Genomic DNA, 48083 nt, shown 5'->3' with positions numbered 1-48083 from the left:
CCGCCTCCGCTGTCCTGGAAAGAACCGCAGATCAGCAGGTCGGGTGACCTGCGACGTTAAACGCCAAGCTAAGGTGGTGTTAGCCCATCTGGCTGGCGAGTGCGCATCCCGCAGTCGGCGGTTATCCCGCCGCAGCGCGGCCGTCTCCTCGCGTTCGCCGCTGTGGGAGGTACGTGCCTGAAGTGGCCTAGGGCCCTGTTCCACCGAAGTGAAACAAGGCCCTGACCTGGGAAAACACCCCAGGCACTCTGTCGGGACGACAGGATTTGAACCTGCGACCCCTTGACCCCCAGAAGCTGAGCCCAAGGTCAGGGGGTCCGTACCGTCCAGGGAGGACGGTAAACGTCCAGGTCAGGGGCCTGGGAGCTAGTTTGTCGCAACGTGGTTTGTGAGAAATCTGTGAGACGCCCTCTCCCTATATATGGGGTCTGTCGGGTCACCAGAGCCCGGCAGAGGGGATCTACGAGGGATGGCGACGCGTTGTCAGGCGCGAAGCGCCCGCTTACGAGACGTACAACATCATGGCAGAGTGGTTTGTATGCACGAGGAAAACGGCTCCTCGTTTGAGTCACCAGCCAAGTTCCCGACGCCTGAGCAGGAGCAGGTGTTGGGAGAGGTTGTGTATGACACCTTGGCGGGGCAGATCTCGGAGGATGAGATCAGGGCGCGTATGGCAAGGGCCGGATTCAAGCAGCACCACGCCGATGACGTGATCACGGCCGTAGAGTGGATTGAGGAAGATCCATCTTTGTCATCCATGGATGACGCGATGCACTGGCGGCCGGAGTAAGGCTAGTACGCCTTTGTGCGGTTGAAGTCGCTGATGTTGAGCTTGACGTTCGTGTCTTTGATCACCGTGGGGAACTCACCGGTTGCTGTCTGGCCAGGTTGCACGTTGGTTACCGCTCGGGATCTTGCAGGCACCAGCAGGGAGGGCAGCAACGCCGAGCAATGGAGCATGAGGACGTAAGGGGCTGGCTCATCGGAGAGCGTCATCCCGGATGCTCTTGCCCTGCCCACCGTGGCTTAGTTATTCCCAGTCGCTGTTGAGGGCGCGCTGATGAGGTGTACATCGCGCCCGAGTGGGGACTGCGGTTCTGTGCAAGTCCTAACTGCTGTCAGTGTCGCGGCAGCGTAACTGTCGCGCAGCTTACATTCTTGGGTGTTCTATCCGACTCGCAGGTCAGATCATCGGCTGATACATGGTCTGGTCGAGCACGGATTGTGAGGCGGGAGAGACCATTAGATTTAAAAGAAAATCTGACGCTTTCGTTTACATCTCCCTTCTTATTTGGTTGCAGTACCGCATGATAAAGCAGGTCTCCATTCTTGAAGTCTTGATTTTCCCATCCAACCTCAACGATGATCATTTCGCCTTTACCGACCCCATCAGCATGGACCCTGAAGCTTACTTCTACTGCATTGTTCGGTCTCACCGATACGTCGATTACATTAGGTCGACTACTCCCCGTGGATGTTTCCACAACACCGCCGATCACTAGTGCCAGTGCAATCATGTACAGCAATACTCCGCCTCCCAACAATCCGGCCTGTACTCGATTGCCGATCTCATCACCTTCCGCGAAGAGCGATGAAATTATGAAACCGATAGCCACGACGCCCAAGATAGTCGATACGATGTATCGAATCGGGTGCTCGCTGATGGCCATAAGCAGGGAGCTTTGAGAGATCCCGAATGCCGTACCAATACCTGCTACACCCACAAAGACCGCCAGTAGGATCTTGGCGATGGTAGACAGATTGCGGTCTAGTCGTAGTTGCCTTTCCTGTTCTTCTGTAAGTGGGGCAGGTTGGGGAGGTTGATTCATTAGGATTCCTTTTCAGGGAGAGGAGGATTTATCCCCAGGTGATCCGCTCGGCTCCGTAAGCGACCAGGATCCCTAGCCACAAGAGCACAAGGCTGATGCCAATCGCGATGTACCATCTTTTTGTGAGCTCGGAGCTGAGTGTCGAAGTTTCTCGTACTAGCAGTAGAGAAGCTGCAATGGCCGAGGGTACAAGGACGACAGCGACATCAGTACCTGACATGGTCTTTTGAGAGCCCACATTGAACCAGTGCAGAACAAAGATTGTGAAAGCTAGAACCGCAGTGGAAGTGAGAATGAAAATTACCCATCGACTGATGGTTGCAGGTAGGCTTGTCTTGAGAGGCAAGTCCAGCCAAAGACGGAAGAAACGCCCTCGATCTGCGTCTTGGAAGGCCATAAATTCGGGTGTGGATTCGTAATACCGTGGTACATCGTTTACTACTTCGTGCCGCTCGGTTAGGGCTCGAAGATCGCCGACTAGTTCTACGTTGGTGTCAGTTACATGGATACTCACGTGGTTGGATTGTGCATCGCCCCACACGATGAGCTGGCTTGAGGACTTTGCGGTACGCCAACCCCGTGGCTTGCGATGGCTGCTTGCTACTTCTCTGGGCGGGCCTAGATGTAGACCCCGTTTTTCTGCGGTTTTGATCATAAAAGGCTCATCGAGAGGAACAGTACATCTCGCAACCGCATCCCAGTGGTCACCGTAAGAAGCGTAAAGGATCAGCAGCTTTCTCGCCGCCTTTTCTTTGAGTGTCGTCACTCCGTGGCGATTATAAACATCTACCAAGAAATCTCTGAGTGCATTCACAAGTTGGGTGACATCGTTCTCGTTCGAGATGGTTACATTGAATTGTGATGCTCCGGGTAGGGCGAGAAGAGGATTGAATGTTGGACTGTCGACGCTTGGTTCCATTCTTCCGGCAACCATCCGGCGAACAGGCTCCATCGCATTGTCCCACGACTGAATTAGTGCAGGCCCTAGCGAATTACCGGTCAACCCATTTATTGGATACTGGTTGAAGTACTTCACTAGCAATTTTTGCCGCTCCTTCTGAGACCGTATAGATTTTCCGTACAAGTCTTGCCATGCGGCTGTAGTGAAGCTAAAAATTGCCTTCAAGAAACTCTCGATGTCACTTGATACTGCGATTTCTGCTTGGTCTGCGAGAGCCATGAGGTAGTGGGAGAAGATGCTTGAGTGTTGCTTACTTCGGAGAAGGAGGGCAGGTTTTCCGGCAACCTCCAGATTGAAGTCAAGAAGTGGCCCTCTTGGGAAGTTCCCAACAGGCAACCATAGTGTTGCCTGCGTGTGATGGGGACGGATACCGCCGACTTGTACGTGCTGGCGTAGCGGCCCCACTTGGATAGAACGTCTTCGATCTGCCCAACTCGCGCTCGTCAGATCAATTCTTTCTACCGCGCGTACTCGCCATTGCGTGGTTGTATTTAGTAGCCCTACAGCAACCGAGCGAGCTATCTTTTCATTTGACTCAAGGTCGCAAATCTGACTTAAGTTGGAGGTGTGGTGATCCATTTCTAAGGAAGTCTTTCCGCTTGAAGGTTGCCTCTACACAAGAGTAAAGATCTAATGATTGGCTACTTGCAACATGACTTCTGCCAATTGGGTGAAACGTTGATCCATTAGAGTGATAACACCTTTCTCCTCTTGCGCAAATTGAAATGCGGGAGTAAAATACCACCATATGGAAAGAGGAAGGAGCGATCATCGGATATTCTATCCTCACGAGAAATGCGAACTCCGGCTTACTGTGCCTGAAGGCACAGAGGTGGTGGTGTTTGTGCGTAGGCGCATTTTGAAGAGGGACAAGAACCCGCCAAGCGCCAGCGATGCTGAGGGCGTAGCGCCTGTATCGCATCAGGACGTTGATGAATCGTTCAAAGATCGCGAGGCTCTTGCGCATTCTATAGTCGAAGATGAGTCTGGAGATGATGAGCGATTGGAGAAGGACAAGCTGGCGCGAAGGGAGCGAAAAGTTGGTGTAGGGCTAACCAAGGAAGAGCGTGATATTTTTAGGGCTATGACGGATGCGGGCCATAAAGCGAAGAGCTATTGGTATGATCGAATAGAGCGCCCCCGCATTATGGGCACTAAAGGCATGTTTGGCGGCATGCCTTTTCATCGTTGATTCGTTTTGTAATTTATCTTACATCTTTCCTCGTTCTGCATTCGTATAATCCGTTCTCATATGACAGAACGAGCAAGACCAACATTCGACGGGGAAGCCGTCGCGAAGGCGTTAGGCACCGAGGTATCCCCGGTGACCGATCCCGCCTACGGCGAGGGGAAACACTTCCAAGTCCGCTCCGACAAGGCTTTCCTGAGTCTCGATACCTTCCCCGAGGCGGGCGTCTCCCGTATCACCACCAAGGGCGCGAGGATCGAGCTGTTTGGCAGCTCTCTTCCTACCGTTGAAGACGAGGGCATCGTCTTTCTGCAAAAGGACCAGGATCACGAGCACTCAACCGTTGCTCTCCATCCTGATGGCGCACTGACCCTGGGGTACCAGGTCGACACTGGCCCGGCCTCCGTCCCGGGGCTTCCCGATGACGTTGAGGACACCGCGCAGATCATCACGCGTGAAGAGGCTGTTGAACCACTAGTAGACGAGCGCCTGGATTCACCGGCTCCGGTGGTGGTTACCGCTCCCAAGCCCCCGGAGAAGACCGGCCCTGAGCGGATACCTGGTGCTTTCCCTGACGAGCGCCCGATGATCCAGCGTGTCGGCGACCCCATGACCAACGGCCATGTGCAGCCTGCGCCCAAGGTGCGAGAGGCCACAGCGGCCGCAAGCCCTCAGGACGAGCACCCGCTCGACCGAGCTGCCCGGATCAGACAGCAGGACCAGGCTCAGAAGGACTCCTCGCCGGCCTCGGAGACCAAGGAGGCCGAGGGCCAGCGCGTGAAGCTGGTCGGTCGACTCGGGCGCACCCCAACCTTCCGAACGACCGCAGGCGGCAAGCTCGTTGGGAAGTTCCCTCTCGCCGTCCACCTGGAGAGCGGCGAGACCCAGTGGCACGACATCCTCGCTTATGGCGACCGTGCAGCCAGTCTTCAGAAGAGAGCCGAGGCCGAGGAACTGGTCAAGGGTCGTGAGGTCGAGGTCGTGGGCTACATGCACGAGCGGGAGTACAAGGCACGAAGCGGTGAAACCAAGAAGGCGCGGGAGATCAACTCAGTCGCTGTGAAGCGACGCTGACTTGCAATGGCTCTCAACTCGCGGACCTTCCATGACCGCTCTACGCTGAGACTAGACTTTTTTCCGCTCGGACCCCCCCGTTCGGCCTCTGGGCCTTTTTGTATCGCTTTCAATGGTTCCACGGGAGGGCGTAATGCCTGCGGAGCAATTTCCTTGCGCTTTCGGTTGTGGTCGGACCTTCCGTAGAGGGGAAAGTTGGGTCGAGATTACCCAGCACGGTGCCGTTCCCGAGTGGGGGTTATGGAGCGTCATGGGCCTTGACGACGAGACGGGTGAGCGCGTCGAGTACGCGCGCATCCGCTGTTGGCTGTGTGATGACATCTATTATCCCCCTGACTGGATCGTCAGGCAGATCAAGGCGCGGGGGTCTTCGGATGACTGAGGAGTGGCTGCGGCTCTGGCAGGACGAAATAGACCGTAGCGAGGCCTACGCCCGGGAGCAGGCCAGGCTTGAAGCCTGGCAAAGAGAGTTGGCTGAGGTTACCTCCGCCACGATCGTTCTGGGGCGGGATATGTCAACAGATCAGCCTGTGACTGTCACGGCTGAGGAGCTGTGTTCGGGTACATATCTGCTTGGCACTCAGGGTGCGGGCAAGTCGTCTCTGCTTGAGCAGATCGTGTATCAGCGTATGGAGCAGCATGACAGCGTCATCGTGCTGGACCCACATGGCGAGCTCATCGACAACATCATTGCGCGCATGCCAGAGGCGCGACTCAGCGACACATATCTTCTCGACCTGAGCAACGCCAGGGGCTATCCGTTCCACCTCAATATCTTCCACTGCGCAGATCCATCGGATGAGACCGAACGGGCACGGACACGTGGCCGGGTACTTCGTGTGTTCCGACGTATCTGGCCGGAGATCGAGGCGGGTCAGTACGCTGAGAAGCTCCTTCGCCATGTCACGAACACCCTGATCTACAACCCGGACTGTACGTTGGTCGACGTGCCGGAGTGGTTTCGTAGTTCAGACGCGGTTCGTCCGGCTCTGCGTAATGTTCAGGTGCGGGATACGCGTGCGTTCTGGGAGCACGACCTTTTCTCTCTGTCTCCCCGCGAGCGGTCGATCCAGATGGAGCCGTTTCTTAACCGGCTCAGCCGGCTTCTCTCAGATGATCTCTTGCGTCGTCTGCTGTGTGCTCCTGGTTCTCCTCTGGATGTGGCTCAGCTCGTACAGCAGCGTCGCAGCCTTTTCATTAAATTGCCTGTAGATAGTGATGTCATGGGTGAGGCCGCAGGCCTTGTCGGTGTCGCTCTCTTCTCACTCTTCTACGCCGCCACTTTCGATGAGCGAGATAAGGGCTGGCGCGATAGTTACACGCTGATCGTGGACGAGTTTCACAACTTTGTCACCAGCGAGTTCGTCAAGCTGTTTGTAGGGGGACGCAAGTATGGCGCCAGGCTCGTCCTTGCACACCAGTACATGAACCAGCTCGACCAGCCAGGCCTGGACATGAACAAGCGCGGCGTCCTCACGGCGCGAAACGTCGTCTGTTTCCACACAACGCCGCATGATGCTGTCGAGGTTGCTTCCTTGTTTGCCCAACTTGAGAAGAACTGGAACCGCCCCAATCTGGTGGCTGATGTAGCAAGCGCACTCGATCACCATCCTGTCGAGGCAGTCAAATCGTTTGCTATGAGGCATGTTTACCCGCTCATCCAAGGAAGTCGTATGCGGGCAGGTGATTATTTGGACTTTGGGTGGGGGGAGAGACACTTCACTGCTAATAATGTCCGGCGTACCCTCGCCCTCTTGAATGAGTTCCTCTACACGGCCGAGCGGGATGGCCGTGTGAACAACGAAAAGATGGATGCCTTCATTGAAGCCATGAGCGAGATTGCGTTTCCTTATGGCGACAAGGAAACCGTTGCCGCCAGCCTCCACGCTGACTTGTCGACGGTTTCCGGTGCTCTCATCGGTGAGCCAATACTTGAACGTCCGCCAGTTAGCTCTGCCGGTGAGGTTACAACGGAGCTTCCGTCGCTGCGCTCTCGCACAGCGTTTATCAGGGCAGGAGAGCACGCCTTCCATATGGAGACGTACCCCCTGCCCGACAAGATGGCTGGCCATGCTGCGAAGCAGCGAGAAGCAATACTTTTTGAGCAAACACATCGGGAGTACTGTTCATTGCGGGACGCTGTTGATGAGCGAATCGCTAACAGCCCGTGTGGTCGCCGCCCGTCTCAACTAGAGTCGGCACAACCATCACGGCGTGATGCGCCCAGTGCACGCGGCGGATCGCAGCCTCCAGTACCGTCTCGGCCCCAACAGACGATAGGCCGGAGGTCTCCAAAGAAGCGCGAATAAGCGGCTTCTCTTACGCGAGTCTTACGGCCAGGACCAGGAGTTCTCACGCACGTTTGGCAAAGTGATTCAATGGAGAAACATCCGCAGCTCTACCCCCAACCGAGACCAAGACCCGATCCCGTACGGATCACCGCGGTCGACGACTCGATTCTTCGGGCAGTCAATCAGTTCCACTACATGACGGCATCCCAAGTGAGCCGTCTCCTCTACCCCGAGGCCCGTGACGAGAACCGATATGCACAGCGTCGCCTCCGTCGGCTTGCAGAGGCCGGTTACCTCATGCGCTTGCGCGAGCTTCCAGCTCCCCGGGTGGGCTCAGCCCCGCATGTCTTCACCTTGGCCGACAAGGGCCGCCAGTATCTCTCAGGCCGCGGTGTCGGCCTCTCCAATGCCTACTTCCGCCCCTCCGAGGAGCGCCGGAAGGCACAAGACAACCCCTTCATGGAACACACCCTTGCAGCTGTGGATGTCCTGGTCGCAGCGGAGAGTCTTTGCCGCAAGTTTCGTGTGGCCATGCTCCGCATGCTGGCTGAGCGCCAGCTGAAGCGAACCAACATCCGGGTTACCCCGGCCGGCCAGCCGGACGCTCGTCCAGTGGCAGTCATCCCCGATGCATGGTTTGAGCTTCAAGTGCTCGACGAGCCCCCTGTCGCGATTGCTTTGGAGCTGGACCGCAGTACGGAGCACCAGAAGCACTGGCGCCGCAAGGTTGCTGCTCTAGCGGCATGGGCTGAAGGGCCTTATCGGCAAGCCTTTGGCTCGGACAACCTCACCGTGGCTGTTGTGACACCGAGCACCCAGCGACGTGTCCAGTTGTCCGATTGGACGATCAGAGAGCTGGATGAGATCCATAAAACGAGTCTCTCCCAGATTTTTCTCTTCACCGAGGCCTCACCGGTGACCATCCCCCCTGAGGTCTTCTTCTTCGAGCTGTTGTGGTACACGCCGGAAGAGAGGAAGCCAATGAGTCTCCTCGATATGACTGAAACGCCACTTGAGGACGACAGTGATTTGGTCGTGGCTCTAGTTCAATACAAGATGGGGGGTGAGCGCAGGATCGAATGAAGTTCTTTGCTGCCCAACAGTCACGCATTCCGCTTGGCACTTATTGGAACTGGTTTTTCCCACGGACTTTATACTTACCGATTGAGGCCGCCCGGACTCATATGCATGTCCTGGGCAAGACCGGTTCGGGCAAGAGCTACTTCCTCGCCTCGCTCTTTCTCTCGCTGTACCTCGCCGGACAGCCAGTCACCCTCATCGATCCACACGGCGATCTGGCCCAGCTGATGCTTGCCCATCTCGTCGCCCAGGGCCAGCTTGAAACCCCCGAGCAACGTCAGCGACTCATCTACGTGGACCTTCCGGCAGCAGCAGCCGAAGGCCGGTATCTCCCTTTCAACTTCCTCGCCCAGCCCTACGACGACCATGCCATGGCCGAGCACGTCACCGAGGCCGCCAGGCGGGCCTGGCCGGAGCTGGCTCACGGCGCCCCGACGTTTGAGAACATCCTCAAGCACTCGGTCGTGGCCCTGCGGGAGGCAGAGCTTCCCCTGACGCGTCTCTCGGATCTCCTCACTGACACAGCGTTTCGTAACGAGCTTCTTGCGACTCGTGTCCGCGATCCTCAGGTGATCCGCTTCTTCCGATTACGGATGGATCAGTGGGGCCGGGATGCCCCGGTCATGAAGGAGTCCACGCTCAACAGGGCGGATCTGCTGACCCTCTCGCCCATCCTGCGGTACGCCCTCGGGCATCAGGACAACGTCCTGGACTTCCGAGGCCTCATCGACTCGGGGACATCCCTGATCGTCAATCTGTCGGTGGCCTCGCCAGACACTCGCCGGCTCTTTGGGTGTCTGCTCACCGTGGGCATGGAGACCGCGGCCCTGAGCCGTGCCAACCTCCGAGCCAACGGACGACGGCGCCGGACACCCCATGTTCTGATGATCGACGAGTTCTCCCAGTTCATGGCACAAAGCGAGGAGAGCCTCACTCGCATGCTCTCGGAGACCCGCAAGTACAAGCTGTTCTGCGTCATGGCACACCAGAACTGGAGCCAGGCTTCAGACCGCCTCAAGGGAGCCCTTCAGAATGTCGGCATAGAGGCGATCTTTAAGGCAGGCCGACCGGATGCGGAGTTCTCAGCCAAGCTCTTTGGGACAGTGAACACCGAGGCCGTCAAACACGTCGTCACCGACCAGGCCGCCGAGAAGCGTACGCATCCCACGTACTACCCACTCCCCGAGCAATGGGAGCACACAACCCAGCAGATCCAGCAGCTCGACGTCGGCGAAGCTTTCATCCGCCTCCCAGACGACCGCTTACAGCGCGTCCACACACCGAGGCTTCCAGAGCTCCCAGCAGTCACTCACGGCCTGGACGAGATCGAGCGGTACTACCTCGATCGATACTTCAAGCCAGCCCCTCCCATCGAGGCCGCAGCAGTCCCCACCGTGCAGAACCGTTCCTTGATTGGCCGACGACCCAGGGCCCAGAATCGAAAACAGTCCCCTACCGCCGGAACCGTTTTCTCGAATCCGAGCCGGAAAAGCGGACGTTGACTTTTGAGTGTCCGATTTGTTATAAGAAATCTACTATGAAATACCTTAGCTCAACACCGGACATAATGGGTGGTGACGTTGTAATAAAAGGCACCCGCATCCCAATCGAGACGATTTTGTATCGCATTAAAGATGGGTACTCCTTGGATCGAATCCATGACATGTACGATTGGGTAGATCGAACGACGTTGGAAGGTGCTATTCAAGAGGCCTTGGACGCTGCCATTGGCGCGCTTCCGTCGTTGGTGACGAGACACAGCCATGCCTAGAGCCTTCTACAAACATAAGCTCATCTTTGATGAGCACTTACCAAATCGTCGTGAGTTCCCCCGCGTGAACAGCCACTTCGACGTGAAGCACATTGCTCACGACTTGCGGAAAGCCGGCACGCCTGACGCGCAAGTCTACGAGTTAGCCGTGCAGCTCAATCGAATCGTAGTGACTCAGAACACCAAACATTTTGCTCCACTCGCGAAGGCTAGGGGAGGCCCAGGCGTTATAGGCATCCCTCCTCATTGGCGTGAAGACCAGGTAGATTCCAAACTCGCGGCTTTACTCACGAAACACGGCCCCACATATTTCGAAGGCCAGCTTGTGAATCTTACGGATTAATCCGAGAGGGAGGTGATCAGGAGTTGCATCGCGCACTATAGCAAGGGCTGGCTTCGCTGCGATCTGATCCGATTGACGCCGGACTTCCGCCTGAGGTGCGAGTGCCCCTCACCACTTCTACACTGGCAGGAGACGTGGAGGCGCTGGAGGTAAGGCTTATGACTGGAGAGCCTCTTTCGACGTTCGCGGGTGTTCTGATCGCTGCCCTTGTGCACGAAGTGGCAACACACGGTTTCGAGTTGTTGCGTGAGCGCTTCAACAATCCCGTCTATCACCCGATCGTCGAACCCGTGCAACTACACAGCGGTCGGAATCCAACTACGCGAGCCCAGGTTGACCTATCAGTTCTGCCCGTTGGTTCTCTGCAGAGCCCGTGGCAGCCCACCCCACGGCCCTATTGGATGCTTTTGGGGATCCAGAACCGTGCTGGTAAGCGACATGACGTTCCGGCCCTCTACGGTGAGCCTATCGATCTGATCGTCGATAGCGACGAATACGACTTGGCTGCGCTCTTCTTCAACCAACCGAGAACCTTCAATGAGCTGCCTACCTTGCAAGCGATATCTAGTGATCACGCTCTGCTAATCTCCCGTAGGATTCAGCCGGTGAAGATGATTGCACGGTATCCAAGCGACCAGGAAATAGCCTGGCTTGCCAAACAAGCCCCGCCCTCTGGCCTGCGCTTTAAGCTCCCGCCCATCACTAGCCAGCGTGTCTCCTCGTTGCAGCGTCAACTTCCCGCTCTTACCGGACTTCGTACTTCGCGTCTCGATCAGATCATTCAAGAGCAAGCCCGCAAGAAGAAGCTGCTGTCTGAGCATCTGTTCCAGACGCGTCAGCCAACAAAACCGCTCCCCACGCTCCCTGAGCTGACTCGGCGCACACCGCCTCAGGCTCCCAAGAAACCACCGTCGTCGCCCGTCTATGACACGAGGTGTAAAGCGCATACACGGAGGGGTCAGCGGTGCCAGCTACTGGCGCAAAGCGCCAGAGGCGGAGTGTGTGACATGCATCTTCATATGGTCGCTGAGGGCAAGAGAGTTCTATGGCATGAGAGTGGCAGCTTGATTCAGCTGAAGAAGCGTTGAGGTTGTTGAGGGTTGTTGATATTTTCCCTTCCCTCCCTTAATTGACGGTCTCGTGCGGTCTTCCCTCTCGGGTCAAGGAACGGCCGAGGCCGGCTCGTGAAGTCCTTGACGCGCAGGGAAACCGCGGCATCATCTCGTCAAAAGGAGGGGAAGGCCTGTAGCCGGAGGCCTCACGAGAGCGCTATGTCGCACAATAGAAGTCTGGCGACGGGATTTTGAGGCTGTGGTTCTTGATAACTCGTCATGGGAGTCCTGTAGTAAAGCTAATTGTGGCTATCGTAGTTGATTTTCTCTCATTATTGACCCTGTCGCATCAGAGGCTTTTGGGTGATCTATAGTAGAGGCGCTCTTATTCGCCTCGACACCATGCAATTCCGGCAGCAAGTTCGTAGGCGGTGCTTTCCAGAAGTTCTAGATGATGGTTTGTCAAAGCTTCAGGCGTTGGGCAGTCAACCATGAGGATGCCGTAAAGAGTTTTGCCTGACTTGACTGGATGAATTACGGCCGATCGAAAACCGTAAATTCCTGGCCATTTTAGAGACTTGCTGATGTCGTTCTCTAGGAACCCTTTTCCATTCTTAATCTGGTCGTAGATATGTTTTCCTGGGTTGAGCGTTGATACGAATGGACCCGGTGCGCCACGTGCGCCTGACTTGTTGCCTCGTTCGCATACCAGGCGTCGAACTCGTCCTCCTTCGAGTGCGGGATAATGTTCAAGAAATGCAGCGCGTACTTTTCCTGCGTCTTTAACGCAGTTTTCAGCTGTATGCATCGCCTTTACTTTTAGTGTACTTTCGTGCGAGCTGCGTGTTTCTGGCTCTGCTTCACTGATGACGTGTAGGTACTCTGATAGTTCGAAGGTACTGGATAGATACTTGCGCATGAGGTTGCGAGCCCGCTTTTCAGCGGTTCTATTGAGTGTGTCGATTTCTCTTTTCAGTCTGCTCACCTCTTCGGCTTCATTCTTAGCGCGGCGTGCGGTTAGTCGTGCATTCAGTACAATCGAACCGACTCCAATAGGCAAGGCAATCCAGAGTGCCCACGTAGGCCAGCCCCAGTCTTTGAAGAAGGCGGCTAGTACCGCGATGCTATATCCAATGCCAGCAAGTGAGTAAGTCCACCAGTACTGGGTTTTAGGCCTCCAGGACGTTGGTTTAAGTTTCCAGGATGCTGGTTTCCACCATGCCATAGGAGTGAACATAGGCTGGATGGCGTGCTTGTGCTCAATTAGATACGTCCGTTCGAGTCGGCTCATCACTCAAGTAGGTGATTGACATAGTCACGTCAATTCCCTTATAAGTAACTATGCATGGAAGGCGAGAGGAGGTTAGATCCGGGCTGGCAAGCCCATTTAAGTCCGCAGGATTGGGAGCGGCACCGAGAAATGGTTGAGGATCCGTTTGGTTACGTTGATCGGTTCTTCCGTGACAGGCCAGAGCTGGCTGAGAACGTTCATCCTGATGCTTTTGCAGCCATGGTGGACTTTACCGAGTATGTGTCATCTATAGGGGCCACAGCGAAGCCCCCCTCCCACTCTGCCGCCGAGCAAGCGAAGCAGCCCTCTTTAGCCCGTAGGGCAGCCATCTTCTGCCGCAGGAGACTGGGGCGGTCCTGAGGCTTTACCCACCTACATCGCGCCGGGGCCCTACGCAGGGAGGGCTCGTCGGGCACTTGAGGGCAGGCGGTGTCTGCCCGATTCGCTGGCGAGCGTAAGCCCTCCCTGCTCCCAGCACGATGTAGGCCACCGGCCAAACCCTCAGGACCGATGAGCCTGCCGGATTCGTGGCAGGCCCTCGTCGTTGGTGCGGTTCACGCCTGTACTGATGGCGCACAGCTTGGGGCACAGCCCCATAGGTCGGCCTTAATGGTCTTGCCGTGCTCTTTGTAGGCGACAGTGCCGAGATACCTGTCACGGAAGAGTCGTCTGCCGCACAACGCGCAGTGCTGTTCGCTGAGTTGCAGGACGTTGAGTGTTGTGGGGTCAGGAAGGAGGTGTTGGGGCAGCGTTGGTTTGAGTCGTAGGTCTTTGCGTCGTGGCTTGATGTCCTGGGTCATCACAGCCGCCTTGCCCGGTTGATCTCGGTGACGCGGGCGCGTAGTGCTTCCGTCTCAGTCGCCGGCCTGACCTTGTCGGGTCTTGCATCCCACTCAACTCCCCCGCCGGGCTGGCGAAGTTGAATGTAGGGGCCCTCATGCCCCATCACGTACCCGATCTTGTCGTTTCTGGACGTGTCCACGACGAGCGTGTCAATCGGCAGCTTGGTGCTCATGGCTGTTGGTCTCCTCGCCGCAACGCGTCGGCCAAGCGCATGGCGACGTCCGCACGTACGCGCCCGAGCTCCACCAGGCCGAGGTTTGGCGATGCTTGTTCGACCCACAGCGACGGCAGCACGATGCCTACCTCATGGAGAGCCGCCCTCAGAGACTCCACCGCTGTGAACGGGTCGACGTCCTGTGTCTTCTTCGTGTTCTTCGCGACCATGAACAGGACGGTAGGAACGGGGTGTTACCAGGCGCCACGCAAGTTTCTCGAAGTTTCTTGACGCCTCGTCGAAGTTGCGCGATGTTATCCATGAAGCCCAACTCGACTTGGTACACGGTGCGTTGATCTACGTGATGCTTGATGGATCAGTCCCCGATGAAAGGAACTGGTCATGGCGCGACGACTGCGCTTCAACGGCACTGGTTCAGGCGGCGGTTCTTGCCCTGCTATCCACGAGGACCTGGACTCAGGCGAGGTCATCGTGCATGGGCCGCGGCTCACCGACCCCGAGGCCATCGCTCAACTTCAGCACCTGGATGAGGACGAGATTCCCATCGTGGTACCGCGCAACACGTTGATCGACTTTGGCCCCACGGACCGGGACACGAAGCCGCGCATCCTCGATCCCGATACGTTCGCCAGGCTCTTTGAGAACTTCCAGCACAGCGCCTGGCACCTGGAGATGCGCCGGGGCTACGCCGTCGATGAGGCCACCGGGACCTACGCTCAGTTCGTTCGGGGTGAGACGCCCACATGGGACATGGACTCACCATGGGCTCGTACCATCAGCGCCAAGACCCAAGACGGCGCGTACGTGGGACGCGTCCGGATCGTCGACAACCCGCCGACTAAGGGACAGCGCTACCTGCTCGCCCATGCCGAGCACAACGACGAGCTGGGTGAGGAAGTCCGCAACATGTGGCGTGAGGACGCCAAGCGCGTGAACCTCCCCGATGAGGACTTCTGGATCTTCGACTCCCACATCGTCGCCCTGTGCATCTTCGACGAGGCCGACATCCTCACGGGCGCCGAGCTGATCACAGAGCCAGCCCGTGTCAACCAGTACAACCGGCTGCGCGACGTCGCAATGCACTACGCCACCCCGTACAGGGACTTCGTGGCGCGGATGCCCGCGAAGGAGTAAAGACAGGTGAGTACGTACCGGTGAGCACGGACTATCAGAAGGCACGCGAGGATCTCGGGATCCGGCTCCGGGAGCTTCGACTCACGGCCCCTGGAGGCCGACTCACCGGTACCCAGCTCGCAGAGCGGCTTGGATCAGGCTGGACCAAGGTCAAGATCAGCAAGCTTGAGAACGGGAAGCAGACGGCAACAGCTGAAGACCTGCGCGCGTGGGCCATGGGCACCGGTCAGCCCGAGACATATGAGGAGCTGCTCGCCCGCCTACGGGGATTCGAGTCCCACATCCGCTCATGGCGTCGCCAGCTCGCCGGAGGCCATAGGGCCGTCCAGGACGCCGTCACACCCGAGCACGACCGAGCACGTGTCCTCACCATCTGGGAGAACTGCCTGATTCCCGGCATGGTGCAGATCCCCGAGTACGCACGCCATGTGTTCGTCCGGCATGCCGATCTCATGCGATCCCCCCGGGACACCGAGGATGCTGTACGCGCCCGGATCCAGCGGCAAGAAGGCTTGTACCGGCCAGGCAGGAAGTACCGGATCATGATGTGGGAGGGCGCTCTGCGCTCCCTGGTGTGTCCTCCGTCTGTCCTCGCAGCGCAGCTCCACCACCTGGCCGGCGTTATCGGCCTGGACACCGTCGAGCTTGGCGTCGTTCCCTTCAGCGCCTCGCTGAAGATCTTCCCGGGCAACAGCTTCTGGCTCTACGACGACCGTCTCGTGATCGTTGAGGACTGGCATGCAGAGCTGTGGATCGACGATGCCGACAGCATCGCTACCTACCTCCGCGTATGGAACACGCTGCAAGAGTCTGCGGTGTACGGCACGGATGCACAAAATCTGATCAACGCTGCGCGACGGGCGCTGAGCGGCGGACATTGATGTATTGCCCATCGTGAGGGTGATTTGTTGGGCGATACTTTTTTGCGCTTGCGTGAAACAATTCCTTATTGACAGATGTGTCCATTTTTCGTTATTCTGGATTCATCTTAAAGAAATTCCATCGAAATGAACCTGTCCCTTAGGTTTTCGGTGGGTTTAACTTATCTATGGTTATTGCAGTTGCCTCACAGAAAGGAGGAGTAGGAAAAACATCTTCCACCATTTCGCTTGCCGCCGGCATCGCCCGTAAGGGCAAACGTGTCTTGCTCATCGACATCGATTCTCAGGCCAATAGCAGCAAGGTTCTTCTGTCGAACTATCCGCAGGTTCAGAAACACGAGACTGTTGTTGCGACAATCCTTGAGCGTCGCCCCCTCCCCTGCCAGCCAACAAGCGTTCCGAACCTCGACATAGTCCCCTCTCACATCCTGCTCTCAACGACTGATGTCGAGTTGACTACAGCGATTGACCATCGCGAGGAACGGTTGAAACGTGAGTTGGACATGGTCAAGGCTAACTATGACTATGTCTTCATTGATTGCCCGCCAACCCTCTCATGGTTGACCATTAATGCGTTTACGGCCGCAGACAAGGTCATCGTTGTTGTCGCGCCTGGTTATTTTGAGCTCGACTCGATCGTTCAGATCAGTAAGACCATTACCGAAGTACGTGAGTACTTCAATCCTTTTCTTCAGCTGGCTGGTTTTTTGTTCACTATGGCTGACCCGACGGTCAATACTAAGACGTCGCTTCAACTTCTCCGCCAGACCTATACGAGCTCAGTTCTTACGACTGTCATTCCCCGTAATACAGACCTCCGTGATGCACACTTTCAGAAGCGCGATATCTTTTCTTTTAACCCGAAGTCGACGGCAGCGCTGGCTTACAACAAATTGATTGCCGAACTGTTTCATATATGAAAAAACTGAATACTGACGCCATCGCAAACGAGTTACGAGGGTCTGTTTTCTTTCCAAAGAAGCCGACACACGAGCCCTCGCCGGCTCCTTCTGTCTCTCATCATCCGACCGCCCGACCGGGCGACGAACCGACCGCTCGCACTACCGACCGCCCGACCGGGCGACGTGTGCTTATACGTCGGGGTTTTGAATGGGGGCAGGACCAACTAGACACCTTGAAGAAACTATCCCTTCGCGAACAGATGGATGGTAGTGGTGACGGCAGTATGAGTCGCATAGTTCGCGAAGCCCTTGATGATTACTTCAAGAAACGTGGTCTCTGACAAAGAACCTTTTCTTCTGTATCTACTCACCTACCGACCGGGCGACGAGGCGACCGCTCGACCGGAAGACCGGTCGGCCGGACGGCCGTCCGTACGGGACTATACAAGACTTTCTATATTTGCTTAGCTCATAAATAGCGCAGACAAGGCAGCCGCCGTCTCCCCCATTTTGGGGTTTGCGATTAAAGACGGACTAGCCTGCCGTGATCGAGTGACCGAGTAACCGAAGCAACGGGATCGATCCATAATCTAATGGATCGATCTAGGACGCTGGGTAACACCAGTTGGTCTGAGTTACCTCATCGACGTCTGCTGACGCGTAGGGCTTTTTTGAAAAGCGACGCGTCAGCGTCGATAGGAAGGCGAAGGGAAACGAGGGAGCAAAGAGAGCGGGGAATAGGGAGCCTCCAAGGGGGATCTAAGGGGGTTTCTTTGTCGTGGGATAAACGACGCCCAGGTGCAGCGGTGAGCTTTTGTTCACGGCCGAGTAATTCACTTTGTACCAGCTCATGTGTGTAGGTGAGCACAAAAGTTGATCGCAAATGGTGATCGAGTAGCTTTCGTACCCGTACCGGATGGTGGTCGGGTGTCGTACCGTCTCAGGCCGGTACAGCAACCGGTACGAGTACCGGCTTTGTTCGATGGAGTGGTGTGAACACAAGGAACTGGAAGGAATGGCCCGCTGACCAGCGGGTTTGGGGGTGGCAACGGACGGGGGAGTCAGCCCCGCCACTGGGTACAATTTTTGCTCCCGTGCGGTCGGTGGCGCGGCTGACTCCCCCGTCCTCTCCGCCTGCACACACAGGTTCCCTGTGAGCCCTTCGGGGTGTGCCAGCTCCGAGGCCACCCCCAGAGGGGGCCATAGTGGCGATCACGGCGGCATTCCTTCCAGACCTTCCTTCCGCCGCGCCGCAATAAGCCGCCTACGCGGAAAAGAGGGATCCGTTCCGGATGCAAGAGAATGGGTGGCAAGGCCACAAGGAAGCAGTATCAGGGGACTGGTTGTTCTCGGCGGCTTTCAAGGAACCTGCCGGGTGCCAAATCCCCACCACTCGTAAGCGTCCTCATCGCGCCCTTTTTGTGTGCACGTGATCCACCGCCGCGTCAAGGCTTCCCTTCGGCGGACGATTCCGTCCGGCCTTGACCCGCCGATGGCCACGTGCTGTGGAGGGCGCGCGCGATGAGGACGCTTACGAGGAGGAAGAAACATGCAGTACACGATCATTCGCATATACCAGGTACCAGGAGCAACACAGAGGGAAGCAACCGACCGATTTCTTCAGGCGCGTGAGCTTGGGGTGGAGCGCGACTTTCATGTCCGGGACTATGTGAAGGGTCCTACGGGTGGCACTGAGCGGAGGCCTGAACCTCGCTCATGGTGGGAGCTGGTGAGGCGCCAGCTGTTGGGGTGATGAAGCCTTCCTCTTTGTCCTTTTCTCCATAGCTTTTAGGTGAGTTGGAGGGATAAAATGGGGGGTAACCTCGCCGGTGAGCCTCTTTGTGCAGCCGAGCATCCCTTCAAACCGCTTCGGTCCGCCATTGCAACCCGATGGCGGCCGGTCTTGGAGGATGACCCTCATGAGACCCACCCTTGATGAGATCCGCTCGTGGGCAGCAACCATCGATGTCCATCAGGCAGCCCAGGCGTTGGGGATCTCCCGCTCGCACCTGTACGAGCTGATCAAGAGGAACCAAGCACCCTTTCGGGTCGTTTCCTTCGGCACCCGGTACCGGGTGATCACCGCCTCGCTCATCCGCTATCTGGAAGGGGAGTGAGCAAACCCTCTGTAACAGCCTGTAGAGCCGTTAGAGCCCACGGAAGACTGAAGCTTATTCTTTCCTCTAAAGGCGCGAAGCGCCCGCTTAAGAGAACTACACAGCCCCACAAGGGCCATATCTAATGGGCCTCGCCGGCCTCGGAGAGGGGAGGAGTCGTACAGACAGCAGAGAGTAGGGGGGCAATCGTAAGAAGGAAACGATGCCCGATCCGATCAAGAAACTAGTCCTGCAAGACGGCACGGTGCGGTATCGCTTCGTGACGGATGGACCAAGGAAGGCTAACGGCAAGCGTCGGCAGGTCACCAAGACCTTTGCTACCCGCAAAGAAGCCCGAGACGAGCTGGCGCGCATACGTCACCAATCCAAAACCGGCGAGTACGTCGCGCCGACCAAACTGACCGTGAATGAGCTTCTGGACATCTGGCTTCGGGCTGCGACCCGTGATGTCGAGGAAGCGACTGCCACCAACTACGACAACGCGGTGCGTCCTATCCGCAACCATCTTGGTTACAAGCGCGTGCAGCAGCTGACCGAGGAGGACGTTGAGGAGTTTGTCGATTGGCTGGTCACCAGCGGCCGCAAGCGAGGCGGCAAGCCAGGTACCGGCTTGGGTACCCGCTCGGTGCAACTGACGCTTGGCCGGTTGCGCTCCGCCTTGAATTTGGCCGTGCGCCGAGGTTGGGTGGTGCGTAATGTCGCCGAGCATGTACGGATCTCCCGCGATGCACGTCTCAAGGCACGCGAGAATGCGCCCGAGCGTCGTCCTTGGGACGAGGCCGAGGTGAAGGCCTTCATCGACGCAAGCCGTAATCACCGGCTCTTTGGCGTCATGCTTCTCACCCTTATCGCCGAGCGTCCCGCCGAAGTCTGTGGGGCGAGGTGGCGCGAAGATGTTGACCTCTCAGGGGAGGGGACTATTGCCGTTGGCAATACCCGAACCATCGTCTACGACCGTGCTCGTCCGCGCGGACTCCGAAACAAGGTCGTTGAGAAGCAGCCCAAGACCGCAAACGGCAAGCGAACCTTGCCGCTGCCCAAGCCTGTCCATACGGCGCTTGTCGCCTTCCGTGCCCGTCAAGAGCAGGAGAAGGAGCAAGCAGGCGAGGCCTACGAGGGCTCGGGGTATGTCGTGGTCGATGAGCTGGGGAGACCGTTCAAGACAGACAAGCTTCGACGCGAGGCCCAGAAGCTGATGGAGGAAGCCGGGGTGCGTCGGGTCCGCCTCTACGACGCGCGACACGCCTGTCTGTCCTGGATGGCTAACAACGGGGTTCCCGACACGGTGGTGTCGGCCTGGGCCGGACACAGCGACCTATCCTTCACCAAACGCGTGTACGTGCACCCGGACCCGCAGAGCCTCAAGGCAGGATCGGAGAAGCTGAGTGAGCTCCTCGGCTGAGCGTTGATCATCCGCGTTTGTGAGAAATTGTGAGATGAAGCCTCAGAAACGATCAAGGGCCTTGTCTCACATGATGTGATCCAAGGCCCTGACCTGTGATGACAGTTCCTTCAACTGTCGGGACGACAGGATTTGAACCTGCGACCCCTTGACCCCCAGTCAAGTGCGCTACCAAGCTGCGCCACGTCCCGTTGCGCTGTCCGCGGGTGGACCGCGTGATCGCGCAGACAGAACTTTACCGTACGTCGGGTACTGCCTCGCGGCCGGTGAGGGGCGAGGGACAATCGGGGCATGAGCTCGACATCGGACGACGCGACGGCGCAGGGGCGGGACCGGGACGCGGAAGGGCGGGCGCGGAACGCGCGGCCACGGGACGGGCTGGGGCGGCCGCTGCCGTACGGGGCGCCGGGGGTGGAGCGGCAGCCGGAGGGGGTCGTCCGGAAGCCCGAGGAGACGGTCACCGAGGCGCAGGCACTGCTGGACGCGGGGAAGCCGTTCCATGCGCACGAGGTGTTCGAGGACGCCTGGAAGTCGGGGCCGGACGAAGAGCGCGCGCTGTGGCGTGGGCTCGCCCAGCTCGCGGTGGGGCTGACCCACTCGGCGCGCGGGAACGTCAGGGGTGGCGCCCGCCTGCTGCGGCGCGGGGCCGGGGCCGTCGAGGAGTGGGCGGCCAGGAGCGGGCGCGGACGGCCGTACGGTGTCGATGTGGCGGCGGTGGGGGCCTGGGCCCGGGAGTTGGCCGACGTCGTGGAGCGGGAGGGAGCCGCGGTGGACGCGGGGGTCTGGGCGCCCCGGCTGCGTGGGGGCGCGCCCGGCTGACCGATGGCCTCCCCGGCCCTCACCCCGCAGGCGATGCGGGCATTGTCAGTGGTGTGCGGCAGACTCGGGGCGTGCGAAAGATTCATGTCATCGGTATCGGGGCGGGCGACCCGGAGCAGCTCACCCTGCAGGCGGTCAGGGCGCTGCGGAGCACGGACGTGTTCTTCATCCTGGACAAGGGCGAGGTGAAGTCGGACCTCACGCAGCTGCGCCGGGACATGCTGGACGCGCACATACCGGAGGGGTCGTACCGGCTGGTGGAGGCCCGCGACCCGGAGCGGGACCGCAAGGCGGGCGGGACCGCGTACTCGCCGGCCGTCGGGGACTGGCGCAGTGCGCGCGCGGACATCTATGAGCGGCTGATCTCCGAGGAGTTGGACGAGGAGGAGACCGGGGCGTTCCTGGTGTGGGGTGATCCCGCGTTGTACGACAGCACGATCGGGATTCTGGAGGAGGTCCTGGAGCGGGGCGCGGTGGACTTCGAGTTCGACGTCGTGCCCGGCATCAGCAGTGTCTCGGCGCTGGTCGCCCGGCACCGTACAGGGCTCAACCGGGTCGCCCGGCCGGTGCAGATCACCACGGGGCGGCGGCTCGCCGAGGGCTTCCCCGAGGGGGTCGACGACGTGGTCGTGATGCTCGACGCCCAACAGACCTTCCGGCAGTACGCCGATCAGGACATCGACATCTACTGGGGCGCCTACATAGGCACCCCGGACGAGATCCTCGCCTCCGGCCCGATCGCCGAGGCCGCACCCCGCATCGAGCTACTGCGCTCCGAGGCCCGGGAGCGCAAGGGCTGGATCATGGACACGTACTTGCTCCGCAGACATCCGGAGAGATGAGCCACCCGGCCCCGCCACGCGTCAGCGTGAGTCCAGGCCCAGCCGGGCCAGTACCCCCACCACGTCAGGCACCGCTGGCATGCCCTCGGGCAGCGGTGGACGTCGTACGACGACGACCGGCACCCCGAGTTCCCGGGCGGCGACGAGCTTCGCGGCGGTCGCCTCTCCCCCGCTGTCCTTGGTGACGAGGACGTCGACGCGGTGCTCGCGCAGCACGGCCCGCTCGCCGGCGACCGTGAACGGGCCGCGTGCGAGCAGTACGTGGGTGTGGGGGGGCAGCGGCGGTTCGGGGGCCTCCACCGACCGTACGAGGAAGTGGAGTTCGGCCTGGTGCGCGAAGGCCGGGAGGCCCAGGCGGCCGGTCGTCAGGAAGATTCGACGGCCCAGTGCCGGCAGCAGGGCTGCGGCTTCGGTGAGGGATCCCGCGTCGTGCCAGCGGTCACCGGGGGCGGGCCGCCAGCCCGGTCGGCGCAGGACGACGGCCGGGGTGCCGGTGGCCTTCGCCGCCTCGGCCGCGTTCACGGTGATGGCCGTGGCGAAGGGGTGCGTGGCGTCGACGACCGCGTCGATCTCGTGCTCGCGCAGCCAGCCCGCCAGTCCCTCCGCGCCGCCGAACCCACCGATCCGTACGGCCCCTTCGAGCGCCCCCGGCCGGGAGACCCGCCCGGCGAGGGACGTGGTCACGCGTACGTCGGGCCGGGCGTCGAGGGTCGCGGCGAGTTCGCGGGCCTCGGTGGTGCCGCCGAGGACCAGGATGTGCGGGGTCATGGCGTCGAGCGTACGGGGGCGGGCCGGGCAAGCGGGACGCCGGTACTACGCGTCCGCCATGGCTCCCGGGACGACGCATCTGCCGTGGCTCCCGGTACCGCGTGGACATACGTGGGTATCGTCCGGGTATGGCCTCGAAACGTGCCGTCCTCATCGACATCGACGGGGTGCTCACCGTCTCGTGGAAGCCGCTGCCCGGCGCGGTCGAGGCGTTGGCAGAGATCCGCGGGGCGGGTCTGGCGGTCGCCCTGGTCACCAACACGACGTCCCGCACCCGTGCGTCGATCGCCGAGACGCTGGGCGGCGCGGGCTTCCCGGTGACCGCCGAGGACATCCTGACCGCGCCCTCCGTGACCGCCGCGTACCTCGCCGAGCGCTGCCCCGGAGCGCGCTGCGCGCTGCTGAACAGCGGTGACATCCGCGAGGACCTCGCCGACGTGGACGTGATCGACGAGGTTGAGGACGCCGGCACCGTACCGGATGTCGTGGTCGTCGGCGGTGCCGGTCCCGAGTTCGGCTACGCCTCGCTCAACCGGGCGTTCGAGCACCTCCAGCGCGGTGCACGGCTGGTCGCGATGCACCGCAATCTCTACTGGCGGACGGACGACGGGCTGCAGCTGGACGCGGGTGCGTTCCTGGCGGGGCTTGAGAAGGCCGCCCGTACCGAGGCCGAGATCACCGGAAAGCCGGCGCCGGCGTTCTTCGAGGCGGCGCTGGCGCATGTCGGCGTCGGCGCGGAGGAGGCGCTGATGGTGGGGGACGACATCGAGTCCGATGTGCTGGCGGCGCAGCGGGCCGGGGTGACGGGGGTCCTCGTGCGGACCGGCAAGTATCTGCCGGAGACCCATCGGGCGGCGAGCGGCAGGCCCGATCATGTGATCGATTCCTTCGCGGACCTGCCCACCCTGCTGAGGGGCTCAGCGCAGCAGTAGCTGCAGGCCGCCCACGACCGTCGCGGCGATCACGATCTGCTCGAACAGTCGCTGGTTGATGCGGTCCACCGCCCACTTGCCGAGCAGGGCGCCCGGCAGGACGAACAGGGCGAGCGCCGCGTCCAGCAGCAGGGACGGGCCGTCGATGAGGCCGAGGCCCACGCTGAAGGGCACCTTGGAGACGTTGACGATCAGGAAGAAGAAGGCCGACGTGCCCAGGAAGCCGAGCTTACGGAAGCCGGCCGAGAGCAGGTACATGGACATCACGGGGCCGCCGGCGTTGGCGACCATGGTGGTGAAGCCGCCGAGGACGCCGTACGAGCGGGCCTTGGCGCGGCCGGCGCGGGTGGTGACCGCGTCCGGTTCGCCGTCCTTGTCGGCGGTGCGGCGGCGCCAGAGTGTGACCGCCGTCATCAGCAGCAGGATCGCGCCGATCGAGGTCCGTACGATCTGGTCGTCGGCCCACATCAGGAACAGGGTGCCGAACACGACGCCCGCGCCGACCGCCGGGAAGAGCCGCCAGAGGGTGGGCCAGTGGGCGTGCCGGCGGTAGGTCAGCACGGCGAGGACGTCCCCGACGATCAGGAGCGGCAGCAGGACGCCTGTCGAGGCGCGGGCGGGCAGGACCGCCGCGAAGATCGCGAGGCTGACCGTGTTGGCGCCGCTCACGGCGGTCTTCGAGAAGCCGACGAGCAGGGCGGCGAAGGCGAGGACCGCGAACTCGGCCGCGGACAGGTGCCAGAGAGTCATCGTGTTCATGCGGAGTCCGATGCTATGCCCACCTATCGGAGCGCGACAGGAGCGTCTCGCCTGATGGCCCCTGCCACCGACGGGGCGGGATCCCCACCCCGGTTCCGGCCCGCGGCGCTCGGCACCATGGACCGGCGCCGGGTCGCCTGGCAAGATCCCCGGGGTACCTTCACCGACCCAGTGGGAGCAGCCATGGCCGACTCGCGCGAGCACGCCTTCGCCGGTATCCGGGGCGGTGTCACCGTACGGGAGTGGCCGTGTGAGGAACCGAGGTACATCGCGCTCCTGGTCCACGGCTACGGCGAACACATCGGCCGGTACGAGCATGTGGCCGACACCCTGGTCGCCCACGGGGCGGCGGTGTTCGGCCCCGACCACATGGGGCACGGAAAGTCGGCGGGCGAGCGGGTGCTGATCGAGGACTTCGAGGACGTGGTCACCGATGTGCACACGGTGGAGGAGTTGGCCCGGACCGCGTACCCGGGGGTGCCGCTGGTGCTGATCGGCCACTCCATGGGTGGGCTGATCGCCGCGCGGTACGCCCAGCGGTACGGTGCCGGGCTCACCGCGCTCGTCCTGTCCGGCCCAGTGATCGGCATCTGGGAGCCGCTGGGGGTGCTGTTGGCACCGCCGGAGGTGCCCAACATCCCGCTCGACCCGAAGCAGCTCTCGCGCGACGCGACGGTCGGGGCCGCGTACGCGAACGATCCGCTGGTGTGGCACGGCCCGTTCAAGCGGCCGACGTTGGAGGCCTGGGACCGCATGCTGGAGACCATCTCCAAGGGCGGGGGCATCGGTTCGCTCCCTTTGTTGTGGCTGCACGGCGACGACGACCGGATCGTGCCGCTGTCCGGCAGCCGTATGGGCATCGAGGAGTTCCGCGGCGTCGACTGGACCGAGCGTGTGTATCCGGGCGCCCGGCACGAGGTGTTCAACGAGACGAACAAGGACGAAGTCCTGGCGGACGTCAAGGAGTTCGTGGACGGCGTACTGGCCCGCTGAGGCTCCGGAGGGCTCGGCTCCGCCGACCCCGGAGGCCGTGTTTTCCCCCATCCGTCCGGGGCACCCGGTCCCGCATGGAGTGGTTGCGGGAAGCGGCTTGCGTGGGAGAGGACCCCGAACTGTTCTTCCCCGTGGGCACCACAGGACCGGCGCTCGACGACATCGCCGCCGCCAAGCGCGTCTGCGCCCGCTGCCCTGTGCTGCGCGAGTGCCTCAACTGGGCGCTTCGCACCGGACAGACGGCCGGCGTGTGGGGTGGCCTGGGCGAGGACGAGCGCACCGCAATGCTCCGCAAGGACCACGAACGCCGACGACGCCCGGCACGCGGCGATCGTCCGACGCACAGCGACAGTGCGACGCACAGCGAAGGTGCGACGCGCGGCGAAGGTGCGACGCGCGGCGATCGCGCGGCATGAGGCGATGAGGGAGTAAGAGGAGTAACGCGTGATGACGACGGTGAGGAGCGCCCTGCCCGAGCCCGCCCGCAGGGTCGCCGGGGAGGCACTTCAGGAGAGCCTGGTGGACTTGCTGGGGCTCTCGCTGATCGGTAAGCAGGCCCACTGGAACATCGTGGGCCCCCGGTTCCGCTCGATCCACTTCCAGCTCGACGAGGTGGTCTCGACGGCACGGTCGTACGCCGACCAGGTCGCCGAACGCGCGGCCGCGCTCGGCATCGCCCCCGACGGCCGCCCCGAGACCGTAGCGGCACGCTTCGCCCTGCACGGCACGAAGGACGGCTGGCTGCGGGACACCGAGGTGGTACAGCTCCTGGTGGAGGCGCTGGAGACGGCCATCGGGCGGCTGCGCGGGCGTATCGACGCCACGGAGGACGCGGACAGGGTGACACAGGACCTGCTGATCTCCCTCACCTACGAGCTGGAGAAGCAGCGGTGGATGTTCGATGCGGAGAACCAGCACGTGGAGGAGTAGGCGCTTCTGCGGGCCCGTCGCGGAGAATGGTGCGCGGAGAACGTGAAACCGCCACGCGAAGGGGACCACGTGCAGCTCAACACTCGCGAATGGGGCTCCGGAGACCGGACCGCTCTGCTCGTCCACGGCATCATGTCCGACTCCCGCACCTGGCGCCGCGTCGGCCCGGCGCTCGCCGAGCGCGGCTACCGGGTCGTCGCCGTGGACCTGCGCGGCCATGGGACGTCGGAGCGCGGCGAGTACAGCCCGGAGCTGTTCGCCGAGGACCTGGTGGACACCTTCCCGGAGGGCGCCGAGCTGGCCGTCGGGCATTCCCTCGGCGGGCTGGCCCTCTCCCTCGCGGTGGCCGAACTGCGGCCCCGGCGGGCGGTATTCATCGACCCGGTCTGGGGCAACGCCGACCCCGGACGAGGCCTGGGTCCGAGCGTGTTCGTCGCCGCCAAGGACGCCACCCGCGAGGACATCGCACGGCACACCCGCGCTGGGACGAGGAGGACGTCGACGTCGAACTCGCCACACTCGCGGCGTGGGACTCGGCGTCGGCGTATTTCCTCGACGGCCGTCCGCTCTCCGGGTTTCTGCCCGCCGGGCCCGCCGGGCCGTCCCTGGTGCAGCTGGCCGACCCGAGCATCCTGACAGGACCGGAGGACGCGGCGCGCCTGCGGACCCGTGGCTTCGAGGTGCGCACGGTCAGCGGGGCCGGCCACACCATTCACCGCGACGACTTCGACGGCTTCATGACGTCACTGGACGGCTGGATCTGAGTCCGAGGGGCGGTCAGTTCCGGTCCTCCTCGCCGCGGCCGCGGCTCGCGACCATCCGCTCCAGGCGGTCGAACCGTTCGTGCAGGGCGTGGGCGGTCTCGTCCCACAACTCGTGGGCCTTGTGGGCGAGTTGTTGGCGCTTCTGTTCCCGGCTCACGAACCAGGTGGCGATGGCTGCCGTGACCATGCCGTATGTCGTGATGCCGACGACCATGACGACCGCGCCGACGACACGGCCCCAGAGGGTCACGGGGTAGAAGTCGCCGTAGCCGACGGTGGTGGCCGTTTCGATGGACCACCACAGGGCCTTCGGGTACGAGGTCAGGTTGGCGCCCTTGGCGCCGTGTTCGGCGGCGATCACCGCCCAGGAGCCGAGGAGCATCACGACGAGGAGGACGGCCGTGGCGCCGCCGGCCGCCTTCAGGTGGAGCGGGCGGCCCAGGTCGTTCCGGCCGAGCAGCAGTTCGACGGCTCTGGTGAGGAATCCGGGCAGCATGTCACTCCTCCGTCGCCCGTGGCGGCGCCTCGGTGGGGCGGCCGCGGCGGGCGTGGGTGGCGTGGCGGTCGAGTTCGTAGGCAACCCGGATGAGGGGGACGTGGGTGAACGCCTGGGGGAAGTTGCCGAGTTGGCGGCGCGCGAGGGGGTCGTACTCCTCGGCGAGCAGTCCGACGTCGTTGCGCAGGCTCAGCAGCCGCTCGTACAGGGCGCGGGCCTCGTCCTCGCGGCCGAGCGGCAGCAGGGCGTCCGCGAGCCAGAACGAGCAGGCGAGGAAGGCGCCCTCGCCGCCGGGGAGGCCGTCCGGGGAGTCGGCGCGGCCCGCCGAGTAGCGGGCCATCAGCCCGTCGGTGAGCAGTTCGCGTCGTACGGCCTTCACGGTGCCGATCACACGAGGGTCGTCCGGCGGCAGGAACCCGGTCTGCGGGATCTGGAGCAGCGCGGCGTCGAGTTCGCGGGAGCCGTACGACTGGGTGAAGGTGCCGCGTTCCGGGTCGAAGGCGCGTTCGCAGACGTCCCGGTGGATGAGGTCCCGGACCTGCCGCCACCGCTCCACCGGGCCGGGGCGGCCGTGGTTCTCGGCCATGCGCACCGCCCGGTCGAAGGCGACCCAGCACATCACCTTGGAGTGCGTGTAGTGGCGTGGGGCGCCCCGCATCTCCCACAGGCCCTGGTCGGGCTCGCGCCACGCCTGTTCCAGGTGGTCGAGGAGGACCGCCTGCAGTTCGACCAGATGGCGGCGCGGGCGCAGTCCGCAGCCGACGGCCAGATGGATGGCGTCCATGACCTCGCCGGGTACGTCGAGCTGCCGCTGGGCGGCGGCCGCGTTGCCGATCCGTACCGGGCGCGAACCCTCATAACCCGGCAGCCAGTCCACCTCCCACTCGGTGAGCCGCCGCTCCCCCGCGATGCCGTACATGATCTGCACGTCCTCGGGCCGCCCCGCCACCGCCCGCTCCAGCCAGCCCCGCCAGGCGTCCGCCTCGGCGGTGAACCCGCTGCGCAGCAGCGCCTCCAGGGTCATCCCCGCGTCGCGCAGCCAGCAGTAGCGGTAGTCCCAGTTGCGGACTCCGCCGATCTCCTCCGGCAGGGACGTGGTCGGGGCGGCGACGATGCCGCCGGTCGGCTCGTACGTGAGGGCCTTGAGCGTGATGAGCGAGCGGGCGACGGCGTCGCGGTACGGGCCGTCGTACGTCAGCCTGCGCAGCCACAGCCTCCAGTACGCCTCCGTGGCGTGCAGCGCGTCGAAGGGGTCGACCGGGTCCGGGGTCGGCAGGTGGGAGGGGCGCCAGACGAGCACGAACGGGACGCGTTCGCCCGGGGTGACCCGGAAGGAGGAGGTGTGGGCCGGGCCGTCGGCGGTCAGCCGGACGGGGGTGCTCAGCCACACCGCGTCGGGTCCGGCGATGCCGGTCAGCTGACCGTCCTTGTGCCGCATCCACGGCAGCAGGCGGCCGTAGTCGAAGCGGAGGCGCAGCTCCATGCGCATGTCGACGGTGCCGGAGAGGCCCTCGACGATGCGGACGACGCAGGGGGCGTCCTCTCCGCGCGGGGGCATGAAGTCGGTGACCAGGACCTGGCCGGTCGATGTCTGCCACTCGGTGTCCAGGACGAGGGTGTCGTCCCGGTAGCGGCGGCGGGCGTACGGGCCGTTCTGGCCGTCCTGGTCGGCCGGGGCAATGCGCCAGCGGCCGTTGTTCTCGTCGCCGAGGAGGGCGGCGAAGCAGGCGGGTGAGTCGAAGCGGGGGAGGCAGAGCCAGTCGACTCCGCCGTCTTTGCCGACCAAGGCCGCCGTCAATAGGTCGCCGATGAGGGCGTAGTCCTCGATGGCGGCGGGGTGTCCTGGCATGGGGTCAGTTTCGGGGGATGTTGGGATTCTGGCATGCGGGGTGGGGCGTTCGAGTTGCCGCTGTAGGAGCTTCCGTGGTTTGTCGACTGCGGGCCGTTTCTGGCTGATCGCGCAGTTCCCCGCGCCCCTGAAGGGGCGCTCCCCCTCGGCCTTGTCTGTCACGGCACCCGGTACGGCAGGATCGTTACCGCCACCGATGGGAGTTCCTCCAAGGTGTGGACTAGGCGTTCGGCTGTGCCGCTGTGCAGGAGGCGGCCGAGGAGCGTGCGGTAGGTGCGGTGGGGGATGAGGAGGGTCAGGGCCGTGCGGCCGTCGGCGGTGGTCGCGGTGGCGAGACGGGTCAGGGCGTGGGGCACTCGGCGGTCGGGGCAGTCGACCAGTTCGAGGGGGACGTCGGTGGCGTGAGTGGCTCGCCAGCGCTCGGCCAGGCGGTGGGCGTGGGTGGTGTCGACGGCGATGTGGACGGCCCGTACCTCGTCCGGGCGTAGTTCGTGGGCGTAGCGCAGGGCGTGGAACGCCGACGGGTCGAAGGCGTCGACCAGGACCAGGACCACGTGGCGTCGCCAGCGGGGGCGGTCGCTGTGTGCGGCCGGAGGGAGGGCCGCCAGGGCGGCCGATTCGGCGCGGTATTCGCGGTTTACGCGGATCAGGGCCCAGACGCCGAGGGGGAAGACGACGACGACCAGCCAGGCACCCTCGGTGAACTTGGTGACGGCGAAGATCAGGACGACGACGGCGGAGACGGTCGCGGCGGTCGCGTTGACGGCGATCTTCCAGGTGCGTCCCGGTTCGCGGCGTCGCAGGTGGTGGGCGGTGAGGCCGGAGCCGGCCATGGTGAACGCGGTGAACACGCCGATGGCGTAGAGCGCGACGAGTTTGTCGACGTTCGCGTTCGTCACCAGCAGGAGGGCGAGCGCGACGGCGGAGAGGGCGATGATGCCGTTGGAGAAGGCCAGCCGGTGTCCGCGGCGGGTGAGCCGGCGGGGCAGGAAACGGTCCTCCGCCACGAAGCTGGCGAGGTACGGGAAGCCGGTGAACGGGGTGTTGGCGCCGGTGTACAGGATCAGAGCGGTGGCCAGCTGGACGAAGGCCAGGCCCGCGGTGCCCCACCAGCCGCCGCCGAAGACGAGGTGGGCCTCCTGGGCGATGACCGTGGGGGTGCCGTCCGTGTAGGGGGTCGCGTGGGTGAGATGGGCCAGGCCGGAGACGCCGAGGACGAGGACGCCGAGCACGCAGCTCATGGTGATCAGTGTCCGGCGGGCGTTGCGGCCCTGTGGCTCCCGGAAGACGGAGACGCCGTTGGAGATCGCCTCCAGGCCGGTCAGGGACGAGCCGCCGTTGGCGAACGCCCGGAGCACCATGAACAGCGAGGCGCCGTACAGCCAGCCGTCCCCCGCCGTGCCGACGGGCACGGCGCCGCTCGCGTGGAGGTCGGCGTGCGGCAGGTCGCCGAAGGCCCAGCGGGCGACCCCGATGACGAGCATGAGCCCTACGGCCGCCATGAACAGGTAGGCGGGCAGGGCGAACATCCGGCCCGCCTCGCGCAGTCCGCGCAGATTGCCGTAGGCGAGAAGCAGGACGACGCCGATGCTGAGGGGGAGTTGGAGGTGGTCGATGCCCGTCCAGTCGTCGCCGATCAGATGGGCGAAGGAGATGATCGCGTTCGTGCCCGCCGAGACCTGGACGGCGACCGTCACGACGTAGTCGACGAGGAGGGCGACCGCCGCGACCTGGGCGATGTCGGGTCCGAGGTTCTCGCGGGCGACGACGTAACTGCCGCCCGCCCGCGTATAGATCATGACGACGTCGCTGTAGCAGAGCGTCAGCAGGACGAGGACGAACAGGATGGCGCCGGTCACCGGCATCAGCAGGGTGAAGGCGGCGACCCCGACCACCGGGACCAGCACCCGAAGCATCTCCTCGCTGCCGTACGCCGACGAGCTGAGGCAGTCCGACGCCAGCACCCCGAGGGCGGTCCGGTTGCCCAGCTTCTCCTTGGCGATCCGCTCGGTGACCAGAGGCGGGCCCAGGACAAGGCACTTGAGGCGGTAGCCGTACGACTCGGGTGCATCGGGGGCGGGTGGCAGCTCGGGGTCGCGGGCCACGGAGTCGGTCATGCGGCCATCACACCCGCGTACGGGGTGACTTCCCAGAGGCCACCCCGGTGCTCGGCCGAGCGGGTGATGTTGGGTCGTGATGAGGGTGCCGCCCCGGAGGACGACTTCCGCCTTCGAGTTCATCGTTGGTTAATCAGCCAGTCAACCAGGGATGAAGCGGGATCGGACACTGTTGCGTCAACTGCGACACCGGTGGACGCGTCACTCTTGGACGCCCCGCGGAAAGGACCGGTCCATGAAAACCTCGGGAATCTCCCCGCCCGACGGAATCCTTGTTCTGGCGGACATCCTCTCCGGCAAGCTCACGGCGAGGGACGCCGCACCGGCGGTGGCGTCGGCCGATCGGACCGCCGGACGGCCCGCCGCGGTGGCACCTTCGCGATCGGAGCGGCGGCCGCTGCCCCCGTGCCGGTTCGTCGTTGACGACATGGTCCAGGGACTCGGACTCTGAGTACGCTCCCCGCCATGAGACTGCGGAACACACGCCCCCTGGACGTCGGTTCGGCCCATGTGATCGTGACCGGCGGGTCGAGCGGCATCGGCCTGGCCACGGCCCGGCTGCTCGCGGCACGTGGTGCGAAGCTGTCGCTGATCGCACGGGGAGCGGAACGCCTGGAGGCGGCCGCGCAGACGGTCTCGGCCGCCTCGCGAGTGGTCGACGTGGCCGACCGGGCGGCCCTCACCCGTGCCATCACCGAACTGGAGGCGGAACAGGGGCAGCCCTGCGACATCCTGATCACCTCGGCGGGGCTCGCGCGCCCGGGGCACTTCCTGGAGCTGTCGGACGAGGTCTTCCGGCAGATGATGGAGGTCGACTACTTCGGCACGCTGTACGCCCTGCGGGCCGTCGCCCCCGGCATGGTGGAACGCGGGTACGGCAGCGTGGTCGCGGTGTCGTCCGCCGCCGGGCTGCTCGGGATCTTCGGCTACAGCGCGTACGCTCCGGCCAAGTTCGCCGTGCGCGGGCTGATGGAGTCGCTGCGGGCCGAACTCGTGCCGCGCGGGGTGCACGTCGGTGTCGTCTTCCCGCCGGACGTGGACACCCCCCAGCTCGCCGAGGAGAACCAGTGGAAGCCGGAGGAGACCCGGGTGGTCGGCGGAACGATCAAGCCACTCACGGCGGAACGGGTCGCGGCGGCGATCGTACGGGGTATCGATCAGCGGCGTTTCATGATCTGCCCGGACCTGGGTACGCGGGCACTGGCCCGGTTCGGCAGCGTGCTCATGCCGTTCCTCAACCGCGAGTTCGACCGCAGGGTCAGGGCGGTTCACCGGTCGACGACCAGGGCCTGACTCGTTCTCTGTCGGGCTGGCGGCGCTGTCGGTTCAGATCGTCGCCGCGACGCGGAAGCCGATGTTGCCGGCCGAGCTGTCGGGGGTGTTGGAGGAGCGGGCGGCCACGCGGTAGCGGTTGCAGTAGGAGGCGTGGCACATGTGGGAGCCGCCGCGCATGACGCGGGAGGGGCCGTTCGGGGGGCCGGTGGGGTCGGTACGGGGGCCGGTCAGGTGGAAGTCGGGGCTGAAGTGGTCGGCGCACCACTCCCAGACGTTGCCGACGGTGTTGTGGAGGCCGTAGCCGTTGGGGGCGAAGGCGTCGGCGGGGGCCGTGGAGCGGTAGCCGTCGGCGGCGGTGTTGTGGGTGGGGAAGGTGCCGCGCCAGATGTTGCAGGTGGGGCGGCCGTCGGGGGCGAGGTCGTCGCCCCAGGGGTAGCGCTTCCGTTCGAGGCCGCCGCGGGCCGCGTACTCCCACTCGGCCTCGGTGGGCAGCCGGGTCCCGGACCAGGCGCAGTAGGCCTGTGCGTCGTTCCAGGAGACGTGCACGACGGGGTGGTCGAGGATCGCGTCGACGGAGGAGCCGGGGCCTTCCGGGTGCCGCCAGGCGGCGCCTCGGACGCCGCGCCACCATGGGGTGCCGGGGACGCGTGGGGACACGGCGAACAGGTCGTCGGGGAGGAAGCCCTCGAAGACGAAGGAGAAGTCGAAGTGCTCGGCCTCCGTCACATGGCCGGTCGCGTCCACGAAGGCCGCGAACTGTTCGTTGGTGACGGTCGTCGCGGCGATCCGGAACGGGCTCAGCTCGATCTCCCGGACCGGTCCTTCGCCGTCCGCCGGATAGCCGACCTCGTCCTCGGTGCCCATGAGGAAAAGGCCGCCGGGCAGTTCCAGCAGCCGTTCGGTGTGCCGCGCCTCCTGTGGCTCAGCCGAGGTCATGTCCCTCGTCACCCCCAACGGCACGGCCACAGGCTCCCGACCGGGGGCGCAGCAGGGCCTGTCGTGTGCCATCGCGTGGTCCTTCGAGGTGACTTGTGCCGGGGCGTTCAGGGTTGGCGTGCAGGGTAGCCCGACGGCGACGCCGTCGGGACGTACGCCGGGGTTTCGCGCTCTTCACGCGGACAGAGCCATGTGACATAGTACTGGCGTGACCGAGCGACTGACCTGCGACGTCGTGGTTGTCGGAGCGGGAATGGTGGGCGCGGCCTGCGCCCTGTACGCGGCCCGGACGGGTCTGGGCGTCGCCGTGGTGGACCGGGGCCCGGTGGCGGGCGGCACGACCGGCGCCGGTGAGGGCAACCTCCTGGTCTCCGACAAGGAACCGGGCCCCGAGCTCGAACTCGCCCTGCTGTCCAATCGGTTGTGGACCGAACTGGCCGCCGAGCCCGGCCTCGGCCCGGCGTTCGAGTACGAGGCGAAGGGCGGCCTCGTCGTCGCCTCCACCCCGGACGGGCTCAGCGCCCTGGAGGACTTCGCGGCCGGGCAGCGCGCCGCCGGAGTCACGGCGGAAACCATCGCCGCACATCAACTCGCCGATCTGGAGCCCTACTTGGCACCCGGCCTCGCGGGCGGCGTGTACTACCCGCAGGACGCCCAGGTCATGCCCACCCTGGCCGCCGCCCATCTCGTACGGGCCTCCGGCGCCCGGCTGCTCACCGGCCGCACCGTGACCGAGGTGCTGCGCGCGGCCGCCGGCACCGTACGCGGCGTACGGACCGACCGGGGCGACATCCACGCACCGGCCGTCGTGAACGCCGCCGGAACCTGGGGCGGCGAGCTGGCCACGCTCGCCGGAGTCGGCCTGCCCGTCCTCCCCCGGCGCGGCTTCGTCCTCGTCACCGAGCCGCTCCCGCCCCTGGTGCGGCACAAGGTGTACGCCGCCGACTACGTGGCCGACGTGGCCAGCGACTCGGCGGCGCTCCAGACCTCCCCGGTCGTCGAGGGCACGGCCGCCGGGCCGGTGCTGATCGGGGCGAGCCGGGAGCGCGTCGGCTTCGACCGGTCGTTCTCGCTGCCCGTCGTACGGGCGCTGGCGGCGGGCGCCACCCGGCTGTTTCCCTTCCTGGAACGGGTGCGGGCGATGCGGACGTACATCGGCTTCCGGCCGTACATGCCCGACCATCTGCCCGCGATCGGGCCCGACCCCCGGGTGCCGGGGCTGTTCCACGCCTGCGGCCACGAGGGCGCCGGGATCGGGCTCGCCACCGGCACCGGGCAGCTGATCGCCCAGATGCTCGGCGGGAAGACGCCCGATCTGGACCTGATGCCGTTCCGGCCGGATCGGTTCGAGGAGTGCGAGGCCTACGAGGGGGACACGGCATGAACCCGCTGGAACTCGCGGAAGCGGAACCGGGGCCCGCCTTCACCGTCACGTTGGACGGTCGGGAGATCGACGCGCTGCCCGGTCAGACGGTCGCCGCCGCGCTCTGGGCCGCCGGGGTCACGTCCTGGCGCACCACCCGGGGCGAGGGCCGGCCGCGCGGGATCTTCTGCGGCATCGGCGTCTGCTTCGACTGCCTCGTCACGGTCAACGACCGCCCCAATCAACGGGCTTGCCTGGTCCCGGTCCGGCCGGGCGACTCCATCCGGACGCAAGAGGGGACGGGCCATGAGCGCTGAGGGACCCCATCTCGCGGTGATCGGCGCGGGCCCCGCCGGGCTCGCCGCGGCGCTGGCGGCGGCCGGGCGGGGCGTGCGCGTCACGGTGGTCGACTCCGCGGCGGCGGTCGGCGGCCAGTTCTACCGGCAGCCCTCGGCCGGGCTCGGCGCGCGGCGGCCGGAGGCCCTGCACCACCAGTGGCGGACCTGGCGACGGCTGCGCGAGGGCCTGGATCAGTACATCGCCGCCGGACGCGTCGGCCACTTGGCGGACCACCACGTCTGGTGCGTCGAGCGGAAAGAGCGGACACCCGAGGGCTTCACCGTGCACGCGCTGCTCGGCCCCGAGCAGGAGAAGCCGGCCGTGGTACACGCGGACGCCGTCCTCCTCGCGACCGGCGGCTACGAGAAGGTACTCCCCTTCCCCGGCTGGACCCTGCCCGGCGTCGTCACCGCCGGGGGCGCGCAGGCCATGCTGAAGGGCGGACTCGCGGTGCCGGGCCGTACGGCGGTCGTCGCCGGGACCGGTCCACTGCTGCTGCCGGTGGCGACGGGGCTCGCGGCGGCCGGTGTCACGGTGGCCGCGCTGGTGGAGTCGGCGGATCCGAAGGCGCTCGTGCGGCGGGCCGGGGCGCTGGCGGGCCGGCCGGACAAGCTGGCCGAAGGCGCCGGGTACGCGAGGGAGTTGCTGCGCCGCCGGGTGCGGACTCTCGTACGCCACACCGTGGTCGAGACGCACGGCACGGACCGGCTGGCGGCCGTGACCGTCGCCGCGCTCGACGCCGCGGGGCGTGTCCGGCCCGGCACCGAGCGGAGCATCCCCTGCGACACGCTCGCCGTCGGACACGGCATGCTGCCGCACACCGACCTCGCCGAGACGCTCGGCTGCCGGATCACCGGGCCGAACGTCCACGTCGACGAGGAGCAGCGCACCGACGTGCCGGGCGTCTGGGCGGCGGGTGAGACCACCGGCATCGGCGGCGCGGCCCTCGCCCTCGCCGAGGGGCACATCGCCGGGCGGTCGGCGGCCGCCCGGCTGTGGGGCCGGGATCCCGATCCGCGGGAGTGGGCGGCGGCCGCCAAGTCCCGTGCGGCGCTACGGGAGTTCTTCGCCGCGCTCGACTCCGTGTACGCACCGCCGGCGCACTGGACCGAGCAGGTCACCGACGGCACCGTCGTCTGCCGGTGCGAGGAGGTCACCGCCGGGGCGGTCCGCGCGGCCGTCGGCGAACTGGGCGCCGGGGACGTACGGACCGTGAAGCTGCTCACCCGGGCCGGGATGGGCTGGTGCCAGGGGCGCGTGTGCGGGCCCGCCGTCGCGGGGATCGCCGGGTGCCCGGAGAGCGTGGCCCGGCGGCCGTTCGCGCGGCCGGTGCCGCTGGGGGTGCTGGCACAGGTCACAGACCAAGCAGCAGACCAGGCAGCGGACACTGAAGTAGCACCCGATCAGTAATATGTCACACCTCATTGAGAGGGAACCCACCATGCCGACCACCTCGATCCTCACCGAAAACCGTCCCTGGCGCGGCGTGCTCGTCGCCACCGCCCTCCCCCTGCGGGACGACCTGTCCGTCGACTTCGACCGGTACGCCGAGCACTGCGCCTGGCTGGTCGAGAACGGCTGCGACGGTGTCGTACCGAACGGCTCGCTCGGCGAGTACCAGGTACTGACGCCCGAGGAGCGGGCCAAGGTCGTCGAGACGGCGGTCGCGGCGATCGGCGGCTCGCGGGTGATGCCGGGGGTCGCCGCGTACGGGTCCGCCGAGTCCCGGCGCTGGGCCGAGCAGGCGCGGGACGCGGGCTGCGCGTCGGTGATGCTGCTGCCGCCGAACGCGTACCGCGCCGACGAGCGGTCCGTGCTCGCGCACTACGCGGAGGTCGCGAAGGCGGGTGTGCCGATCGTGGCGTACAACAACCCCATCGACACCAAGGTCGACCTCGTCCCCGAGCTGCTGGCCAAGCTGCACGGCGAGGGGTACATCCAGGGTGTGAAGGAGTTCTCCGGGGACGTCCGCCGCGCCTACCAGCTCGCCGAACTCGCCCCGGAACTGGACCTGTTGATCGGCGCGGACGACGTACTGCTGGAGCTCGCGCTGGCGGGCGCCAAGGGCTGGGTCGCCGGGTACCCGAACGCGCTGCCGGCCGCGACCGTGGAGCTGTACCACGCGGCGGTGGAGGGCGACCTCGCGACGGCCAAACAGCTCTACGCACAGCTGCACCCGCTGCTGCGCTGGGACTCCAAGGTCGAGTTCGTGCAGGCCATCAAGTTGTCCATGGATGTCGTGGGCCGCCATGGCGGACGCTGCCGTCCGCCCCGGGTGGAGCTGCTGCCGGAGCAGGAGGCCGCGATCCGTTCCGCCACCGAGAAGGCCGTCGCGGCGGGGCTCGCGTAACCCGGGCGGGAAGGGAGACCGGTCATGCGCAGCAAACTCGTCCTGCACGCCGTCGACTCGCACACCGAGGGCATGCCCACCCGGGTGATCACCGGCGGGATCGGCACGATCCCCGGCGCGACCATGAACGAGCGTCGGCTGTGGTTCCGTGAACACCGCGACGACGTCAAGCAGTTGCTGATGAACGAGCCGCGCGGGCACGCGGCGATGAGCGGCGCGATCCTGCAGCCGCCCACCCGCCCCGACTGCGACTACGGCGTCGTCTACATCGAGGTCTCCGGCTATCTGCCGATGTGCGGGCACGGCACGATCGGGGTCGCGACCGTGCTCGTCGAGACCGGCATGGTCGAGGTCGTCGAGCCGGTGACCACGATCCGCCTGGACACCCCGGCGGGCCTCGTCGTGGCCGAGGTGGCGGTGGAGGACGGCGCGGCGAAGGCGGTCACCTTGCAGAGCGTGCCGTCCTTCTCGGTCGGCCTCGACCGCAAAATCGCACTCGCCGACGGGCGGACGGTGACATATGACCTTGCATACGGCGGCAACTTCTACGCCATCCTGCCGCTGGAGCAGTTCGGGCTGCCCTTCGACCGCTCCCGCAAGGACGACATCCTCCGGGCGGGCCTGGCTCTGATGGACGCGATCAACGCCGAGGAGGAGCCCGTGCACCCCGAGGACCCGTCGATCCATGGGGTCCATCACGTCCATCTGTACGCTCCCGGTGCCACCGCCCGGCACTCCCGGCACGCGATGGCGATCCACCCCGGCTGGTTCGACCGCTCACCCTGCGGTACGGGCACCAGCGCGCGTATGGCACAACTGCACGCGCGGGGCGAACTGCCCTTGCACACCGAGTTCGTGAACGAGTCCTTCATCGGCACCCGGTTCACGGGACGGCTGCTCGGCGAGACCGAGGTGGCCGGCGTACCGGCCGTGCTGCCCAGCTTCACCGGCCGCGCCTGGGTCACCGGCACGGCGCAGTACCTGCTCGACCCGTCCGACCCGTTCCCGGCCGGATTCGTCCTCTAGTTCGTCTTTCAGTTCGTTGTCTGGAGAGTCCCATGGCCTCGTCCGCCCCCGCCCTGCCGACGCTGGGCGGCAAGAAGCGCAGCTACCGCGAGCGGGTCGCCGACGCGCTGCGGGCCGCGCTGATCGCCGGTGAGCTGCGGCCGGGCGAGGTGTACTCCGCGCCCGCGCTCGCCGCCCGCTTCGGCGTCTCGGCGACGCCGGTGCGCGAGGCCATGCTGGATCTGGCCAAGGAGGGACTGGTCGACACCGTGCCCAACAAGGGGTTCCGGGTCACCGAGGTCACCGAGAAGCAGCTCGACGAGTACACCCACCTCCGCTCGCTCATCGAGATCCCGACCACCGTCGGCCTGGCCGGGACCGCCGACCCGGTCTCCCTGGAGGCGCTGCGGCCCGCCGCCCGGGAGATCGTGGCCGCCGCGGCCGCCGGGGACCTCATCGCGTACGTCGAGGCCGACACCCGCTTCCACCTCGGCCTGCTCGCCCTCGCGGGCAACGCGCACCTCGTCGAAGTGGTCGGCGACCTGCGCAAACGCTCACGGCTCTACGGTCTCACCGCGCTCGTCGAGGCCGGCCGGCTGCTGTCCTCCGCCCAGGAACACCTGGAACTCCTGGACGCCCTCCTCGACCGCGACGAGGACGCCGTACGCGCCGTGCTGACCCGCCATCTGGGTCATGTGCGCGGCATGTGGGCCGCCCGCGGCTGATCGTCGGCGCGGCGCATGTGATCGCCGCGACCCGGGAATGTGTGATCGGAGCGACGCGCACACCCGATGACGATGAAAGTATGATCAGCCAATGTCTGACATGACCGAAACCACGCCCGGCTGGCTGAGTTCCGACGAACTCGAATCGGCGCGAGCCCGGATGCCGATCCTGTACGTCGAGGCCGTGCCCGTGCGCGTCGACGACAGCGGCGAAGTCACCAGCATCGGCCTGCTGCTGCGCATCGGCCCGGACGGAACGGTCAGCCGCACGCTGGTCTCCGGACGCGTGATGCACCACGAGCGGGTGCGCGACGCCCTGCTGCGTCATCTGGAGAAGGACCTCGGCCCGGTGGCACTGCCCCGGGTCCCGGCCGCGCTCCAGCCCTTCACCGTCGCCGAGTACTTCCCGACGCTGGGCATAACGCCGTTCCACGACCCGCGCCAGCACGCGGTGTCCCTCGCGTACATCGTCCCGGTGGCCGGTGACTGCCGTCCCCGGCAGGACGCGCTCGACCTGGTGTGGTTCAGCCCGCAGGAGGCCGCGTCGGAGTCGGTCCAGAGCGAGATGCCGGGCGGCCAGGGAGTCCTGCTGAAGCAGGCCCTGGCGCATGTGGGCTGCCTGTCGTAGGCAGGGGTCGGCCGGGTGAGCGGCGGTTCCCACGCGTGCCGCCGGCCGATCCGAAACGCCGGTCATCGCCATGTCCGGGTATCCGGTTGTCACCCGCTTAGGCTCAACTCCGTTGTCCCGTAAGGAGATCGACGGTGTGGGAGCGGGCCCCTCGCGGGCCGGGGAGGCGGCGACATGGAGCACGACGAGCTGATACGGCCGCTGCCGGAGTTGCTGAAGGCGCACGCCGCGACAGCGCCCTCGCGGGTGGCGTTCGCCGACGACCTGCGCGGCGTCACCTATGCCGAGCCGGAGCGGCGTACCGGGAGGCTGACCGCGTATCTCGCCCGTACAGGGCTGGCGTGTGGTGACCGGGTCGCGATCTGTCTCGGCAATCACGTCGAGAGGGTGGAGAGCGTCCTCGCGGTCCTCCGCGCCGGAGCGATCGGGGTACCGCTCAACCCCCGCTCCTCCGACGCCGAGCTCGCCCACTTCCTCCAGGACAGCGGTGCCTGGGTCGTCGTCACCGACCCCGCGCAGCTCGCGCGCCTGCACCCCCTCGCCGCTCCGGGAGAGGCCCGTCCGCGAGTACTGCTCACCGGTACAGGGCCGATTAGCCGGACGCCCGCCTCGGCACGCTGATCGCCCGGCTGTCCATCTTCACCGTCCCGTTCCTGCTGGTGTGGCTGGCGATCCTGGGCATCTTCCACGGCTTTGGCCTGCCGCTCGGGCCCGGGACCGAGATCGGCATGAGGTAAGGGACTACTGGTCGGCCGCACCCCGCGTCGTGAGGTACGCCCGGTGCGGGCTCCGGCTCAGCCTGCCCGCGGCGGGAGCGGCCAGTTCGGTCGCCGCGGCGCGGGCGGCGGCTGCTCGGCCCGCCTCGCCAAGGGAGTCGGCGAGTCGGGCCCGGCCCAGCCAGTTGTAGGGGCTGTGCGGGCTCAGGCCGGTGCGTTCGCCCAGCAGCCGGCGGGCCAGGTCGTGTCGGTTCGCGCGCAGGGTCGCCTCCAGAAGGGTCCGCTGGATCGCGTCCCGCTGGGCGTGGCTGCCGCCGAAGGTGTGCAGACGGCGGCGGATCGGCCAGAGCAGGTCGATCACCGCCGGGTACTCCCCGCGGACGTGGGCGACCAGCGCCTCGCAGACGGGCAGGCCGATCTCGGCGGTCATCGCGTGGTTGCTGGTGGGGCGGGTGCCGTCCAGGGTGAGCCAGCGCCGTCGCTCGGCGATGAACTCGTCGGCCGCCTTCAGCCGTCCCGCTCCGGCGAAGGCCATGACGGCGTGTACGTCGTTGAAGGCGTAGTACGGCGGATCCGCGCGCTCGGCCCACGCGTCGGCCAGGGTCTGCCAGCGGGCGTCCTGATCGAGGCCGGCGAGGAGGAAGCGCCACAACAGGGCGGCGGCGTCGAGGAGTTCCATGACGAACCCGGTCGAGTCCTTGTGGTGCAGTACGGCGTCGTAGATCCGGGTGGCCGTGTCGGTGTCGCCCGCCTCCAGCGCGTACAGGGCGTAGTGCCACCAGTTGTGGACGGTCAGGAGGGTGCCGCTCGCCCAGTCGTCGAGGCGGGCGTCGAGATAGTCGATGCCCTCGGCGAAGCGCCCCTGCATCTCGTGGACGTGCACCACGGCGTGGATGGCCCAGACGTCATGGGGATTGCGCTCGACGGCGGCGAGGGCCACTTCCCGGGCGCGGTCATAGTGGCCCGACTCCTCCAGGCCGAAGGCGTACATGCCCATCAGCGGCCCGCGATGGGGATCCTCCGTCTCCCAGGCGGGCAGTGCCCCGCCGATCCTGTCGCGCAGCCGGGTCGCGTCACCGGTGAAGAAGTCGAGTTGATGGCCCACCGCCAGAGCCAGCGGATCACGGGGGCTCTCCACGACGAGCTCCTCCAGAACCTGCCCGGCCCGCCCCATGTCTCCCCCGAGCCAGGCCCGCGCCGCCGCCATGTGCATATGTTCGCGGTGCGGCAGCGCCGAGTGGTCCAGTCCGGCGCTGAACTCCGCGAACCGCTGCCGGGCCTCGACGGCGTCGCGCGACTCGGTGCCGAGCACGCCCAGGTAGGCGGCGAACGCCTGGGCCAGGGGCGAGGACGGGCACGCCGATACGGCGTCCTGGACCGCGTCGGGGAAGTCCGGGCGGAAGAACAGCAGCCCCTCCACAGCACGGTCCAGATGTCCCGCCGCTTCGGCGGTGCACTCGTACAGGCGGTTGCCGTACCGGTCGGTCACCATGGCAGCTCATCTCCGGTGCGCACGCGGCGTCGTTGACGGTTGGCGGCACGACGACCGTGCCGCCACAGGTCGGGGAGCGGCCGTCCTTGCCGCCACCATCAAAGCCACCGGCACTCGACCGGTCCAGCGGGAACGCCCGAAAGCATGGCGAACGCGCCTCCACGCGCCCGCCCGCGCCACCCGTGCGCGCCGCCGACCGAAAAACGTCAGGCGGCCGTGCAGGTGCCGCCGTTGAGGGTGAAGGCGGTCGGTGCGGTGTTCATGGCGCCCTTGCTCGCGGTGAAGCCGACGGTCACCGAGCCGCCGGCGGGGATGTTGGAGGTGTAGGAGGCCGCGGCGACACTCACCGAGCCACCGTTCTGGGTCGGTTTCCCACCCCACATGTTGGTGATGGTCTGGCCGTCGGCGAAGGCGAAGGCGAGCGTCCAGCCGTTGAGAGCGGCGGTGCCGGTGTTGCGGATGACGATCTCGCCCTGGAAGCCGCCGGGCCACTCGTTGGTGGCGCGGTAGGCGACGGAGCAGGTTCCGGCGGGTGTGCCCTCGGTGGTGACGTTCACCGTGGCCGAGCGGGGCGAGCGGTGGCCGGCCGCGTCACGGGCGTAGACCGCGAAGGTGTACGCGGTGTCGGCGGTCAGGCCCGTCACCGTGACGGAGTTGGTGGTGGACGCGGCGACCTTTGTCTCCGTGCCGCCGTTGATCCGGACCACGTCGTACGCGGTGACGCCGACATTGTCCGTGGCGGCGGCCCAGCCGAGGGTGGCGGTGGTGGCCGTCACGGCGGAGGCCGTCGGGGTGCCGGGGGCGGTGGGGGCCTGGGTGTCACCCGGGGTGCCGCCGCCGAAGATCGTGGCCTCCTTCGAGGTCTGGGCGATGCCGTTGGCCCCGTTGAAGATGCGCTGGCCCCAGGAGCTGAGCTGGTTGGGGTCGAAGCCGATCGACAGGTCGAGGATCGGGTCGGTGTTGCCGCTCCAGGACCAGGCCAGGTAGCCGAGGTCGAGCTGTTCGGCGGTGGCCATCATCGTGTCCTCGTCGGGGTCGCCCCACTGGTCGGCTGGGCCGCCGAACTCGCCGATGAGGATGGGCAGTTCGGCCGCGACGAAGGCGTTGAGATAGTCGGTGATCTCGGCGGCGGTGTCGAACACGCTGTACATGTGGATCGAGAAGATCAGGTTGCCGGTCGTGTCGGCGTCGTAGACGGACTGGGCGTTGGCGCGCATGACACCCTGCCAGTCCTGGCCCCAGTTGGGCGCGTCCACCATGATCGTGTGCTCGAAGCCCGCGGCCCGCAGCTTCTGCACGGCGGCGATCGTGGGGGCGGTCCAGCCCTCGGGACTGGTGTTGCCCCAGGGCTCGTTGCCGATGTTGATGATGACGTAGTTCTCCTCGCCGGCGAGGACGTCCCTGAGGCCGATCCAGTAGTCGGCGGCGTGGTCGAGCGTGCCCGCGGCCGCTTCCTCGCCGTATCCGGTGGTGTCGTGCACCTCCAGGACGCAGATCAGCCGGTTGGCCTTGCACTGGGCGACGACGTTCGCCACGTCGGCGGCGCTGTTCTCGGTCCAGCGGTGCCCGTCGGAGAGGACGACGCGGACGGAGTTGGCGCCCAGGGCCTTGATGTCGGACAGCGACTGGGTCTCGTTCGGGTACCAGGTGTGGGCGTGGTTGACGCCGCGCATGACGAAGTCGTTGCCGTTGCCTTCGAGCAGCCGGCCGTCGCTGATGTGGAGGCCGGTGGCGAGGGTGCCGGGCGACGGGGCGGCCTGGGCGACCGGGGAAAGGACGCCGAGGAGGGCCGCCAGTCCGGCGAGGAGGATGAGTAAGGGGCTCTTTCGCTGCGTGCTTCTCGTTGTTCTTACTGCGTCTGTTCTCACTGCGACTCCAGTGGGGTGAGCGCCGAGAATCTCAGGCACCAGAAGGGTATGGGAGCGCTCCCATGTACCCATTTCGCCACGTACACGTCAAGAGTTTGCGCGCTCGGCGCCGCAGATCCGCCCGGACCGCCGCCGCGACGACCGCGTCCCGCTCGGTACGGCTGAACAACCCCTCGGCCACCCAGGCGTCGGCCAGGACCCGCACTGACTCCACGAACGCCGCCGAGGTGGCGAAGGGCGCCTGCGCCCAGAGGACGTCGAGGAAGGTCAGGCCGTTCGCGCGGGCCCGGTTGGGTACGCCGGAGTCGGCCGTGCCGAACACCACGACGCGTTCGACGCGCCGGAAGTACGCGTGATAGCGGCTGGTGTAGCCGACGAAGAAGGGAGCCAGGACCAGGCCGTGCGTGGTGAAGTGGTGCGGTCGGCCCTCGGGCCGGATCACGTCGGCGAGGTCGCCCCGCAGCGTGAAGTCCTTGTAGAAGGAGAACTGCCGGAACCCTTGCTCCGCGCTCCGGGCGACCAGCAGCACTGGCCCGTGGAACACCGACTGGACGGCGGGATCGTCCAGGGCCCGCTCGACACGCAACCGGTACAGCATGGAGATGCCGACGCGGTCTCCGCGCTGCCAACTCCTGCTGAGGGTCAGATACGTACCCGGCACGGCCTCGACCCGTTGCCGCACCCCGTTGACCGTGACAGTCACCCCTCCCGTGGCCCAGGACGGAATGCGCAGCTTGAGGTCGAGGCTGCCGGCGCCCTCGCGGAACGTCAGGGTGCGTACGCCCTCGGCCGGGAAGTCGCTCGTCTGCTCGATGACGAGACCGCGCTCCGGCCAGCACAGGGTCGAGGCCAGATACAGGTTGACGTACAGCGCGCCGCTGTCGGCGGAGCGGAGGTACACCGAGTCCTGGTACTTGGTGTGGTTCTCCATACCGGTGCCACCGCAGCAGGTGCCCGTGTTGCCGTACTCGCGCGCGACTCCCGGCCCCATGCCGACGAAGTACGTGACCTCGGGGCTCTCCGTACTGGCCGCGTCCCGGCGGGAGGCGAGGATGTGGTTGGTCAGCCCCCGCTCGTAGTGGTCCATGTATGCCGGGTCCGGCTCGCGGAAGAACAACTGCCTGCTCAGCTTCAGCATGTTGTACGTCGCGCAGGTCTCGGCGTTCTTGTCGTCCAGGGTGGCCGCGATCGCGCCCCGGGCCCGGAACATCTCGCCCTGGCCCGTGCCGTCGAGGCTGTACGTCCGGGGCCCGGCGACCATCCCCCAGAACTTCCGGGCCGCGCTCGCGTACCGCTCCTCCCCCGTGTGGTCGAACATCGGCAGGTAGCCGGTGAACTGCGGGATGTGCTGGTTGGCGTGCCGCCCGTCGAGGATGTCGCGGTCCTCGGCGCAGGCGTCGAGCAGCGCGGTGTTGTCGAAGCAGCGGGCGGCGGCGAGGTGTTCGGCGCGGCCGGTGAGGGCGTACAGGTCGGCCATCACCTCGTTCATCCCGCCGTACTCACCGGCGATGTAGATCGACCACATGCGCTCCAACTGCGCCTTCGGAAGGCGACCGAGCCTGCTGTGCACCCAGTCGCCCATCTTCGCGGCGACGGTCAGGGCCTGGGCATTGCCCGCCAGGGTGTGCGCGTCGAGCAGGCCGCGCATGATCTTGTGGCAGGTGTAGTACGGCGCCCAGATGGTGGGGTAGGTCGTGTAGCTCTCCAGCAGGATGAACTGCCCGCAGGCGAGACACAACTCGTGCGGTCGTCGTACACGAGAGACGTGGCTTGGCACAGCGGGCACTTCGCGCGGGTGCGTACGCGGCGCAGCTGGTCGCGCTGATAGGTGCTCGTTCCGCCCCAGTAGCCTTCGGCGCGGTGGAGCATGGCCCAAGCGAGGCATTGGGTACGGACGTCGCAGGTGCGGCACCACTGCTGCGCCTCGTCGACGCCGTCGTCTGTCTCGACGTCGGGGACGAAGTCGAAGTCGGCTGTCGCGCAGGGGGCGTTGGTCTGCCACTCGGTTCCCTCGGCGCTGACGGCGTCGAGGATCCTCTTCTCGATGTCCACGGTCGTCCGCCGTTCAGGGGCAGGGGGTGCCGTCGGCGACGGCCCATACTGCGGCGCCGTTCGCGCCGAGACAGGGTCGTATGCGGCCTTGTGCCTGGAGTCGTTTGCAGGAGAGGTAGACGGCGTCGCGGTCGTGGCCGGTTGCGGCGGCCAGCGCGCTGCGGGAGGCGGTGCAGGCGGCGATGAGTTGGCAGATGTGTTCGTCGCGGGCGGCGACTTGGGGGTCGCGGGGCCGGCCGGGGCGGCGTGCGGTTTCCTGCATGACTGGCTTCCATTCAGTTGAGCGGTCGGCTGAATACCAGTATGCATAGAGGTGCAAGTGGCCGGAATATGCCAGCTACCCGCTGTGTGACACTCCCTTTCGAACGGCCCGCTGCTGGGCCCGCACGGTCCAGGAGGCCTGATGGATCTACTCATCCTCGTCGGTGGCGGGGCTGCCGCGTTGCTCGCGATCGGGGCGCTGGCGCGCGGGATCTGGCGTATCAACCGGCGGATCGTGACGATCGTGGATGCGGTGCAGGAGTTGTCTCCGAACGGCGGCCGTTCGATTAAGGACACGGTGACGCGGACGGAGCGGAAGGTGAACGAGACGGCATCCAAGGTGGACGACACAGCGCGGGAGTTGTGCGAGCTGAAGGAGCGGTTCGACGAGCACTTGGGTGGCGCGTAGGCCGGGCGCCCCGCCGGCTGAGGGTGCGTTGGATCCGCAGCGCAGGGTGTACGCGTAAGGGCCCCGTCCTCTGGGAGGGCGGGGCCGCTTCGTCTTGTGCTGCGCGCTCGCGCCGTCAACCGGCCTTCTGCTGCTTCTGCTTCCGCAACTCGCGCACGCTGGCGGTGAGGGTGCCCTCTTGCTGCTCGTAGTGGGAGAGAGCAAGGCCAAGGCCGAAGAAGGTGGGTGCCCATTCGCCGACGAAGATTCCCCACCGGTCGGCGCGGGCGAGCCCCGTGCCGGGCTCGGCTTTGAGGCTGGTGAACCAGGTGACGAAGGATGCGCCGATGCTGCCGATGGCGGCCATGTAGGCGTGTTCGCTGCGGATGCCCATGTCGTGCATTTTTTTGATGACCATGGTGACTCCGTTCGAGTAGCGGACATCGTGTGACGAAGTGCCCCAAAAAGGGACGGCCATACGTCCATGGCCGCCGACGTGCCGCGCACCCAGACCACCCATAGGCTGGTCCCGCTCGGGGCTCTCGCGGAGGTCAGCCATGCCCCACGCCATCTGGTCCGGAGCCATCTCGTTCGGCCTGGTCACCATCCCCATCCGGGTCACGTCCGCGACCGAGGACCACAGCGTCCACTTCCACCAGGTCCACCTGGAGGACATGGGCCCGGTCCGCTACCGCAAGGCCTGCGAGCTGGACGGCCAGGTCCTCACCGAGGACGAGATCGGCAAGGGCTACGAACTGGCCCCTGACCAGATCATCCCGGTCGCCGAGGACGAGCTCGCCCAGATGCCGCTGCCGATCGCGCGGGCGATCGAGATCGTCGCGTTCGTGCCCTACGAGACGATCCGCCCTGTACAGATCGGCGCCGGCTACTACCTGGAGGCTGACGGGCCGGTCGCGGGGAAGCCGTATGTGCTGAACCCCGGGGAATTGCACTCGATGCAAGTCGACATCGGGGTATAGGCCGATCACCGGGGACTCCTAGGCGCGCGCATGCTATTGATCAGAAACTCATGGGGTTCTCGTCCAGGACGTAGCGGACGTGCGGGCCGCCGAAGTAGCCG

At 65.3% G+C, this 48083-nt stretch carries 47 protein-coding genes, 1 tRNA gene and 4 pseudogenes; 33 read left to right on the top strand and 19 right to left on the bottom strand.

Annotated elements, in window-relative coordinates:
- Window positions 1-538 precede the first annotated feature (538 nt).
- Entirely contained in the window at window positions 539-790 is a 252-nt protein-coding gene (locus F3T56_RS38405) for a hypothetical protein (RefSeq protein WP_149830103.1), read from the top strand.
- A gap of 2 nt (window positions 791-792) precedes the next feature.
- Here the strand turns inward: F3T56_RS38405 and F3T56_RS47210 are convergent, their stop codons facing one another.
- From F3T56_RS47210 to F3T56_RS38390, 3 genes are all read right to left on the bottom strand, one after another.
- Window positions 793-996, bottom strand: coding sequence for a hypothetical protein (locus F3T56_RS47210; RefSeq protein ID WP_149830102.1), 204 nt, complete (start codon window positions 994-996; stop codon window positions 793-795).
- Window positions 997-1118: 122 nt separating this feature from the next.
- Window positions 1119-1829 carry a hypothetical protein gene (locus tag F3T56_RS38395; RefSeq protein ID WP_149830101.1) on the bottom strand — a complete coding sequence of 237 codons (711 nt, stop codon included), beginning with the start codon at window positions 1827-1829 and terminating at the stop codon, window positions 1119-1121.
- Between the two features lie 28 nt (window positions 1830-1857).
- Window positions 1858-3009 carry a hypothetical protein gene (locus F3T56_RS38390; protein ID WP_149830100.1) on the bottom strand — a complete coding sequence of 384 codons (1152 nt, stop codon included), beginning with the start codon at window positions 3007-3009 and terminating at the stop codon, window positions 1858-1860.
- 613 nt (window positions 3010-3622) lie between these two features.
- Here F3T56_RS38390 and F3T56_RS38385 point away from each other — a divergent pair.
- From F3T56_RS38385 to F3T56_RS38355, 8 genes are all read left to right on the top strand, one after another.
- Window positions 3623-3982 (top strand): hypothetical protein, encoded by a 360-nt coding sequence (locus F3T56_RS38385; protein WP_149830099.1) that lies wholly within the window; start codon window positions 3623-3625, stop codon window positions 3980-3982.
- Window positions 3983-4114: 132 nt separating this feature from the next.
- A complete protein-coding gene (locus F3T56_RS38380) occupies window positions 4115-5053 on the top strand; it encodes a single-stranded DNA-binding protein (RefSeq protein ID WP_172639338.1) in 939 nt (312 codons plus the stop codon).
- 374 nt (window positions 5054-5427) lie between these two features.
- Window positions 5428-7362 carry a type IV secretory system conjugative DNA transfer family protein gene (locus F3T56_RS38375; RefSeq protein ID WP_172639337.1) on the top strand — a complete coding sequence of 645 codons (1935 nt, stop codon included), beginning with the start codon at window positions 5428-5430 and terminating at the stop codon, window positions 7360-7362.
- 69 nt (window positions 7363-7431) lie between these two features.
- The gene (locus tag F3T56_RS38370; protein WP_149830096.1) at window positions 7432-8427 is read left to right on the top strand and encodes a replication-relaxation family protein; all 996 of its coding nucleotides are present in this window, start codon (window positions 7432-7434) and stop codon (window positions 8425-8427) included.
- The gene (locus tag F3T56_RS38365; protein WP_149830095.1) at window positions 8424-9926 is read left to right on the top strand and encodes a type IV secretory system conjugative DNA transfer family protein; all 1503 of its coding nucleotides are present in this window, start codon (window positions 8424-8426) and stop codon (window positions 9924-9926) included. Before F3T56_RS38370 ends, F3T56_RS38365 begins: the two co-directional genes overlap by 4 nt.
- 35 nt (window positions 9927-9961) lie before the next feature.
- The gene (locus F3T56_RS50345; protein ID WP_172639335.1) at window positions 9962-10195 is read left to right on the top strand and encodes a DUF433 domain-containing protein; all 234 of its coding nucleotides are present in this window, start codon (window positions 9962-9964) and stop codon (window positions 10193-10195) included.
- Window positions 10188-10538, top strand: a complete 351-nt coding sequence (locus F3T56_RS50340) for a DUF5615 family PIN-like protein (RefSeq protein ID WP_172639334.1) — start codon at window positions 10188-10190, stop codon at window positions 10536-10538. Before F3T56_RS50345 ends, F3T56_RS50340 begins: the two co-directional genes overlap by 8 nt.
- Before the next feature lie 134 nt (window positions 10539-10672).
- Window positions 10673-11626 (top strand): hypothetical protein, encoded by a 954-nt coding sequence (locus tag F3T56_RS38355; protein ID WP_149830093.1) that lies wholly within the window; start codon window positions 10673-10675, stop codon window positions 11624-11626.
- A 349-nt stretch (window positions 11627-11975) separates the two neighbouring features.
- Here F3T56_RS38355 and F3T56_RS38350 read toward each other — a convergent pair whose 3' ends face one another.
- The 3 genes from F3T56_RS38350 to F3T56_RS38340 form a co-directional block, all read right to left on the bottom strand.
- A complete protein-coding gene (locus tag F3T56_RS38350) occupies window positions 11976-12881 on the bottom strand; it encodes a GAF domain-containing protein (protein WP_149830092.1) in 906 nt (301 codons plus the stop codon).
- A gap of 799 nt (window positions 12882-13680) precedes the next feature.
- Window positions 13681-13896: a hypothetical protein gene (locus F3T56_RS38345; protein ID WP_149830091.1), complete on the bottom strand. Its 216-nt coding sequence runs from the start codon at window positions 13894-13896 to the stop codon at window positions 13681-13683.
- The gene (locus F3T56_RS38340; RefSeq protein ID WP_149830090.1) at window positions 13893-14108 is read right to left on the bottom strand and encodes a hypothetical protein; all 216 of its coding nucleotides are present in this window, start codon (window positions 14106-14108) and stop codon (window positions 13893-13895) included. Before F3T56_RS38340 ends, F3T56_RS38345 begins: the two co-directional genes overlap by 4 nt.
- A 172-nt stretch (window positions 14109-14280) precedes the next feature.
- On the opposite strand from F3T56_RS38340, the gene F3T56_RS38335 reads away from it, so the two are divergent.
- The 5 genes from F3T56_RS38335 (at window position 14281) to F3T56_RS38315 (ending at window position 20335) form a co-directional block, all read left to right on the top strand.
- Window positions 14281-15033 carry a DUF6879 family protein gene (locus F3T56_RS38335; protein WP_149830089.1) on the top strand — a complete coding sequence of 251 codons (753 nt, stop codon included), beginning with the start codon at window positions 14281-14283 and terminating at the stop codon, window positions 15031-15033.
- A gap of 20 nt (window positions 15034-15053) precedes the next feature.
- Window positions 15054-15914, top strand: coding sequence for a helix-turn-helix domain-containing protein (locus tag F3T56_RS38330; protein ID WP_149830088.1), 861 nt, complete (start codon window positions 15054-15056; stop codon window positions 15912-15914).
- A gap of 167 nt (window positions 15915-16081) precedes the next feature.
- A complete protein-coding gene (locus F3T56_RS38325) occupies window positions 16082-16834 on the top strand; it encodes a ParA family protein (protein ID WP_149830087.1) in 753 nt (250 codons plus the stop codon).
- A gap of 1901 nt (window positions 16835-18735) precedes the next feature.
- A complete protein-coding gene (locus tag F3T56_RS38320; RefSeq protein ID WP_246204289.1) occupies window positions 18736-18933 on the top strand; it encodes a helix-turn-helix domain-containing protein in 198 nt (65 codons plus the stop codon).
- Window positions 18934-19135: 202 nt separating this feature from the next.
- On the top strand, window positions 19136-20335 hold the full coding sequence (locus F3T56_RS38315; RefSeq protein WP_149830085.1) for a tyrosine-type recombinase/integrase: 1200 nt from the start codon (window positions 19136-19138) through the stop codon (window positions 20333-20335).
- Between the two features lie 117 nt (window positions 20336-20452).
- Here the strand turns inward: F3T56_RS38315 and F3T56_RS38310 are convergent.
- Window positions 20453-20526: transfer RNA gene (locus F3T56_RS38310), tRNA-Pro, on the bottom strand.
- 100 nt (window positions 20527-20626) lie between these two features.
- On the opposite strand from F3T56_RS38310, the gene F3T56_RS38305 reads away from it, so the two are divergent.
- Window positions 20627-21154, top strand: coding sequence for a DUF309 domain-containing protein (locus F3T56_RS38305; RefSeq protein ID WP_149830084.1), 528 nt, complete (start codon window positions 20627-20629; stop codon window positions 21152-21154).
- Between the two features lie 71 nt (window positions 21155-21225).
- A complete protein-coding gene (gene cobF / locus F3T56_RS38300; RefSeq protein ID WP_172639333.1) occupies window positions 21226-21996 on the top strand; it encodes a precorrin-6A synthase (deacetylating) in 771 nt (256 codons plus the stop codon).
- 21 nt (window positions 21997-22017) lie between these two features.
- Here the strand turns inward: cobF and F3T56_RS38295 are convergent, their stop codons facing one another.
- On the bottom strand, window positions 22018-22764 hold the full coding sequence (locus tag F3T56_RS38295; RefSeq protein ID WP_149830083.1) for a cobalt-precorrin-6A reductase: 747 nt from the start codon (window positions 22762-22764) through the stop codon (window positions 22018-22020).
- 128 nt (window positions 22765-22892) lie between these two features.
- Between F3T56_RS38295 and F3T56_RS38290 the strand changes: the two genes are divergently transcribed.
- Window positions 22893-23696, top strand: coding sequence for a TIGR01458 family HAD-type hydrolase (locus F3T56_RS38290; protein WP_149830082.1), 804 nt, complete (start codon window positions 22893-22895; stop codon window positions 23694-23696).
- On the opposite strand, the gene F3T56_RS38285 is transcribed toward F3T56_RS38290, so the two are convergent.
- Window positions 23682-24455 (bottom strand): sulfite exporter TauE/SafE family protein, encoded by a 774-nt coding sequence (locus F3T56_RS38285; RefSeq protein ID WP_149830081.1) that lies wholly within the window; start codon window positions 24453-24455, stop codon window positions 23682-23684. The genes F3T56_RS38290 and F3T56_RS38285 overlap by 15 nt on opposite strands.
- A gap of 183 nt (window positions 24456-24638) precedes the next feature.
- Between F3T56_RS38285 and F3T56_RS38280 the strand changes: the two genes are divergently transcribed.
- From F3T56_RS38280 to F3T56_RS38265, 4 genes and pseudogenes are all read left to right on the top strand, one after another.
- On the top strand, window positions 24639-25448 hold the full coding sequence (locus F3T56_RS38280) for an alpha/beta hydrolase (RefSeq protein ID WP_149830106.1): 810 nt from the start codon (window positions 24639-24641) through the stop codon (window positions 25446-25448).
- Between the two features lie 74 nt (window positions 25449-25522).
- Window positions 25523-25771 (top strand): annotated as a pseudogene (locus F3T56_RS38275) (WhiB family transcriptional regulator); the annotation flags it as partial.
- Window positions 25772-25895: 124 nt separating this feature from the next.
- Window positions 25896-26378: a Dps family protein gene (locus F3T56_RS38270; RefSeq protein WP_149830079.1), complete on the top strand. Its 483-nt coding sequence runs from the start codon at window positions 25896-25898 to the stop codon at window positions 26376-26378.
- Between the two features lie 69 nt (window positions 26379-26447).
- A pseudogene (locus F3T56_RS38265) lies at window positions 26448-27142 on the top strand (alpha/beta fold hydrolase).
- Window positions 27143-27155: 13 nt separating this feature from the next.
- Here F3T56_RS38265 and F3T56_RS38260 read toward each other — a convergent pair.
- The 3 genes from F3T56_RS38260 to F3T56_RS38250 form a co-directional block, all read right to left on the bottom strand.
- Window positions 27156-27638 carry a potassium channel family protein gene (locus F3T56_RS38260; protein WP_149830078.1) on the bottom strand — a complete coding sequence of 161 codons (483 nt, stop codon included), beginning with the start codon at window positions 27636-27638 and terminating at the stop codon, window positions 27156-27158.
- 1 nt (window position 27639) lies between these two features.
- Window positions 27640-29487, bottom strand: coding sequence for a glycoside hydrolase family 15 protein (locus F3T56_RS38255; RefSeq protein ID WP_149830077.1), 1848 nt, complete (start codon window positions 29485-29487; stop codon window positions 27640-27642).
- A 158-nt stretch (window positions 29488-29645) separates the two neighbouring features.
- The gene (locus tag F3T56_RS38250; RefSeq protein ID WP_149830076.1) at window positions 29646-31604 is read right to left on the bottom strand and encodes an APC family permease; all 1959 of its coding nucleotides are present in this window, start codon (window positions 31602-31604) and stop codon (window positions 29646-29648) included.
- Window positions 31605-31839: 235 nt separating this feature from the next.
- On the opposite strand from F3T56_RS38250, the gene F3T56_RS38245 reads away from it, so the two are divergent.
- Both F3T56_RS38245 and F3T56_RS38240 read left to right on the top strand, forming a co-directional pair.
- Window positions 31840-32055, top strand: a complete 216-nt coding sequence (locus F3T56_RS38245) for a hypothetical protein (protein WP_149830075.1) — start codon at window positions 31840-31842, stop codon at window positions 32053-32055.
- Between the two features lie 14 nt (window positions 32056-32069).
- Entirely contained in the window at window positions 32070-32897 is an 828-nt protein-coding gene (locus F3T56_RS38240) for an SDR family oxidoreductase (protein ID WP_149830074.1), read from the top strand.
- Window positions 32898-32930: 33 nt separating this feature from the next.
- Here the strand turns inward: F3T56_RS38240 and F3T56_RS38235 are convergent, their stop codons facing one another.
- The gene (locus F3T56_RS38235; RefSeq protein WP_484422111.1) at window positions 32931-33887 is read right to left on the bottom strand and encodes a formylglycine-generating enzyme family protein; all 957 of its coding nucleotides are present in this window, start codon (window positions 33885-33887) and stop codon (window positions 32931-32933) included.
- Between the two features lie 136 nt (window positions 33888-34023).
- Here F3T56_RS38235 and F3T56_RS38230 point away from each other — a divergent pair, with 136 nt between their 5' ends.
- The 8 genes from F3T56_RS38230 (at window position 34024) to F3T56_RS38195 (ending at window position 40846) form a co-directional block, all read left to right on the top strand.
- Complete coding sequence (locus F3T56_RS38230; protein ID WP_149830072.1) at window positions 34024-35199, top strand: NAD(P)/FAD-dependent oxidoreductase; 1176 nt, start codon at window positions 34024-34026, stop codon at window positions 35197-35199.
- Entirely contained in the window at window positions 35196-35495 is a 300-nt protein-coding gene (locus tag F3T56_RS38225; protein WP_149830071.1) for a (2Fe-2S)-binding protein, read from the top strand. The genes F3T56_RS38230 and F3T56_RS38225 overlap by 4 nt, the downstream gene beginning before the upstream one ends.
- On the top strand, window positions 35485-36927 hold the full coding sequence (locus F3T56_RS38220; RefSeq protein WP_149830070.1) for an FAD-dependent oxidoreductase: 1443 nt from the start codon (window positions 35485-35487) through the stop codon (window positions 36925-36927). Before F3T56_RS38225 ends, F3T56_RS38220 begins: the two co-directional genes overlap by 11 nt.
- 31 nt (window positions 36928-36958) lie before the next feature.
- A complete protein-coding gene (locus F3T56_RS38215; protein WP_149830069.1) occupies window positions 36959-37867 on the top strand; it encodes a dihydrodipicolinate synthase family protein in 909 nt (302 codons plus the stop codon).
- A gap of 24 nt (window positions 37868-37891) precedes the next feature.
- Window positions 37892-38893, top strand: coding sequence for a proline racemase family protein (locus tag F3T56_RS38210; RefSeq protein WP_149830068.1), 1002 nt, complete (start codon window positions 37892-37894; stop codon window positions 38891-38893).
- Between the two features lie 32 nt (window positions 38894-38925).
- Window positions 38926-39597: a GntR family transcriptional regulator gene (locus F3T56_RS38205; protein ID WP_149830067.1), complete on the top strand. Its 672-nt coding sequence runs from the start codon at window positions 38926-38928 to the stop codon at window positions 39595-39597.
- A 100-nt stretch (window positions 39598-39697) separates the two neighbouring features.
- A complete protein-coding gene (locus F3T56_RS38200) occupies window positions 39698-40225 on the top strand; it encodes an NUDIX hydrolase family protein (protein ID WP_172639339.1) in 528 nt (175 codons plus the stop codon).
- A gap of 174 nt (window positions 40226-40399) precedes the next feature.
- The gene (locus tag F3T56_RS38195; RefSeq protein ID WP_149830065.1) at window positions 40400-40846 is read left to right on the top strand and encodes an AMP-binding protein; all 447 of its coding nucleotides are present in this window, start codon (window positions 40400-40402) and stop codon (window positions 40844-40846) included.
- A 120-nt stretch (window positions 40847-40966) separates the two neighbouring features.
- Here the strand turns inward: F3T56_RS38195 and F3T56_RS38185 are convergent, their stop codons facing one another.
- From F3T56_RS38185 to F3T56_RS46630, 5 genes and pseudogenes are all read right to left on the bottom strand, one after another.
- On the bottom strand, window positions 40967-42433 hold the full coding sequence (locus tag F3T56_RS38185) for a tetratricopeptide repeat protein (RefSeq protein WP_149830064.1): 1467 nt from the start codon (window positions 42431-42433) through the stop codon (window positions 40967-40969).
- Window positions 42434-42639: 206 nt separating this feature from the next.
- On the bottom strand, window positions 42640-44301 hold the full coding sequence (locus F3T56_RS38180; protein WP_246204288.1) for a cellulase family glycosylhydrolase: 1662 nt from the start codon (window positions 44299-44301) through the stop codon (window positions 42640-42642).
- Window positions 44302-44332: 31 nt separating this feature from the next.
- Entirely contained in the window at window positions 44333-46087 is a 1755-nt protein-coding gene (locus tag F3T56_RS38175; RefSeq protein WP_246204287.1) for a beta-L-arabinofuranosidase domain-containing protein, read from the bottom strand.
- 83 nt (window positions 46088-46170) lie between these two features.
- A pseudogene (locus tag F3T56_RS50335) lies at window positions 46171-46353 on the bottom strand (WhiB family transcriptional regulator); the annotation flags it as partial.
- Between the two features lie 13 nt (window positions 46354-46366).
- Complete coding sequence (locus tag F3T56_RS46630) at window positions 46367-46615, bottom strand: hypothetical protein (protein ID WP_172639332.1); 249 nt, start codon at window positions 46613-46615, stop codon at window positions 46367-46369.
- A gap of 141 nt (window positions 46616-46756) precedes the next feature.
- Between F3T56_RS46630 and F3T56_RS46625 the strand changes: the two genes are divergently transcribed.
- Entirely contained in the window at window positions 46757-47023 is a 267-nt protein-coding gene (locus F3T56_RS46625; RefSeq protein ID WP_172639331.1) for a hypothetical protein, read from the top strand.
- A 115-nt stretch (window positions 47024-47138) separates the two neighbouring features.
- Here the strand turns inward: F3T56_RS46625 and F3T56_RS38165 are convergent, their stop codons facing one another.
- Window positions 47139-47420, bottom strand: coding sequence for a hypothetical protein (locus F3T56_RS38165; protein WP_149830104.1), 282 nt, complete (start codon window positions 47418-47420; stop codon window positions 47139-47141).
- 139 nt (window positions 47421-47559) lie between these two features.
- Here F3T56_RS38165 and F3T56_RS38160 point away from each other — a divergent pair.
- Window positions 47560-47937 (top strand): annotated as a pseudogene (locus F3T56_RS38160) (Ku protein); the annotation flags it as partial.
- Between the last annotated feature and the right edge of the window lie 146 nt (window positions 47938-48083).

The organism is Streptomyces tailanensis (assembly GCF_008386495.1).
Classification (GTDB): Bacteria; Actinomycetota; Actinomycetes; order Streptomycetales; family Streptomycetaceae; genus Streptomyces; species Streptomyces tailanensis.
This window is presented reverse-complemented; position numbering and strand designations above follow the sequence as displayed.

Excerpts from the sequence above, each read along its gene's own strand:
- F3T56_RS38405 (WP_149830103.1), top strand. The coding sequence starts at position 539 with ATGCACGAGGAAAACGGCTCCTCGTTTGAGTCACCAGCCAAGTTCCCG.
- F3T56_RS47210 (WP_149830102.1), bottom strand. The coding sequence starts at position 996 with ATGACGCTCTCCGATGAGCCAGCCCCTTACGTCCTCATGCTCCATTGC.
- F3T56_RS38395 (WP_149830101.1), bottom strand. The coding sequence starts at position 1,829 with ATGAATCAACCTCCCCAACCTGCCCCACTTACAGAAGAACAGGAAAGG.
- F3T56_RS38390 (WP_149830100.1), bottom strand. The coding sequence starts at position 3,009 with ATGGCTCTCGCAGACCAAGCAGAAATCGCAGTATCAAGTGACATCGAG.
- F3T56_RS38375 (WP_172639337.1), top strand. The coding sequence starts at position 5,428 with ATGACTGAGGAGTGGCTGCGGCTCTGGCAGGACGAAATAGACCGTAGC.
- F3T56_RS38370 (WP_149830096.1), top strand. The coding sequence starts at position 7,432 with ATGGAGAAACATCCGCAGCTCTACCCCCAACCGAGACCAAGACCCGAT.
- F3T56_RS38365 (WP_149830095.1), top strand. The coding sequence starts at position 8,424 with ATGAAGTTCTTTGCTGCCCAACAGTCACGCATTCCGCTTGGCACTTAT.
- F3T56_RS50345 (WP_172639335.1), top strand. The coding sequence starts at position 9,962 with ATGAAATACCTTAGCTCAACACCGGACATAATGGGTGGTGACGTTGTA.
- F3T56_RS50340 (WP_172639334.1), top strand. The coding sequence starts at position 10,188 with ATGCCTAGAGCCTTCTACAAACATAAGCTCATCTTTGATGAGCACTTA.
- F3T56_RS38350 (WP_149830092.1), bottom strand. The coding sequence starts at position 12,881 with ATGAGCCGACTCGAACGGACGTATCTAATTGAGCACAAGCACGCCATC.
- F3T56_RS38345 (WP_149830091.1), bottom strand. The coding sequence starts at position 13,896 with ATGAGCACCAAGCTGCCGATTGACACGCTCGTCGTGGACACGTCCAGA.
- F3T56_RS38340 (WP_149830090.1), bottom strand. The coding sequence starts at position 14,108 with ATGGTCGCGAAGAACACGAAGAAGACACAGGACGTCGACCCGTTCACA.
- F3T56_RS38335 (WP_149830089.1), top strand. The coding sequence starts at position 14,281 with ATGGCGCGACGACTGCGCTTCAACGGCACTGGTTCAGGCGGCGGTTCT.
- F3T56_RS38325 (WP_149830087.1), top strand. The coding sequence starts at position 16,082 with ATGGTTATTGCAGTTGCCTCACAGAAAGGAGGAGTAGGAAAAACATCT.
- F3T56_RS38320 (WP_246204289.1), top strand. The coding sequence starts at position 18,736 with ATGAGACCCACCCTTGATGAGATCCGCTCGTGGGCAGCAACCATCGAT.
- F3T56_RS38315 (WP_149830085.1), top strand. The coding sequence starts at position 19,136 with ATGCCCGATCCGATCAAGAAACTAGTCCTGCAAGACGGCACGGTGCGG.
- F3T56_RS38305 (WP_149830084.1), top strand. The coding sequence starts at position 20,627 with ATGAGCTCGACATCGGACGACGCGACGGCGCAGGGGCGGGACCGGGAC.
- F3T56_RS38295 (WP_149830083.1), bottom strand. The coding sequence starts at position 22,764 with ATGACCCCGCACATCCTGGTCCTCGGCGGCACCACCGAGGCCCGCGAA.
- F3T56_RS38290 (WP_149830082.1), top strand. The coding sequence starts at position 22,893 with ATGGCCTCGAAACGTGCCGTCCTCATCGACATCGACGGGGTGCTCACC.
- F3T56_RS38285 (WP_149830081.1), bottom strand. The coding sequence starts at position 24,455 with ATGAACACGATGACTCTCTGGCACCTGTCCGCGGCCGAGTTCGCGGTC.
- F3T56_RS38280 (WP_149830106.1), top strand. The coding sequence starts at position 24,639 with ATGGCCGACTCGCGCGAGCACGCCTTCGCCGGTATCCGGGGCGGTGTC.
- F3T56_RS38270 (WP_149830079.1), top strand. The coding sequence starts at position 25,896 with ATGACGACGGTGAGGAGCGCCCTGCCCGAGCCCGCCCGCAGGGTCGCC.
- F3T56_RS38260 (WP_149830078.1), bottom strand. The coding sequence starts at position 27,638 with ATGCTGCCCGGATTCCTCACCAGAGCCGTCGAACTGCTGCTCGGCCGG.
- F3T56_RS38255 (WP_149830077.1), bottom strand. The coding sequence starts at position 29,487 with ATGCCAGGACACCCCGCCGCCATCGAGGACTACGCCCTCATCGGCGAC.
- F3T56_RS38250 (WP_149830076.1), bottom strand. The coding sequence starts at position 31,604 with ATGACCGACTCCGTGGCCCGCGACCCCGAGCTGCCACCCGCCCCCGAT.
- F3T56_RS38245 (WP_149830075.1), top strand. The coding sequence starts at position 31,840 with ATGAAAACCTCGGGAATCTCCCCGCCCGACGGAATCCTTGTTCTGGCG.
- F3T56_RS38240 (WP_149830074.1), top strand. The coding sequence starts at position 32,070 with ATGAGACTGCGGAACACACGCCCCCTGGACGTCGGTTCGGCCCATGTG.
- F3T56_RS38235 (WP_484422111.1), bottom strand. The coding sequence starts at position 33,887 with ATGGCACACGACAGGCCCTGCTGCGCCCCCGGTCGGGAGCCTGTGGCC.
- F3T56_RS38225 (WP_149830071.1), top strand. The coding sequence starts at position 35,196 with ATGAACCCGCTGGAACTCGCGGAAGCGGAACCGGGGCCCGCCTTCACC.
- F3T56_RS38220 (WP_149830070.1), top strand. The coding sequence starts at position 35,485 with ATGAGCGCTGAGGGACCCCATCTCGCGGTGATCGGCGCGGGCCCCGCC.
- F3T56_RS38215 (WP_149830069.1), top strand. The coding sequence starts at position 36,959 with ATGCCGACCACCTCGATCCTCACCGAAAACCGTCCCTGGCGCGGCGTG.
- F3T56_RS38210 (WP_149830068.1), top strand. The coding sequence starts at position 37,892 with ATGCGCAGCAAACTCGTCCTGCACGCCGTCGACTCGCACACCGAGGGC.
- F3T56_RS38205 (WP_149830067.1), top strand. The coding sequence starts at position 38,926 with ATGGCCTCGTCCGCCCCCGCCCTGCCGACGCTGGGCGGCAAGAAGCGC.
- F3T56_RS38200 (WP_172639339.1), top strand. The coding sequence starts at position 39,698 with ATGACCGAAACCACGCCCGGCTGGCTGAGTTCCGACGAACTCGAATCG.
- F3T56_RS38195 (WP_149830065.1), top strand. The coding sequence starts at position 40,400 with ATGGAGCACGACGAGCTGATACGGCCGCTGCCGGAGTTGCTGAAGGCG.
- F3T56_RS38185 (WP_149830064.1), bottom strand. The coding sequence starts at position 42,433 with ATGGTGACCGACCGGTACGGCAACCGCCTGTACGAGTGCACCGCCGAA.
- F3T56_RS46630 (WP_172639332.1), bottom strand. The coding sequence starts at position 46,615 with ATGCAGGAAACCGCACGCCGCCCCGGCCGGCCCCGCGACCCCCAAGTC.
- F3T56_RS46625 (WP_172639331.1), top strand. The coding sequence starts at position 46,757 with ATGGATCTACTCATCCTCGTCGGTGGCGGGGCTGCCGCGTTGCTCGCG.
- F3T56_RS38165 (WP_149830104.1), bottom strand. The coding sequence starts at position 47,420 with ATGGTCATCAAAAAAATGCACGACATGGGCATCCGCAGCGAACACGCC.